65 protein-coding genes and 3 pseudogenes (1 of these 68 running past the window's edge) are annotated in these 54,800 nt (G+C 65.1%); 36 read left to right on the top strand and 32 right to left on the bottom strand.

The genetic code is table 11. The annotated features are described in order from the left end of the window. Positions 1-242 precede the first annotated feature (242 nt). A complete protein-coding gene (locus JZ792_RS00005) occupies positions 243-680 on the bottom strand; it encodes a hypothetical protein (protein WP_216905393.1) in 438 nt (145 codons plus the stop codon). A 641-nt stretch (positions 681-1,321) separates the two neighbouring features. Between JZ792_RS00005 and JZ792_RS00010 the strand changes: the two genes are divergently transcribed. After that, entirely contained in the window at positions 1,322-1,537 is a 216-nt protein-coding gene (locus JZ792_RS00010) for a hypothetical protein (protein ID WP_216905395.1), read from the top strand. Between the two features lie 150 nt (positions 1,538-1,687). On the opposite strand, the gene JZ792_RS43160 is transcribed toward JZ792_RS00010, so the two are convergent. Beyond that, positions 1,688-2,143 carry a 3'-5' exonuclease gene (locus JZ792_RS43160; protein WP_216906062.1) on the bottom strand — a complete coding sequence of 152 codons (456 nt, stop codon included), beginning with the start codon at positions 2,141-2,143 and terminating at the stop codon, positions 1,688-1,690. A 9-nt stretch (positions 2,144-2,152) separates the two neighbouring features. Further along, positions 2,153-2,500 (bottom strand): winged helix-turn-helix transcriptional regulator, encoded by a 348-nt coding sequence (locus tag JZ792_RS00020; protein ID WP_308165107.1) that lies wholly within the window; start codon positions 2,498-2,500, stop codon positions 2,153-2,155. 202 nt (positions 2,501-2,702) lie between these two features. On the opposite strand from JZ792_RS00020, the gene JZ792_RS00025 reads away from it, so the two are divergent. Continuing rightward, complete coding sequence (locus tag JZ792_RS00025) at positions 2,703-3,431, top strand: SDR family NAD(P)-dependent oxidoreductase (protein WP_256461317.1); 729 nt, start codon at positions 2,703-2,705, stop codon at positions 3,429-3,431. A gap of 270 nt (positions 3,432-3,701) precedes the next feature. Continuing rightward, a pseudogene (locus JZ792_RS41650) lies at positions 3,702-3,899 on the top strand (hypothetical protein); the annotation flags it as partial. A 304-nt stretch (positions 3,900-4,203) separates the two neighbouring features. Here JZ792_RS41650 and JZ792_RS00030 read toward each other — a convergent pair. Then, the gene (locus JZ792_RS00030; protein WP_216905401.1) at positions 4,204-4,473 is read right to left on the bottom strand and encodes a hypothetical protein; all 270 of its coding nucleotides are present in this window, start codon (positions 4,471-4,473) and stop codon (positions 4,204-4,206) included. Between JZ792_RS00030 and JZ792_RS00035 the strand changes: the two genes are divergently transcribed. Further along, positions 4,474-4,653, top strand: coding sequence for a hypothetical protein (locus tag JZ792_RS00035; RefSeq protein WP_216905403.1), 180 nt, complete (start codon positions 4,474-4,476; stop codon positions 4,651-4,653). Positions 4,654-4,965: 312 nt separating this feature from the next. Then, on the top strand, positions 4,966-6,060 hold the full coding sequence (locus JZ792_RS00040) for an asparaginase (protein WP_216905405.1): 1,095 nt from the start codon (positions 4,966-4,968) through the stop codon (positions 6,058-6,060). Here JZ792_RS00040 and JZ792_RS43165 read toward each other — a convergent pair. Beyond that, a complete protein-coding gene (locus tag JZ792_RS43165; protein WP_216905406.1) occupies positions 6,002-6,295 on the bottom strand; it encodes a CinA family protein in 294 nt (97 codons plus the stop codon). The two genes, JZ792_RS00040 and JZ792_RS43165, sit on opposite strands and share 59 nt — an antisense overlap. Positions 6,296-6,661: 366 nt before the next feature. Between JZ792_RS43165 and JZ792_RS00050 the strand changes: the two genes are divergently transcribed. After that, positions 6,662-7,498 carry a thioesterase family protein gene (locus tag JZ792_RS00050; RefSeq protein ID WP_216905407.1) on the top strand — a complete coding sequence of 279 codons (837 nt, stop codon included), beginning with the start codon at positions 6,662-6,664 and terminating at the stop codon, positions 7,496-7,498. A gap of 289 nt (positions 7,499-7,787) precedes the next feature. On the opposite strand, the gene JZ792_RS00055 is transcribed toward JZ792_RS00050, so the two are convergent. After that, complete coding sequence (locus JZ792_RS00055) at positions 7,788-7,991, bottom strand: cold-shock protein (protein ID WP_216905408.1); 204 nt, start codon at positions 7,989-7,991, stop codon at positions 7,788-7,790. Positions 7,992-8,797: 806 nt separating this feature from the next. Here JZ792_RS00055 and JZ792_RS00060 point away from each other — a divergent pair. Further along, positions 8,798-9,205 (top strand): roadblock/LC7 domain-containing protein, encoded by a 408-nt coding sequence (locus JZ792_RS00060; RefSeq protein ID WP_216905409.1) that lies wholly within the window; start codon positions 8,798-8,800, stop codon positions 9,203-9,205. Here the strand turns inward: JZ792_RS00060 and JZ792_RS42840 are convergent. Beyond that, a complete protein-coding gene (locus JZ792_RS42840) occupies positions 9,101-9,508 on the bottom strand; it encodes a DapH/DapD/GlmU-related protein (RefSeq protein ID WP_216906065.1) in 408 nt (135 codons plus the stop codon). The two genes, JZ792_RS00060 and JZ792_RS42840, sit on opposite strands and share 105 nt — an antisense overlap. A 557-nt stretch (positions 9,509-10,065) precedes the next feature. Here JZ792_RS42840 and JZ792_RS43475 point away from each other — a divergent pair. Then, positions 10,066-10,344, top strand: a pseudogene (locus tag JZ792_RS43475) (TOTE conflict system archaeo-eukaryotic primase domain-containing protein); the annotation flags it as partial. 9 nt (positions 10,345-10,353) lie between these two features. Here the strand turns inward: JZ792_RS43475 and JZ792_RS00070 are convergent. After that, positions 10,354-11,268 (bottom strand): alpha/beta fold hydrolase, encoded by a 915-nt coding sequence (locus tag JZ792_RS00070; protein WP_216905410.1) that lies wholly within the window; start codon positions 11,266-11,268, stop codon positions 10,354-10,356. A 64-nt stretch (positions 11,269-11,332) separates the two neighbouring features. Here JZ792_RS00070 and JZ792_RS00075 point away from each other — a divergent pair, with 64 nt between their 5' ends. After that, a complete protein-coding gene (locus JZ792_RS00075) occupies positions 11,333-11,935 on the top strand; it encodes a TetR/AcrR family transcriptional regulator (protein WP_216905411.1) in 603 nt (200 codons plus the stop codon). A gap of 114 nt (positions 11,936-12,049) precedes the next feature. Continuing rightward, entirely contained in the window at positions 12,050-12,412 is a 363-nt protein-coding gene (locus JZ792_RS00080; RefSeq protein ID WP_216905412.1) for an enoyl-CoA hydratase/isomerase family protein, read from the top strand. Positions 12,413-12,555: 143 nt separating this feature from the next. On the opposite strand, the gene JZ792_RS00085 is transcribed toward JZ792_RS00080, so the two are convergent. Together JZ792_RS00085 and JZ792_RS00090 are read right to left on the bottom strand one after the other, a co-directional pair. Beyond that, positions 12,556-13,212 carry a TetR/AcrR family transcriptional regulator gene (locus JZ792_RS00085; protein WP_216905413.1) on the bottom strand — a complete coding sequence of 219 codons (657 nt, stop codon included), beginning with the start codon at positions 13,210-13,212 and terminating at the stop codon, positions 12,556-12,558. After that, positions 13,209-14,135 carry an oxygenase MpaB family protein gene (locus tag JZ792_RS00090; protein WP_216905415.1) on the bottom strand — a complete coding sequence of 309 codons (927 nt, stop codon included), beginning with the start codon at positions 14,133-14,135 and terminating at the stop codon, positions 13,209-13,211. Before JZ792_RS00090 ends, JZ792_RS00085 begins: the two co-directional genes overlap by 4 nt. A gap of 99 nt (positions 14,136-14,234) precedes the next feature. Between JZ792_RS00090 and JZ792_RS00095 the strand changes: the two genes are divergently transcribed. From JZ792_RS00095 to JZ792_RS42845, 3 genes are all read left to right on the top strand, one after another. Continuing rightward, positions 14,235-14,579 (top strand): NAD(P)-binding protein, encoded by a 345-nt coding sequence (locus tag JZ792_RS00095; protein ID WP_216906067.1) that lies wholly within the window; start codon positions 14,235-14,237, stop codon positions 14,577-14,579. A gap of 79 nt (positions 14,580-14,658) precedes the next feature. Beyond that, entirely contained in the window at positions 14,659-15,891 is a 1,233-nt protein-coding gene (locus JZ792_RS00100) for a hypothetical protein (RefSeq protein ID WP_216905417.1), read from the top strand. A 393-nt stretch (positions 15,892-16,284) separates the two neighbouring features. Continuing rightward, positions 16,285-17,100, top strand: coding sequence for an AfsR/SARP family transcriptional regulator (locus JZ792_RS42845; protein WP_216905419.1), 816 nt, complete (start codon positions 16,285-16,287; stop codon positions 17,098-17,100). Here JZ792_RS42845 and JZ792_RS00110 read toward each other — a convergent pair. Continuing rightward, positions 17,097-18,065 (bottom strand): GlxA family transcriptional regulator, encoded by a 969-nt coding sequence (locus JZ792_RS00110; protein WP_216905421.1) that lies wholly within the window; start codon positions 18,063-18,065, stop codon positions 17,097-17,099. The two genes, JZ792_RS42845 and JZ792_RS00110, sit on opposite strands and share 4 nt — an antisense overlap. Before the next feature lie 101 nt (positions 18,066-18,166). Here JZ792_RS00110 and JZ792_RS00115 point away from each other — a divergent pair, with 101 nt between their 5' ends. The 4 genes from JZ792_RS00115 (at position 18,167) to JZ792_RS00130 (ending at position 21,828) form a co-directional block, all read left to right on the top strand. Continuing rightward, a complete protein-coding gene (locus JZ792_RS00115) occupies positions 18,167-18,616 on the top strand; it encodes a tautomerase family protein (RefSeq protein ID WP_216905423.1) in 450 nt (149 codons plus the stop codon). Then, positions 18,613-19,755: an alanine racemase gene (locus JZ792_RS00120; protein WP_216905425.1), complete on the top strand. Its 1,143-nt coding sequence runs from the start codon at positions 18,613-18,615 to the stop codon at positions 19,753-19,755. Before JZ792_RS00115 ends, JZ792_RS00120 begins: the two co-directional genes overlap by 4 nt. Positions 19,756-20,697: 942 nt before the next feature. Then, positions 20,698-21,042 (top strand): hypothetical protein, encoded by a 345-nt coding sequence (locus tag JZ792_RS00125; protein WP_216905427.1) that lies wholly within the window; start codon positions 20,698-20,700, stop codon positions 21,040-21,042. Positions 21,043-21,549: 507 nt separating this feature from the next. Beyond that, positions 21,550-21,828 carry a hypothetical protein gene (locus tag JZ792_RS00130; protein ID WP_216905429.1) on the top strand — a complete coding sequence of 93 codons (279 nt, stop codon included), beginning with the start codon at positions 21,550-21,552 and terminating at the stop codon, positions 21,826-21,828. Between the two features lie 330 nt (positions 21,829-22,158). Here JZ792_RS00130 and JZ792_RS00135 read toward each other — a convergent pair whose 3' ends face one another. Both JZ792_RS00135 and JZ792_RS00140 read right to left on the bottom strand, forming a co-directional pair. Continuing rightward, the gene (locus JZ792_RS00135) at positions 22,159-22,701 is read right to left on the bottom strand and encodes a hypothetical protein (RefSeq protein WP_216905431.1); all 543 of its coding nucleotides are present in this window, start codon (positions 22,699-22,701) and stop codon (positions 22,159-22,161) included. An 839-nt stretch (positions 22,702-23,540) separates the two neighbouring features. Continuing rightward, positions 23,541-24,500: a hypothetical protein gene (locus JZ792_RS00140; protein ID WP_216905432.1), complete on the bottom strand. Its 960-nt coding sequence runs from the start codon at positions 24,498-24,500 to the stop codon at positions 23,541-23,543. Positions 24,501-24,738: 238 nt separating this feature from the next. On the opposite strand from JZ792_RS00140, the gene JZ792_RS00145 reads away from it, so the two are divergent. Together JZ792_RS00145 and JZ792_RS00150 are read left to right on the top strand one after the other, a co-directional pair. Beyond that, positions 24,739-25,137, top strand: coding sequence for a hypothetical protein (locus tag JZ792_RS00145; RefSeq protein ID WP_216905434.1), 399 nt, complete (start codon positions 24,739-24,741; stop codon positions 25,135-25,137). Beyond that, positions 25,134-25,583, top strand: a complete 450-nt coding sequence (locus JZ792_RS00150; protein ID WP_216905436.1) for a hypothetical protein — start codon at positions 25,134-25,136, stop codon at positions 25,581-25,583. The genes JZ792_RS00145 and JZ792_RS00150 overlap by 4 nt, the downstream gene beginning before the upstream one ends. On the opposite strand, the gene JZ792_RS00155 is transcribed toward JZ792_RS00150, so the two are convergent. Together JZ792_RS00155 and JZ792_RS00160 are read right to left on the bottom strand one after the other, a co-directional pair. Next, a complete protein-coding gene (locus tag JZ792_RS00155; protein WP_216905438.1) occupies positions 25,564-26,121 on the bottom strand; it encodes a TetR/AcrR family transcriptional regulator in 558 nt (185 codons plus the stop codon). The two genes, JZ792_RS00150 and JZ792_RS00155, sit on opposite strands and share 20 nt — an antisense overlap. A 171-nt stretch (positions 26,122-26,292) precedes the next feature. After that, a complete protein-coding gene (locus JZ792_RS00160; RefSeq protein WP_216905439.1) occupies positions 26,293-27,624 on the bottom strand; it encodes a lipase family protein in 1,332 nt (443 codons plus the stop codon). A gap of 425 nt (positions 27,625-28,049) precedes the next feature. On the opposite strand from JZ792_RS00160, the gene JZ792_RS42850 reads away from it, so the two are divergent. Then, positions 28,050-29,423 (top strand): PucR family transcriptional regulator, encoded by a 1,374-nt coding sequence (locus tag JZ792_RS42850; RefSeq protein ID WP_498044233.1) that lies wholly within the window; start codon positions 28,050-28,052, stop codon positions 29,421-29,423. Between the two features lie 123 nt (positions 29,424-29,546). After that, complete coding sequence (locus JZ792_RS00170; protein WP_216905441.1) at positions 29,547-30,047, top strand: SRPBCC family protein; 501 nt, start codon at positions 29,547-29,549, stop codon at positions 30,045-30,047. Positions 30,048-30,209: 162 nt separating this feature from the next. Here JZ792_RS00170 and JZ792_RS00175 read toward each other — a convergent pair whose 3' ends face one another. The 5 genes from JZ792_RS00175 to JZ792_RS42550 form a co-directional block, all read right to left on the bottom strand. Then, positions 30,210-30,380 (bottom strand): hypothetical protein, encoded by a 171-nt coding sequence (locus JZ792_RS00175; RefSeq protein WP_216905442.1) that lies wholly within the window; start codon positions 30,378-30,380, stop codon positions 30,210-30,212. A 248-nt stretch (positions 30,381-30,628) separates the two neighbouring features. Beyond that, entirely contained in the window at positions 30,629-31,888 is a 1,260-nt protein-coding gene (locus JZ792_RS00180) for a sensor domain-containing diguanylate cyclase (RefSeq protein WP_254189062.1), read from the bottom strand. A gap of 98 nt (positions 31,889-31,986) precedes the next feature. Continuing rightward, the gene (locus tag JZ792_RS00185) at positions 31,987-32,475 is read right to left on the bottom strand and encodes a hypothetical protein (RefSeq protein WP_216905444.1); all 489 of its coding nucleotides are present in this window, start codon (positions 32,473-32,475) and stop codon (positions 31,987-31,989) included. Positions 32,476-32,673: 198 nt separating this feature from the next. Next, a complete protein-coding gene (locus JZ792_RS00190) occupies positions 32,674-33,939 on the bottom strand; it encodes a PucR family transcriptional regulator (RefSeq protein WP_216905446.1) in 1,266 nt (421 codons plus the stop codon). 454 nt (positions 33,940-34,393) lie between these two features. Next, a complete protein-coding gene (locus JZ792_RS42550; protein WP_256461318.1) occupies positions 34,394-34,528 on the bottom strand; it encodes a hypothetical protein in 135 nt (44 codons plus the stop codon). Between the two features lie 282 nt (positions 34,529-34,810). Here JZ792_RS42550 and JZ792_RS00195 point away from each other — a divergent pair, with 282 nt between their 5' ends. Then, positions 34,811-35,371: a TetR family transcriptional regulator gene (locus JZ792_RS00195; RefSeq protein WP_216905448.1), complete on the top strand. Its 561-nt coding sequence runs from the start codon at positions 34,811-34,813 to the stop codon at positions 35,369-35,371. Between the two features lie 63 nt (positions 35,372-35,434). Here JZ792_RS00195 and JZ792_RS00200 read toward each other — a convergent pair whose 3' ends face one another. Beyond that, on the bottom strand, positions 35,435-35,899 hold the full coding sequence (locus JZ792_RS00200; RefSeq protein WP_216906069.1) for a winged helix-turn-helix transcriptional regulator: 465 nt from the start codon (positions 35,897-35,899) through the stop codon (positions 35,435-35,437). A gap of 434 nt (positions 35,900-36,333) precedes the next feature. Between JZ792_RS00200 and JZ792_RS00205 the strand changes: the two genes are divergently transcribed. Then, complete coding sequence (locus JZ792_RS00205) at positions 36,334-36,588, top strand: IPT/TIG domain-containing protein (protein WP_216905450.1); 255 nt, start codon at positions 36,334-36,336, stop codon at positions 36,586-36,588. 406 nt (positions 36,589-36,994) lie between these two features. On the opposite strand, the gene JZ792_RS00210 is transcribed toward JZ792_RS00205, so the two are convergent. Further along, the gene (locus JZ792_RS00210) at positions 36,995-38,029 is read right to left on the bottom strand and encodes an alpha/beta hydrolase (protein WP_254189064.1); all 1,035 of its coding nucleotides are present in this window, start codon (positions 38,027-38,029) and stop codon (positions 36,995-36,997) included. 443 nt (positions 38,030-38,472) lie between these two features. After that, positions 38,473-39,120, bottom strand: coding sequence for a TetR/AcrR family transcriptional regulator (locus tag JZ792_RS00215; RefSeq protein ID WP_308165077.1), 648 nt, complete (start codon positions 39,118-39,120; stop codon positions 38,473-38,475). A 98-nt stretch (positions 39,121-39,218) separates the two neighbouring features. Here JZ792_RS00215 and JZ792_RS00220 point away from each other — a divergent pair, with 98 nt between their 5' ends. The 8 genes from JZ792_RS00220 (at position 39,219) to JZ792_RS00255 (ending at position 46,179) form a co-directional block, all read left to right on the top strand. Continuing rightward, on the top strand, positions 39,219-40,070 hold the full coding sequence (locus JZ792_RS00220; RefSeq protein ID WP_216905452.1) for an alpha/beta fold hydrolase: 852 nt from the start codon (positions 39,219-39,221) through the stop codon (positions 40,068-40,070). Further along, positions 40,067-41,020: a quinone oxidoreductase family protein gene (locus JZ792_RS00225; protein ID WP_216905454.1), complete on the top strand. Its 954-nt coding sequence runs from the start codon at positions 40,067-40,069 to the stop codon at positions 41,018-41,020. Before JZ792_RS00220 ends, JZ792_RS00225 begins: the two co-directional genes overlap by 4 nt. A 14-nt stretch (positions 41,021-41,034) precedes the next feature. Further along, the gene (locus tag JZ792_RS00230; RefSeq protein WP_216905456.1) at positions 41,035-41,871 is read left to right on the top strand and encodes a fumarylacetoacetate hydrolase family protein; all 837 of its coding nucleotides are present in this window, start codon (positions 41,035-41,037) and stop codon (positions 41,869-41,871) included. Then, positions 41,858-42,502, top strand: a complete 645-nt coding sequence (locus JZ792_RS00235) for a TIM barrel protein (protein ID WP_216905458.1) — start codon at positions 41,858-41,860, stop codon at positions 42,500-42,502. Before JZ792_RS00230 ends, JZ792_RS00235 begins: the two co-directional genes overlap by 14 nt. Next, entirely contained in the window at positions 42,499-43,419 is a 921-nt protein-coding gene (locus tag JZ792_RS00240; protein ID WP_216905460.1) for an NAD(P)-dependent oxidoreductase, read from the top strand. The genes JZ792_RS00235 and JZ792_RS00240 overlap by 4 nt, the downstream gene beginning before the upstream one ends. A gap of 15 nt (positions 43,420-43,434) precedes the next feature. Then, the gene (locus JZ792_RS00245; protein WP_216905461.1) at positions 43,435-44,211 is read left to right on the top strand and encodes an aldolase; all 777 of its coding nucleotides are present in this window, start codon (positions 43,435-43,437) and stop codon (positions 44,209-44,211) included. A gap of 411 nt (positions 44,212-44,622) precedes the next feature. Beyond that, positions 44,623-45,273 (top strand): alpha/beta hydrolase family protein, encoded by a 651-nt coding sequence (locus JZ792_RS00250; RefSeq protein WP_216905462.1) that lies wholly within the window; start codon positions 44,623-44,625, stop codon positions 45,271-45,273. A gap of 276 nt (positions 45,274-45,549) precedes the next feature. Further along, complete coding sequence (locus tag JZ792_RS00255; RefSeq protein ID WP_216905463.1) at positions 45,550-46,179, top strand: LysE family translocator; 630 nt, start codon at positions 45,550-45,552, stop codon at positions 46,177-46,179. Between the two features lie 158 nt (positions 46,180-46,337). On the opposite strand, the gene JZ792_RS00260 is transcribed toward JZ792_RS00255, so the two are convergent. Further along, the gene (locus tag JZ792_RS00260) at positions 46,338-47,060 is read right to left on the bottom strand and encodes a GNAT family N-acetyltransferase (protein WP_216905464.1); all 723 of its coding nucleotides are present in this window, start codon (positions 47,058-47,060) and stop codon (positions 46,338-46,340) included. Between the two features lie 304 nt (positions 47,061-47,364). Between JZ792_RS00260 and JZ792_RS00265 the strand changes: the two genes are divergently transcribed. Beyond that, the gene (locus JZ792_RS00265; RefSeq protein WP_254189065.1) at positions 47,365-48,084 is read left to right on the top strand and encodes a bleomycin resistance protein; all 720 of its coding nucleotides are present in this window, start codon (positions 47,365-47,367) and stop codon (positions 48,082-48,084) included. A gap of 477 nt (positions 48,085-48,561) precedes the next feature. On the opposite strand, the gene JZ792_RS41670 is transcribed toward JZ792_RS00265, so the two are convergent. Together JZ792_RS41670 and JZ792_RS41675 are read right to left on the bottom strand one after the other, a co-directional pair. Further along, positions 48,562-49,059 carry a PadR family transcriptional regulator gene (locus JZ792_RS41670; RefSeq protein WP_256461325.1) on the bottom strand — a complete coding sequence of 166 codons (498 nt, stop codon included), beginning with the start codon at positions 49,057-49,059 and terminating at the stop codon, positions 48,562-48,564. 20 nt (positions 49,060-49,079) lie between these two features. Continuing rightward, positions 49,080-49,232 (bottom strand): hypothetical protein, encoded by a 153-nt coding sequence (locus JZ792_RS41675; RefSeq protein ID WP_254189067.1) that lies wholly within the window; start codon positions 49,230-49,232, stop codon positions 49,080-49,082. 674 nt (positions 49,233-49,906) lie between these two features. Here JZ792_RS41675 and JZ792_RS00275 point away from each other — a divergent pair. Beyond that, positions 49,907-50,620, top strand: a complete 714-nt coding sequence (locus JZ792_RS00275; protein WP_216905466.1) for a sensor domain-containing protein — start codon at positions 49,907-49,909, stop codon at positions 50,618-50,620. Between the two features lie 122 nt (positions 50,621-50,742). Further along, complete coding sequence (locus JZ792_RS00280) at positions 50,743-51,105, top strand: VOC family protein (protein ID WP_216905467.1); 363 nt, start codon at positions 50,743-50,745, stop codon at positions 51,103-51,105. A 55-nt stretch (positions 51,106-51,160) separates the two neighbouring features. On the opposite strand, the gene JZ792_RS00285 is transcribed toward JZ792_RS00280, so the two are convergent. Further along, positions 51,161-51,565, bottom strand: coding sequence for a helix-turn-helix domain-containing protein (locus tag JZ792_RS00285; protein WP_216905469.1), 405 nt, complete (start codon positions 51,563-51,565; stop codon positions 51,161-51,163). A gap of 117 nt (positions 51,566-51,682) precedes the next feature. On the opposite strand from JZ792_RS00285, the gene JZ792_RS00290 reads away from it, so the two are divergent. Further along, positions 51,683-52,447 (top strand): alpha/beta hydrolase family protein, encoded by a 765-nt coding sequence (locus tag JZ792_RS00290; RefSeq protein WP_308165078.1) that lies wholly within the window; start codon positions 51,683-51,685, stop codon positions 52,445-52,447. A gap of 44 nt (positions 52,448-52,491) precedes the next feature. Here JZ792_RS00290 and JZ792_RS41680 read toward each other — a convergent pair whose 3' ends face one another. The 4 genes and pseudogenes from JZ792_RS41680 to JZ792_RS00300 form a co-directional block, all read right to left on the bottom strand. Next, positions 52,492-52,812, bottom strand: a complete 321-nt coding sequence (locus tag JZ792_RS41680; protein ID WP_254189169.1) for an MFS transporter — start codon at positions 52,810-52,812, stop codon at positions 52,492-52,494. Next, positions 52,809-53,036, bottom strand: coding sequence for a hypothetical protein (locus tag JZ792_RS41685; protein ID WP_254189170.1), 228 nt, complete (start codon positions 53,034-53,036; stop codon positions 52,809-52,811). Before JZ792_RS41685 ends, JZ792_RS41680 begins: the two co-directional genes overlap by 4 nt. Before the next feature lie 148 nt (positions 53,037-53,184). Continuing rightward, a pseudogene (locus JZ792_RS41690) lies at positions 53,185-53,733 on the bottom strand (class I SAM-dependent methyltransferase); the annotation flags it as partial. Further along, positions 53,676-53,825 carry a hypothetical protein gene (locus tag JZ792_RS00300; protein ID WP_216906209.1) on the bottom strand — a complete coding sequence of 50 codons (150 nt, stop codon included), beginning with the start codon at positions 53,823-53,825 and terminating at the stop codon, positions 53,676-53,678. The pseudogene JZ792_RS41690 and the gene JZ792_RS00300, both read right to left, overlap by 58 nt. Positions 53,826-53,875: 50 nt before the next feature. Here JZ792_RS00300 and JZ792_RS00305 point away from each other — a divergent pair, with 50 nt between their 5' ends. Further along, entirely contained in the window at positions 53,876-54,307 is a 432-nt protein-coding gene (locus tag JZ792_RS00305; RefSeq protein ID WP_216905476.1) for a hypothetical protein, read from the top strand. Positions 54,308-54,458: 151 nt separating this feature from the next. Here JZ792_RS00305 and JZ792_RS00310 read toward each other — a convergent pair whose 3' ends face one another. Further along, positions 54,459-54,800 carry the 3' portion of a hypothetical protein gene (locus tag JZ792_RS00310; protein WP_216905478.1) on the bottom strand. The gene runs 156 nt beyond the window's last position, so only the last 342 of its 498 coding nucleotides appear in the window; its start codon lies off the right edge, out of view — the gene reads right to left on this strand; the stop codon is at positions 54,459-54,461.

Here is a 54,800-nt window from a genome sequence, read left to right on the forward strand (position 1 = left end):
GGAATCAACGGCTCCAACCGCTCCCACAACGCATCGGTCACCACCTCATCAACCACCCCAGAAGTGTCGAATATGGTGCACCACAGATCAAACCGACACACCGACTCATTCTGAACTGATCTGTAAAGGGGCTAGCGCACACCCGGCTTCCGCACGGGAACCGACTGATTCGCAAGGACCCGGCCAGACCCTTCGCTGGTGAGGCCGGGAACCTGCCGTCTTGCCGCCCCGGACAGCGACGCTCAGCGCAAGGCAGGGTCGGTTGCCATCGAACTGCTACCCGTACCCACCAAGAGTCCGTCGAGTCCGTCCAGGACCACGTTGGCCAGTTCGACCTGGACCGGGCGGGTCGAGTCCAGCACCAGGATTTGCGGGTTCGGGACCGGGGGCTGGGTATAGCAGATCGTGCGGACCATGCGAGTTCCCGGCGCGACCTGCGAGAGCAGCACGCTCTGCTTGCCTCCGACCGGGACATCGATCTTTCGGGTATCGCCACCATCCACCGATACCCAGCACCCCAGTGGTTCGACCTCGGTGGAGGTGACGGTGACCTTCACCCGCTCACGGCCACCGACAGGCTCCGGATCCAACGCCGTCGCCGAGGCCGAGCCCGGCCACACCGCGACCGCCGTCGCTGCTGCCAGCGCGAGCACTGTAGCCCCAATAGTGTTGTGTCGCATCACATACCTCCGTTCACAACAGCACAGGATCGGAGCCCTGCTACTGCGGACTATGTGGACCGAAACCGGCCCTGCAACCAGTCTTGGCCCGGCCGCTGTAACCGGCTGAAGTAGCGGCCTACCCCAATCGCGTCGGAGATCGCATCGCGAGATGACCGACCGCGAGCACGGTCAAGACCGGTCGTCCGCTTCTCGGATACTGCGGCATGCCGTGGCCCGCTCGTGCACCGGGCATTCACGCACATCAACAGCCGTCGACGTACTCGGGCTTGCCGATCACCGTGTGCTCCTCGACCCGGGCACCGTCGGCGAGCGTCACGCCGCCGTGCACGACCGCGAGCGCCCCGGCCCACCACGATCGGGCGAAGCGTGCCGAGGTGGTCGGCGGGCACGAGCACCGCGAACCTGCTGATCCGCGTATCGGGTTCGGCGTGCAGCAGACCGGCACGGTCGAGTTCGGTCACGGTCATCTCCGAGCCGGCCATCAGGGTGTGTGGCGTCGGTGATCCCGTAGTGGTGTGGATGGTCATGGCGTCGCTCCTGCGCCGCGGCGGGGACGGAGGCGACGAACCGGTTCTCATCGACCACAGGCTTTGCGGCACAGGAGAATCTGTTGCAGGATCTGCAAATCCGCTGACGCAGTGCGTGTTCTGCTCGATATCGTCGAAGTCCGGTCCGAGCAAGGAAACGCGACGATGGACGACCGCGCGATCGGGGACACCCACACGGTGCGTGATGCCCTGGACCGCGGAGACCACGGCGCGGTCGTGCGCGCGGTACGCCGCGCCCACAACCTCACCCCCGCCGAGATGGCCGCCCGCAGCAACTACCTCTCGTTCACGGTTCTCGTAGGCTAAATCGGTGCGGGCGGTGACCATGTTGCGGGTGCTGCAGACGCTGGGTGATCTGGCGCGCCTGTATCTAGGACGCTGACCGCAGTGGACCGTGTCCTGTCCCTGAGTGGGCAGGACATGTCCGGCGGTGTGGTGGCCAGACTTGCGCCCGGTTCAGGGTGCGGTCATCCGTTGCAGGTGACGCGGGGTTTCTTGGGCGTCACCGAGCGAGCGATGTCCGCCGCCGTTGGGTAGCCACCGCGGTGAGCGGGCGTGGTTGGCTCTGGGGATCATGACGTCGGCCCAGTGGTTGGCGTCGGCGCAGTCGCCGACGATGACCGTCTGGTCGTAGTCGGCCTTGTAAGCCAATACGATTCGATCTTTGGTCACCCGAAACACTTTCGGATAAATGGTCTTCCAGTCCGGCACGCCCTCGGCGGCGACGTCGTCATCGCTGATGCCGTGTACCGCCTGCGCGTCGGGGGTGATCGGGATGCCGGGGTTGACCGGGGTGTCGAGCAGGGTCGTCCCGGTGCAGGCGTCGATGACCGCGATCTCGCAGACCGCGCCGTAACGGTAGGTGGTCTCGGTGTCAGCGCAGACAATAGCCGCACCAAAGTCCTTGGACAGGTGTCGGTTTCAGTTGCGTGGCGGTTTAGCCGCGTCGTAGCTACGCCGGTTGTCGATGATGTGTTCTCGGTGCGTGTCCGCCCATTCGGCCAATGCTGTCGTGGCGTCGAGCAGCGTGGTGCCCAGCGGGGTGAGGGCGTAGTCCACCCGTGGTGGGACGGTCGGGTGAACGGTGCGGGTGAGCAGGCCGTCGCGTTCGAGTTGGCGCAGGGTCAGGGTGAGCATGCGTTGGGAAATGCCGGTGACCGCACGATGCAGCTCACCGAAGCGCAGGGTCTGATCACGCAAGCAGCCGATGACCAGGATGCTCCACTTGTCACCGATCAACGACAGGATCTGCAATACCTCTCGGCATATCGTCTCCTGTGACTGGCCACCACCCGCTTCGGAGGTCGAAGGGGTGGACGGCGCCGCGTTCGGGCTGGTCAACGGTTACCTCCGTGTGCGTCACCGACACGAATGTGCCGTCTTGCGCCGCCCCGCCTCGGTCACAAATCATGTTGTCACCAACAGAGAGTAACCATCCAGGCCGGGCGATTCCGGCGGAGAAGGACGTGCGTTGACAAAGACTCTCGCCATTGTCGGAGCCGGCCCAGGACTGGGGATGGGCGTAGCTCGCGCGTTCGGCCGCAACGGCTTCCGGGTAGGGCTGATCGCTAGAAACCGCGACACACTCGACCGCATGGTCGGTCAGTTGGTCGATCAAGGCATCACCGCCGCCGCGTTCCCCGCCGATATCCGCGACCCGGACACGTTGACCGCCGCGCTCACCACGGTCGAGGACCAGCTGGGGCCGGTCGAGGTACTCGAGTACAGCCCCAGCCCGACCGGACCGATCACCGGCGCCACCGGCACCACCACCGAGTCCGCAGCAGCCCAGTTCGAACTCCACGTCCTGGGCGCGATCACCGCAGTACACACCGTGCTACCGGGCATGCTGACCCGAGGGCAGGGGACGCTGCTGCTGACAACAGGAGTGTCCTCCACGGTCCCGGCACCGTTCTTGGCCAACGTGGGCCTGGCCATGGCAGGTCTGCGTAACTGGGCACACACCCTGCATGCCGAACTACGCTCCCGCGGAATACATGTGGCCACCGTGACCATCGCCTCCGGCGTCATCCCCGGTGATCCCATAGCCGACCCCGACCACATCGGCGCCCGCTACTACCAATCACACCACCGACGCGACCAGGCCGAAGAAGTCATCGGCGACCTCGACACCTTCCGCCGACTCGTCACCGAATGGACCAGTAACCACAGACGATCGACATCGTCTGTAGTGAAATGACCATCCAACCGGCCGGTCCCGCCGTTCGACACGCACACCGCCAATCGAATCTATTCCGGCAGTCCAAGGAACAATTTCGTACGTGTCGGCCTGGGCGCAGTCATCGCGATACCGGTCGCGGTGACCGTGGCCATGATCTTCTGGCTGTCGAGCTACGACAACCGGCCGACGACGACGGCCTGCGGACCCGGCGGCCACGTCGATACGAGGAACCGCACGCCGAACCACCCAACATGCCTGCTCGCCAGACCAGGGGGCCAGCGATAGCTGGACCTCGGCGCCAAGTACCGCAAGCTGATGCGTGAACGCCACCCGCTCTACCGCGAGGTGGCGACCGTCCGCGTGCGCACCGACGGACGCAGTCCGGGTCGGGTCGTCCGCATGATCCTGGACAAACTCGGCATGGACTCCATGTTGAGGTGGCCGGTGTCGAGTCGGTGCCGGTTTTTTTGGGTGAGACGAAGGTGACGGACGGTGTTCCACGACAGCGAACAGTGCCTGGTCGTCGCCTTCGGCCAGGACCGCGGGCGATATCGGCAGGCAGGCAGGGTGGTCCAGGTCAGTGAGTTCGTCGTGCCGTTACCGCATGAGACGGAAATGCCGCTGGTCGACTGGTGGGGCTGCCGCCGAACACGAGGGCTTCCTGATCCGGCCTTTCGACTGCCCGACTTCCTCCAACAAGGAGTCCCGGGCTGGCCAATGCTCGTCGCCGGCTCACCACAGTGTTGTCCGGCATAGACAGGCCACCGATTGATCGCAAGGCGGTCCGCAGTCAGGCTCGATCGAGTGGGTTGGCGGTGATGAGGGCGGCGACTCCGTTGCGTAGGGCCTCGGCAGGGCCGCCGTGGGGTTTACGACCAGCCTGGGCCTGGAAGCAGGTGAGGAATTCGTCGGCTATGCCGATGCGGGGGTGGCGTTCCAGGACGCCGAGACGGAATTCGGTGGGGAACGTTTCGTAGGCTTGGCCCGCGATGTCCACCGCGGTGCCGTATCCCAGGAGATGGCCTTCGGGGTCGACGGTTGCCTCGACCCCGTCCGCCATATGACGGACGACCACCTCGGATACTCGTACTCGTCGTTGGACGGGCCAGCCGACAGCGGCGCCGAAGACCCACGCCAGGTGGCCCCCGGCAACCTCGAACGAGAGGCTGTGGTTGTCGAACTCCTCGACAAGGCCGAGGTCGTGGAGAAGGGCAGCGATATAGAGAAGTTCGGCGTCTAAGTCGATGCCGCTGAGCTCTGTCTTGGAGCTTCACCTCGCCATTGTGCCTTGGACTCAACGCCACCACCGCACTCGAACTGCGATGTGTCGGTGATGAACTCAGCTTCTACGGCCGGTTCGAAGACACAGCTACCGCGTAGGTCGGAAGCTTCGTTGGAAACCGATGGTCGATCGTTGCAATGCAACAAGGACGCCCCGCGACGGCGGCATCATCGAGACGATCTGTGTCGCGCAAGGGGTACCTCGGTATCGGATCGAGGTACCGCTGGGGAGTGATGTGCTCGTGGATGGACCGTTCCTAGCCTGAGTCGCATGCCTACAGTCCTGAGAATCGTCGCGACGATCGCTCTCGCCGGAACAGTCACCGGTGCCGGAATCGTGGTCGGTTCAGCGGGTTCCGCACCGGTGGAGACCATGCGGCGGGTGGCGGTGATCGGTCTCGGTGGCACCATCGCCGGTACCTCCGACCGGCGCACCGATCTGGAAACCTATCGGCCTGGTACTCGCCCGATCGTTGAGCTCGTCGACTCCTTGCGTCCTGAAGTCGGTGAACTCGCGGCGTTGTCGACCGAGGACTTCGGGCAGAAGGGGTCCGGCGACTACACCGTCGCCGACATCTACGATCTGGCGCGGCTGGTCGAACGCCGCCTCGAAGACCATGACTCCGTCGTGGTCAGCACAGGTTCGGCCACTATGGAAGAGCTGAGCTATTTCCTCGACCTCACCGTGCGCAGCACGAAACCGGTCGTGGTGACCGGTGCGATGCGACCATGGACCGCGATCGGAAGCGACGGACCGGTCAACTTGTACAACGCGATTCGCCTGGCAGCGAGCAACCGGACCACCTGTTTCGGCACTGTCATCACCCTCAACGACCAGATCCTGCCCGCCCGCGACGCCACGAAAACCGACTCGACCCGCGTGAACACGTTCACCACCCGCGAATACGGCGATCTCGGCACCATCGACCAGGCCGGTATCCGCCTGCAACGCGCGCCCGCTCGCGTCCGATACTGTGACGATCCCGCCCGGTGGACAACGCCGTTCGACCTGACCACGATCAACAACGGCACCCTCCCGCGCGTCGACATCGTCCACAGCTACCTCGGCGCCCCGGCCGAGCCCATCACCGCCGCCGTCGCCGCGGGCGCCAAGGGCATGGTCTTCGCGGGCACGCCCTCGCCGGACCAGGCGACCGCCGCGATGGCGGCCAAGGGTGTCGCCTTGGTCGCCACCAACGCCTACGGCTCCGGCGCGATCACCGTCGACCCGAAGATGGGCGTGGTCAGCGGCGGCGACCTCGCTCCCAAGAAAGCGCGCCTGCTACTCCTGCTGGCACTGGCCAGGACTACCGACCACGATCAGATCGTGGCCTGGTTCGGTGAATACGGCAACCAACAGTTCTGAGGCGGCCCGCGGGTGAGGCGCCGAGCAAATGCCGCAGGGCGTATTCGGCGGTGCGGTCGATTACCTCTTCGGGTGGGCCGTCGAATCGGCAGTGAGTGGCCGATCGCGTTGTCTCGGCGGTAACGCAGAACCACACAGATCCGGGCGCGTGATCCATCTGCGGATCGGGTCCGACCGCACCGGTGACGGCCACCGCGAGGTCGGCGTCCAGCAGTGACCGCACGCCGACGGCCATCGCGTCGGCGGCGCTCTAGCAGACGGCGGAACCGTCCGGCACGTCGAGCGCCTTGTGTTTGACATGGCGTATGTAGGCCACCACGCCACCGCTGAACCGGTCCACGGCCTCCGGCACGGCTCCTGGCGAGCATCGAGGGCAGATGGCGGGTCATCGGTTCTGCTGTGTGGCTGGTCGTGGCCTGCTTGAGCACCGACCGTGATCGGACCATGCGGCGGGGGATCCTGGATCGGTCCGCCGCGCTGCGGCCAGGCGTGAGGGGTTGGGCTGGAACGTGTTTCGGCTCGCAGGCGGTAGGCTCTGCTGTGGCCGCGGGGTCGAGGCCCGGTGGTGTGGTCACCCCGCAGAGGGATTCGGAGCGCAGCGATGTCGTCCTCGTTCGGTCATGAGACCGCTGTTCTGGCCGATCCGGTCGTACCAGGTCGGTTCACGGCGACGCTGAGCGAGGACTGGAGGGCGCCGGTGTACCCGAACGGCGGCATCACCGCCGCGCTCGCCGCGCGAGCGATGCAGCAACTGTTCGATCAGCCGCTGCGGTCGGTCCACACCTTGTTCGTCAGTCCGGTGCCGCCGGGATCGGTCACCGTGGACGTGACCGTACTGCGCCGGGGGCGCACGGTGAGCCAGGCCAGCGCCACGCTCACCACCGCGACCGGCGTGGGGCTGGTCGCGACCGCCGCCTTCGGTGCGGACCGGCCCGGATTCGACTTCGCCGATGTCGAGATTCCCCGTCGTGCGCCTGTCGAGCACTGCCGGTCGGTCGATGAGATGGCCCTCGCCGAAGGAATCGAATTACCACCTATGTGGCGACAGTTGGACGCGCGGCTGGCTCACGGGCACTCTCCTCGGGATCCCGAGCCGCGATGGTCGTCCGAACAGACCTACTGGTACCGGTTCCGGCAACCGCCACGCGACGAGCACGGCGTCCTCGATCCCGTAGCGCTGCTCGTCCTCGCCGATACGATGGCCGGTGCCATCGGCGAACGCCTGGGCAGCGAGGCCGGGCGATGGCTTGCCCCCACCGCGGAAATGACGGTACGGCTGCTGGAACCCGCTCGCGGCGAATGGATTCTGTCTCGCGCCCGCGCCCATCGATCCCGTGACGGCTACATCAGCCTCGAGAACGAACTCTGGGATCCCGCGACCGGCACCCTCGCGGCCCACGCCACCCAACTTGCGTTCTTCTCCTTCCCGACACCATGACCAGGCCGACGGCGACGTCTCCGGGGTGGGCACCGTCGATACCGGGACACCGAGGTCGCGCGGCTGATCGAGACCGAGCTGCGTCGGCCGAACACCGTCTCATCGGCGGCCACGTGGAACTGGACGCGGCCGACGGCATCCCGAGAGGAGTACCTGCGCAACATCTGCAATCGACGTCGTGTCGACAACATCGGCGAAGTTTGGGCCGACGTGCTGGGTTTTCTCGGTGGTGGCGCAACGGCGACGGCCCCGCACCGGTGAGGGGCGGGGCCGTCGAAGCCTGTGACGATCAGAGAACGCGTACGTCCTGGGCCTGCGGACCCTTCTGGCCCTGGCCGATCTCGAACTCCACGCGCTGTCCCTCGTCGAGGGACTTGAATCCGGAGCCGCTGACGGACGAGTAGTGCACGAAGACGTCGGGACCTCCGCCGTCTTGGGCGATGAAGCCGAAGCCCTTCTCGCTGTTGAACCATTTCACGCTGCCTTGAGCCATCTCATACTTTCTGTTCCAGCCAGAGCCCTGATACGGAGAATGCCCTGGTCTTCAAGGTCAACGCCGCCGATCACGAATAGGTTCCACGCTTCCGATCGTGGAGCGGCTCGCGTTCGGCGGAATTGTGGTTCAGATAGAGCACCGTCCCGTTCGCGAACCGGTGCCAGCGGGCACCAGCGATGTCTCGCGGGCTGCGACGACAGCCACGACGAGATCGAAGCCGCGCGACACGAATTCGACGCCACAATACCGGCGCGCCGATGACTGCCAGCATCCGAACACGCCTGCGCAACCGAGCCCAGAACACGTTTCCGGCCCTTTGGCGGTGCTGGCTGCGGAGCGCATGTCATTGCAACCGCCTTACCGGAGGACGAGGACTACGTGCGCAAGCTGGGAGCTGCTGAAGTCATCGGCTACTGTGCCGTCGACCATTTATGACCACTCGGCCATCTGCTGCGATCAACTCACCATCTTGACGGCGACCGGCGAACATTGCTGACATCCGAGCCCGCTACCGAAGAATCCGTCGTCGTCAGCCCTGTCGCCAGTTTCCGATCGATTACTGGGATGAGGGAAATAGTGGTGCGGATGGGTGCGTCACAAGGAATTGCGTCGGACCCGGGAACTTCTCCAGAAGTTTAGTGAACTGTGGAATTTGCGGCCACAACCCGTTGATCATGGACCAAGCCTCCATCCAGCTCGTGGATGGCCTGGTGGTCTACCTATGTAGACCGCGAGTCCATGGGCCCGTCAACTACCACGCGGGGTTGTGCCGCCCGACACCGATTATGGGACGGTCTTGAACCATGCTCAGCGAATCCACAGTCCAGGACGTAAACACGCTGGACTGGATACTCGACGGCATGCTCCGAAGGGTTCCGCACGGTGAACACGCTGTAGTCTTTTCTGCTGACGGCATGCCATTGGCCTGTTCTCGAAATCTCGACAACGTGAACACTGAATTCTTTGCCGCTGCCGGCTCGGCGATACAAAGCCTGGCTCTAGCGGTCGGCGTCATGCTTGACAAAGGCGGGCCACGGCACACTCTCGTCGAGTTGGTCGAGGGCTACCTTGTCATTGCAGCGGTTGAGGAGAACGCCCACTTGGGATTATTGGCAACCGATGACGCCGAACTCGGCTTGGTCGCCAGGGAAATGGTCGCTACAGTTCCGCTGATTCGTCACCAACTCCGCGCTATGCGACAGTTCTGTTGATACGGCAGTAGAGGTCCGCGACGACGGTCCCAGCGACTCGTCCGCGGCGAAGACCCCGGCCGGGAGATCACTGGTGAGTACGCTACCGGCGCCTACGACAATATTCGCGCCGATCATGACGTCGGGACAGACGATGACACTCCCGCCCAGCCACACGTTGTCGCCTATGGTGACCGGGGCTGCGGCCTCCCAGTGCTGTCGTCGCAGCTCGTGATCGTCCAGCGGGTGCGGTGCCGTCAGCAGCTGAGCCCGGGGGCCGATGAACACATCGTTGCCGATGACCACCGGGACGCGGTCCATCATGATCGCATCCGAGTTCAGGGAACAATCCGAAAAATACTGAGCAGCAGCGGAACTCACACGGCTATCGACCCGATGGCCTCGAGGAGAAATTATACGGCGTCGTCTCCGTGGGGTGCTGATTCGCAGCGTGGAGCCTGCACCAGATCTCCCAGATCGTTCGCGACCAGATCCGCGCCGACGACATTGTTGTGACCGGTTGCTTCCGCGAGTTGACGCACGAGTTCAGGTCGGGCGAGTCTCTGTCATCTGGTTGCCGAAATCGCCCAGCTTGCACAGGCGTGGACTGGAACCGTGTGACGCTGGGCCGATATGGTACGTGCTCGTACAGCGTTCTGCGGGTGGTGGTTCGGCTCGCCACGCTTCTGTTTCGCAGTGCAGCTCGATTCGGTGTTGGTGGTCCGGCGGGTGCACACTGGTTGCCTGTGGACGGCTTCGCTGGTGAGCTCGAGTTGTTGCGGGCGGAGAATGCCCGGTTGCGGAACCTGTTGCGGCTCACCGAGGAACAGTCATGTGCGCCGGCCGGTGATCAGACCGCTGCCGCGGTGGCACCGGTGGACATGGGATCGAGTCCTCAGGACAAGGTCCGGTTCTATCTCGATTTGTTCGCGTGCCGTTCGGATACGTATGCGCTGCGCTGGGAGGATAGTCGTGATGGACGGTCTGGGTGGTCTCCGGCGATTCGAGGTCGATGGCGTAAGGGAATGGCGACGTCGGAGGCGTCGTATCTCCCGTTGACCGGCGACGTCGTGGACCGGCATCTACGTGGTGCGCACCATATCGGTTTGTACCCGCTCTCGGATGAGGATACGTGCTGGTGGATTGCAGCCGATTTCGACGCGAGGCAGCTATGTTGGTCGATCGGTCGCGTTCAGGAATTTCTCGACCGACTTGTTGAATATCTCGGGTTGTTCGAGCATCGGCAGGTGGCCGGTTTCGGCGATGATTTCCACATTTTGCACGCTGGTCGTGGCGGCGGCGAACGCTCGTAGGTCGGCTTCGGGAGCTATCTTGTCCTGCTGGCCGCCGATGAGCAGGATCGGACACTTCACGCCCGCCAGGGCGGGGGTGAAGTCGTAGCCCAATCCTTGCCGAAGGGTGGAGAAGGTCCCGGGACCACCTGCGCCGGAAAGGAAGTGGCGCACGGTCGAGTCCGGTAGGTGGTCGGGGTGGGGGACGTAGGGCGACATCGCCAATCGTCGCACCCACGCCACGTCGACGATCGCGTCTTGTAGTCGCCGGGGCAGGGGGATGCCCGCGGTGGCGGCTTCGACGAGGAAGTTCGCCAGCGCCGGGTCTCGTCGCAACGTCGCGATCGGCGAATGGAACAATGACACGACCGAGGTGATCGGCCCACTCGCGAGGACCATCCGCCGCACGATCTCGGGCCGTCGGGCCGCGACCTCGCAGGCGAGCAGGGTCCCCATCGAGTGTCCGATCAGGTCGAGTCGGTCCACGCCGGTCATGGCCCGGATCGCTTCCACTATCCGTACCACGGGTTCGACGCCGGGTTCGGTGGGCATCTCCGAGTCGCCGAAACCTGGCAGATCGAGCGCGAACACGCGGCGATTCGGCGCGAGCGCGGGAACGGTCAGGGCCCAGTGCGCGGCACACCCACCCATACCGTGGATCAGGACGCACACCCTCTCACCGGCACCGGTGTGGGTGTACGCGACACGGCGATTGTCGACGACGATGTCGTGGCGGCGGGCGAGCAGCGTCTCTTCGATATTCGGGGGAGGGGATTCGTGCGATGTGACCATCCACCAACTCTACATAGTGAGTGTTCATTATGTTGATCGTTGGTGGGGTGTACTGTTCGTTGTCGTGGAACGGCGACGAACGCAGGCCGAGCGCCGCAGCGACACCAGGAAGCAGTTGCTCGACGCGGCGGCGGAAGTGTTCGCTCGCCGTGGTTATCGTGAGGCTTCGGTTGCCGAGATCGCCCGATCGGCCGGTTATTCGACCGGAGCGCTGTATGTCCATTTCTCCGGGAAACACGATCTGTTTCTGGCGTTGTTCGACACGGCGTTGACCGAGTGGGGGATGGGTTATCTGGACGCGACGTCGCAGGCTGGCACGGTTGCGGAGATGATCGAGGCGGCGGGGCGTCGATGGGGGCAGTTGCAGGACGAAAACCCCGCTCAGACAATGCTGTTCATGGAGTTCTGGTCGGTCGCGGTACGTGACAGCGACCTTCGGGGCGAGTTCGCGCAGCGGCACGCGGCAATGCGGGCGACCATCGGATCGCTGGTCGCCGGTCTGAGAAGTGCGACCGGTGTCGAACTCGGTGTGTCCGAGGAGAAGGTCGGACCGATCCTGACCGCACTCGCCGACGGATTTGCTCTGCAACGGCTCATCGACCCCGAGGCTGTCCCTGATTCGCTGTTCATCGAGGCGGTACAGGCCGTGCTGGGAATCCGGGAGTAGTAGTGCGGACGGCGGGTTTGGCCAGGTTGCTGGCCGACTGGCGGCGAAGGTAGCAAGGAACCGGCGCGCACCGGGCAGTTTCCTCTACAGCGTGGTGGTCGTGCTCACCGAGGTGTGCCCGCAACGGCCGGGCGGTCTCGGCGGCATCGACTGTCAGCCGAACCAGTCCAGCAGAACGTCTCGGACCCATCCCAGTGGGCCGCCGAGCTGATCCCGACCGCCCGCACCCTCGACGCCGACCGAGCCTGCGCGCTGGGCTTGCTCGCGGAGGTGTTGCCCGTCAACGGTTTCCGCGAGGCCGCGCTGGCCTGGTCGCGGCGCTTCACCCGGGTCGAATCGCCCGCGCTGTTCGCCGCCGTGCGCACGCTCCGGCGGGGACGGCGCACCGACCCGGAGGCGCTGCGATTCGAACGTGAGCAATTCACCGAACTCGTGGCCACCAGCGGCGCATTGCGCGCCTGGACACCGCCCGGCTGATCAGCTGCCCGACGCACCGCGCAGGAGCCGATGTCGATGTGCGCTGGCAGGATCGGCTGGCAGGCATCGACGCCGTCGGTGATTTGCCAGCTGGGCTCGTCTTCTGGTGGGAACGTCTCGGTGCGGGTGGGAGTGCGAGGCGGTCAGGTGCTGGGGGGTTTGATCGGTGCGACACGTTCGGCCATAGGGATCAGTACGGCTCGGGCGAAGGTGCGTAGTTCGGTCTCGTTGCGGACGTCGGGGTCGCTCGGGGGCAGGGCGAGATAGGTGAGGAACAGGCGTGCGAAGACGTCGGCGACCCAGCGTGCTTCCCGGGAGGGTCTTCCCGGTCGCTCGCCGTGCAGGTGCCGGGCGATGAATGCTGTTCCGGTGCCGAGGAATTCGCTGTCAGGGTTGTTCGCCAGTTCGAGGACGCTGCCGGGTGAGGTCTCGGCGATGCGCCGCAGCATCGGGTGGCTGCGGGCGAACGCGACCGCGGCGAGGAACGCCTCGACGACGCGGTCGCTGGGGCGTTCGACGCCGTGCATGCCTGCGGCGACGGCGTCGAGGAAGCGCTGGGTCTCGCGGGCGACCAGCGCCCGCACCAGGTCGTCGCGACTGGGAAAGCGGCGGTAGACGGTGGTGCGTCCGAGGTTGCTGCGACGCACGACGTCTTCCATCCGTACCCGGTCCAGGCCGACGGCGGCGGCTTCGGCGACTGCCGCGTCGAGAATGCGTTCGACGGTTGTTTCCGATGCCGTCGAGGTGTTCGTGGCACCGCGATTGAGCAAGTTCGACAGCGCGGTCGGCTCGGAGGTCATCGGCCGATTATCGCCGACGCGCCGGCGGCCGGTGACGCGCTGGTGCCGACACGGGCTCGGGCTTGGCGAGAGAAGGGCGGTTCGCCCACCACCCAGCGGGTCAGGGGTGGATTGGCTCGTAGGTAGGGGTCGAAGGCCAGCGTGTGTACCGCCCGCGGATGGTGGAAGCCGCTCATACGTCGGGCCCAGGAGGGTGCCAGGCTCATTCCGGCGTGCACGAAGTAGGCGTGCAGAGCGCGATCGAGCGGGGCCGGTGCGCGCACCGGCAGCAGCGGTGAGGTCATCAGGAATTCGAAGAACTCCAGGGTCTGTTCGGTGACGGCGAGGTGAGGGCGCATGGAGTCGACGAATTCGCGTAGTTCGGTCATCGACTCGGGCACGTCGCTGCCGCCTGCCAGACGTCCGATGACGGCTTGTTCCTTGAGGTATCGGTCTTTCTCCGCGGGGGTAAGCGGTGCGCAATAACGCTCGTAGCTGCGCAGGATCATCCAGGGGATGGCGGTGTGGACCCAGGTGAGCAATCGTGGGTCCAGGGCCTCGAAGGGGGTGCCGTCGGGGCGTACGCCGTTGATGTGGCCGTGGATGCGCTTGACCTGCTCGATGAGTCCGGTGGCGGCGTCGGTGTTGCCGAAGGTGGTGGTCAGTACATAGCCCAGGGTCGTGCGGGCACGTCGGTAGGGGTCCTGGCGGTAGGTGGACAGCTGCTGGACACCGGCCATGACCGAGGGGTGCAGCAGTTCCAAGACGATCGCGCTCGTTCCTGCGTGCACGATCGAGGCCAGGTCACTGTTGATCTTCCACGACACGCTGTCGGGACCGCAGAGCCCTGGATCGCCGGCGGGTCCGCCGTAGATCGCCGGGTCGTCGTGACGGCCGCCGATGGTCTCCATGGTGGTGAGGATGCTGCGTTTGAGAATGTTCACGACGGCTCCGTGTGAGATTGATGGTACTGATCGTGTACTAAAAGTACCACGCGAAGAGTGAACGCTTCGAATGCTCGGTGACCTTTTCACGAGGCCGCGATTATCGGTGGTGGATTCTCCGGGATCGGCGCCGCGATCGAACTCGCCAGGATCGGGATCGAGGACTACGTGATCCTGGAGGCCGGAGATGGAATCGGCGGTGCGTGGCATTGGAACACCTATCCCGTTGTGGGTGTGGATATCCCGTCGTTCAGCTACCAGTTCTCTTTCGATCAGCGCGCGGACTGGTCGCGTGTCAGCTGCCCCCACGCCAACAGCTACTACTTCGACCGCCACGGCGACGTGCCCTTGCGGCCCTCGACGTCGGTGAGCGCGGCCATCCGCAGTGCCCGTTTCGATCTCGACGACTATCGCTTCCTGGTGAATACCGGACATCTGCGATGAGCCGCCCGGCGAGGCCGACGGCTATTGGGATGGTTGGTACTATTGGTACTTCATCAGTACCTGAGATATCGTGGTGGCTATGTGGAAGAAGGTCGTGACGGCGGCGATGGTGCTGCTGTTTTCCAATACTGCTCCGATAGCGACCGCCGATCCGGTTATCGCTCAACCGCATTCGCGGCTGGTCTTCGCTGCGGCAGAGGAGGTTTCGACCCTGCACGGATTCACCACCGGTCGAGCACCTGATCCGGACACGTACTGGACTGTGCCACGTGATCTGAGTGCCTACACCCCCGAGCTATGGCGACTGCTCGGACAACAGGGTGCATGGATCTCGGTCAATATGCGATGGCAACGCGATTTCGGGCCTGTCCCGGAAGGTAAGCCACGGTTCGACGAACTGCCCGCCTTCCTGGAGACCGCCGCGCGCAATCACGTCGGCGTCGTCGCGTGGCTGACCGTCCCCTACGCCGACGGCTATTGGGCGACCGAGGACAACCTCGCCCTACATGAACAGATGGTCCGCGATTTCGACGTGTGGGCGCGGAACATCGAATTCCGGCCCGAGCGGGTACTGCTCGACCTGGAAGCACCCTTGGTCGACACCGCCGTCTCCGGTAATATTCTCCGACAACCTATTACGGCCGCGCGAATGCTCGCCGCCAATATCGACCCGGCCCGCCAATGCGAAGCGATGCACGGCTACGAACGGGTGGTCGCGTGGTTGGAAGACCACGGATACCCGACCATCGCGGCTGCCTACTCGTTCCTGCTCGACGACCTCGCCGACGGCGACACCGCGCTGTCGGACGGATTGGATATGCCCTTGCCGCGACCCGGCACATTTCGCGAGGTGGCTTTCATGGCAATGCGTTCGGTCTACGCCACACTCATCGGCAGCGACCCGGGACCCTCGATCCACTCCGCCTACATAGGCGATATGCGTCGCTGGTACGGCAATACCGCGACGTTCAGCCTGGGGGAAGCTGGAGAAGGCCCCTACAAGGACAGCCTGGAGGAACTGATCACCGACACTCGACTGGCCGCGGCACTCACCACCGGCGACGTCGGCATCTACTCACTCGACAAAGCCCTCGCCGCCTACGGACTCGATGGGATCTCGAAACTTTTCGACTCCGTCGAAAACCCTTTGACCGGCGCCGAACTCGACAGCGCCACCGCCCCCTCGGCGGGAGCGGCCGCGGCCAGAGCACTGATCGGGCTGGAGAACACAGTGACCGGCGCGGCCGTGCCTCTGGTGACGGCCGGTCGCGGCGCTGCCCAGCAAGCCAACACATGGCCGACGACATGCTGACGCCGCTGCTGGACCTGCGCTGTATCGCTGTCCCGCCCGACATCGACCGCCTCTTCTCCGTTCTCTCGTTACAGCAGCGTGGTTCGTTATGCCGTTGCTGCGGTCTGTGTTTCGCGGGTGCGGATCGAAACCGAGAGGGCGGCAGGAACCGGTTGCACTCGGCGTGCGTGCGATCCGCGTCCGGAAGCCGAGGAGTGCTGGCTGCGCCATCCGGGGACAGCACGCGTGGAACGGGTCGCGCGTGCCCGCGGCGACCGGAGGCGCATCCCCGACATGCCATCCCGGCCTCCAGCGAAGAACTCGCACGAAGTGTGAAGACCCGGATCGGGCCGCGACTCGACCGCCGCTGTCGCAGCGCAACATCACCGATCTCGCGACAGGGGAGTTGACCGGGTGGATTCGCCGATCCTGTTCTGCCGCGTCCTCGGTCCCATCGATGTCGCCATCGAGGGGGTTTCGGCTGATCTGGGCGGACTTCGATCACGCAGGGCATTAGCCGCTCTCTCCGCCGCCGACGGCGCGGCAGTCACCGACGAGGACCTGATCGAGCAGATATGGGAGGACCGCAGACCAGGCAACGTGGTTCAAGGACTCCGCGCGATCATCTGGCGACTGCGAGCCGCCCTGGGCTCCGAAGCCGGATCACGCTACCTGCACCGTGGTCGCGGTGGTTACGCGCTGGCCATCCCGGAGGCCTCGACCGATCGCCACCAGTTGCCCACATTGGTCACCGGCGCCCTTCATCACCTCGCGCGCGGTCGTCCCGTGGAAGCGGTCACCGACCTCGAGGCGGCGGTCGCTCTGTGGCGCGGCGAACCATGGGAAGACCTCGGCCCGATGCCGGAACTGACCGGCATACGATCCGGTCTCACCGAACTCCACGATGTGGCCATCGAAGAACTGCAGGCTGCGCGCTTGGCCGTCACCGACCCCGCGCGCACAGCACCCGACACCGTCCGTGCCATCGCCGCACTGACCGAAGCCGTCGTCCACACGCCCTATCGGGAACGTCGATGGGAGCTACTGGCTTTGGCGCTGTACCGAAGTGGTCGACAAGCCGAAGCGCTGTCCTCGCTGCGCCGCATACGAACAACTCTTCGCGAGCACGTCGGTATCGAGCCCGGCCCCTCACTGCGCAACCTCGAACAACGCATTCTGCGACAGGACCCCGACCTGTTGCTTCCCGCCGCCGCACGGTGTCGCTGTTAGCGCGCGGCGGTCGAAACTCCCGGGCGTAGCGCTCCGGGCGGTCGGCCGGTGTGTCGTTTGACGAGTCGGTGTAGTGTCGCGGGATCGCTCAATCCGACAGCGGTGGTGATCTCCCCGAGCGCCAACTGGGTGGTGCGCAGCAGGTGAAGCGCCTGATTGAGGCGAATTCTCTGCACGAACTGCATCGGACTGAGGCCGACCGCGTTGGCCGTGCGCCGCGCCAATGTCCGAGTGCTGGTGTTGCACCAACGGGCCAGCGAATCCAGGGTATGGGGCTGATCCAGTCGGGACCGTACGAAGGATTCGAGCGCCGCGACGGACTCGTCGCTCGCCGCAATGTGTGACGGAATGAGAAATCCCGCCTGCGAAGTGCGTTGGTCGACGACGAGTCGGTTGGCCAGTTCGTCGGTCAGTGCCACGCCTGCGAGGTGGCGCATCAGCGCCAGCATGAGGTCGATGTGAGCGAACGCGCTGCCCGCGGTCCATATCGGTCCGTCGCGCACCACCATCTCCTCGATGACGACGTGGGCATCGGGCGCCATTTTCGCCAGTTCTGCCCCCAGCCACCACGTCGTGACGCAGCGACGTCGGTCGAGCAAGCCCGTAGCCGCGAGCACGAACACGGCAGTGCAGGAGGCGGCGATATCGGCGCCGCGAGTGTGGGCGTGTTCGAGCCAGTGACCGGCGAGAGCTGTGTCGGTGGCGGCGAGGCGCTCGGAGATCTCCGCGGCGTCGGCAGCCCCGAGGCCGGGCACGATGACGATCTCGCGGGGCTCGGCGCGCTCGAACGGGTGCGTCGTCGCGGACAGACCACCCCGCAGCGTCACGCGAGACTCCGGAGAGACGAAACGCAGGTCGAAGGTTTGGGTGCCGATGATCCGGTTCGCGGCCGACACGACATCCACCGTCGTGCCCACCGCGCTCGCGCTGGCGCCTTCCAGGACGAGTACATCGATCCCGATCATATGGCGAATTCTGCAATAAAAGTGTCATTCCCGCCACTGGCTATCCGTGTGGCGTGAGGGGAGGGTTGGTGACAACGATTCAGATCCATGAAAGGCACGACATGCCCCTGATGCGAGTGGTGTTGACCTCCGGCGCATTCGACGACACACAGAAGGCGCGCTTGGCCGCGGCGCTGACCGAGGCGGCGTGCCGTGCCGAATCGGTGCCCGACGAGCCCTCCCGCCGTATGCGTGCCCTGGTGCTGTTCGAGGAACTCTCCCCGAACAGCTTCTTCTCCGCGGGACAGCCGGCCGACGCCGCCGTCGCCGGTGTGTTCATCGACTGGCAGGTCAGCACCGGTGTTCTCGACGGTGCGCGCAAGGCACGGTTCGCCCAAGACCTACAGGACGCGGCGGTCGCGGCCAGAGCCGGCGACGACACTCGGCTGGTGGTCACCTCCTGTGTCATCCACGAGATCCCCGAAGGCCAGTGGGCGCAGAACGGCGCGATCCGCCGCCTGCCGGAGGTCGCTTCGCTGGCCGGATTCGAACACCTGGTTTCGATCCGATGACCACGCGCCCTGCGGCGGCCCTGGCCCGGGCCATGGTCGGTGAGCCCGGATCGCGCTACCGGTTGCCGACCCCGGCACTGATCGTGGACGAGGCGAAACTGGACGCCAACATCGCCGCGATGGCCGCACGCGCCCGTGGACGTGTCGCACTGCGACCCCACGCCAAGACCCACAAGAGCGCCTGGATCGCAGGCAAGCAGATCGCCCGGGGAGCCGTGGGGGTGTGTTGTGCGAAACTCGGTGAAGTGGAGGCACTTTCAGCGGCTGGAGTACGGGGGATACTGCTCACCTCTCCGCTGGCCGATGTCACCGCACCGACTCGGTTGTGCGAAATCGCGCGCGTGGATCCGGACTTTCGCTGTGTCGTCGACCATCCAGAACCCGTCACCGCACTCGCTCTGGAAGCCGCCCGCCGCGATATGCGAATGGCGGTGGTGATCGATGTCGATGTCGGGCTCATGCGTACCGGTGTCGCGAGCTCGTCCGAGGCGCTCGCATTGGCCGCTCATATCGCGCGGTTTCCGTCGCTCACGCTGGCCGGAGTGCAGGGCTACGGTGGTCACTGGCAGCACATCGTCGGCTACGCTGCCCGTCGCGACGCGGTGCGCGCGGGCATGACTCGACTGGCCTCGGTGGTCGATGGGATGCGGGACAACGGCCACCGTGTCGAACTGGTCACCGGCGGCGGAACAGGCACCGTGCAAGCCGACCTCGAACTCGGTGTGCTCAACGAATTGCAGCCCGGGTCCTACGTATTCATGGATGCCCAGTACATCGACGCGTTGGGCGAGGACGCCGACGGCGCGTTCGCCACCGGTCTGTGGGTGTCGAGCCAAGTGGTGAGCGCGAACGCCGAACCGATCCTCACCATCGACGCCGGACTGAAGGCATTCGCCACCGACGGCCCCGCCCCACGACCGGTCACAGCCCCCTTCACCGATTCGACCTACGCCTTCTTCGGCGACGAGCACGGCGCGATCACTCGGCCACTCGGCACCGAGGTGCGCTTGGGCGATCGGATCGAACTCCTGACACCGCACTGCGACCCCACCGTCGACCGATACGACCACTACCACGTCGTCCACGGCGACACGGTCGTGGCGATCATCCCGATCGACGCCGCACGAGCAAGCCGGTAGCAGAGGCTGCGAATGGCGCTGCGTCGGTTCCGGTTCAGCGACAATGGCGGAGTCGCCACGGGCACGACACCAGCGGCGGTGAACCCGAAGGCTACCCCGCATCCATTGCGACGCTCCAGAGCTCTCGGACGCCGTGAAAGGCTAAAGTTCCGGACTCGAGCGTTTCCAGGCCGGGAGGGTGTCGGAGCAGGTGATGATCGCGGCGAAAGGGGCGGCGCAACGTTGTGCGCGGGCCAGGGTTCGGCCGCTTCCAGGGCTGCGATCACGGCGAGGGCAGGGCTGGTTCCAGGACCGGGGCGATAGGAGACCAGTCGGGTCCCTGACCCGGGCGTCACCTCGGACTTGCATCGATGTGGAATCAACACCTGGACATTTCGATAAGTGTTCGCGCCATACCTCGCAGACACCCCGCGTGCATCTCTGGATCCGGCGTTGCTGGGATCGCGTTTGCCCGCGGTCGGTCGCCGAGTACAGCAGTAATGCGGTGTGAGCACGGTCGGCGTGCGTCCAGCCAGGCAAGGTGGCTTTCACCCTCTCGGGCAGTAGATTTCGGCATTGAATCCGGGGCTGTGTCGTGCCGGCCGACATCGCTATGTCAACTCCTCGCGAATTCGACTTGTTCGGTTTGCGGAGGTCAGCAGTTGCGGGATACGATCCCTGAACCGGAGAAAAACCTCCGGATGTGGTGATGGGGGTGGTGCCCGATCGCGATCTGGACTCGGCTGCCGAAAAGGAAAACTCCTCGTGACCACGGCAGAGGTCGCAATTCCTACATGTCGAGGCTGATGCCGCTATCACCTACTCGATGCAGACCCATCGATGCCACGGCTCCGCGTTCGACCCCTGTGGACGGCCCGGATCGTCCCCGCGGAGAACCGGCTGGACATCGTCGCGGTTGCTGTCGGGCCTCGTTGTCGGGGAGAAAGGATTGAGAGGTGAACGATGGTGTGGTGGCTGTCGTGGTTGATCATCGGTGGAGCCGGCGCGGTTGCCGTGGTGGTTCTCGTGGGCGTCATGTACCTCGCGGTGGGAAACCCGGACAATCCCGATCGGCACCGTGTTGCCGACCCGGACGAGGAAAACGATTCTGTATCAACGTCATTCCTCCCGATTGAGATCTCGCAGGCAAATGTCGGTCACGAGGCGCCTGAGTCCGCGTTCACGGTTGCCGAGGCTCATCATGAGATGGAGATTCATCAGTTCTGCCGCCTTGAACACTGTCCTCGGAAGTCCTCGGCGTTACGAACGCTCGTGCACACAGGCCGCGCCCCGGACAGCAGAAAATAGGTCCAGCCGTGATCGCAAGTGGCCTACGCCGCTACTGTCGTGCGCATCCGCGAGACTCGCCGACGCCTACCCTCGTTCGAGCCCGCCGTACTCGCTACAAGATCCCGCCGCTGAAACCGATGTCACATATCAGTATCGGGCGCAATGACGTACTGTTCACCCCGCCTACACCGACGAGGCGGCAGATGGGGCGGATACGGCGGGCTCCTGGTCGGGGCAGCAGTGCCGCAAAGCCCACTCCAGGGGTTGTGCACTTCGGTCCATCGCCCACCGCCCCGGCACGCGGGTCTGTAGTGCAACCGTCACAGCGTCGACACTGCCGCTTTTCGAGTGGGACTGTCGAAGAATTGTGTCGGTCGCCTCGTCGTCGGACATGAGAGCAACTCGCCCAGCAGTAGCGGCGAAATCTGTTGCTGGTGGCGGCCCCGGTTTCGAAAACGAGTATCAGCCCATGCGACGAGTCACGGTGCGCGATATCTGTCGGCGGATTTCTGGGGAGTTGTCGTGGTGAGTGTTGACCGCACGATCGTGCAGTCGTGGCTGGCTGATTTCGCCGAGCGGATGCGTGGGCAGGAGGAGACCGAGCGGGTGCTGCTCTCGGTCGACCGGGCGATGGTGGAGGAGTTTCCGCAGTTCTTCGGCGATGCCGAGTTGCACGGTGAGGTCCGCACCAGTGCCCGCGCGCACTGGCTCGGACTGATGTCGACCATCGGACGCACGACGTTGGATATCCGGCCACCGCTCGAGGCCGTCGACGGGGCAAGGACGGTCGCCGAGCGCGGGTAGGAACTGAACGTGCTGCTCGAGACCTACCGGGTAGGTCAGCGCGTACTGTGGCGACATGTCAATGTGCTGTTGGCCGAACAGATCCGCGACCCAGTGGTCGGGTCCACCAAAGTAGCGGGATCGATTGTGACCGCGTCCGATGTGGTGGCCGAACGATTGTGTACGGCTCGGGGTGTGGTCACCACGTGCATGCTCGCACTGACGGCGCCATGATCTGGACCGATATGTCCAATGAGCACATACGACGGCTCCGGAATACCCGCGACTATCATCGGCGATCGCCCGCGCTGTCGCGGCGGAATCACCGATAGCTGGCCACCGCAGTAGCAGTCAGTCGTGGCAGCGCCAGATCGCGCCGATCGGGGGCGCCTGGATAACCGCGAATTGTCCGCACAGCAACATGGACACATCAGCGGCCAGCGTTCGATCGACATCGCCGTCCGCCACCACAGCCACGACCTCGATCAGCCACGTCTCGCCGATCCGGGAAGGCGCCAGATTGACCGCGATCGAAGGCCGATGGCCGTTGTCGCGCAACAGATCCCACACCGCGGCCAGGTTCTCGAGGGTCATGCGGGTGTTGGTGAGCTCGATCGAGTCGAGGTCAGGAATGATTCGATGCCACGGAACCGGCGCATGAACCTCACACACCCACGGCCCGGAGGTCGTTTCCGACTCCATCGGCTCCGCCACGCCATAAGACGAAGGGTCGTATGCACGAGGAACCGCCGTGTAGGGGGCAATGAGCTTCCACAGCTGCTGCGGCATTCCCGCGCGGATTCGCTCCAGGAAGATGTTCAGATCCTCGGGCCGCAGGTCCGGACAGAACTCCAGCCGAGCGATATTGGGGCTGCTCGTCCGATCGAGATTCATCGTTCCCCCTGCCACTGCGGATCATTGTCACTGCGAACTATCTCCTCATGTTGGCACAATCGCGAGCCCGCGCCGAGGGGTGCCCGCCGAGATCACACTGTCGATTTCCGGACCCGTCGGATGCTGATCAGTTGCCTACCGACAGCTCGGACGTTCGAGCGGGGTGATCTTGCATATGATCGGGGCGTGCCGGTCGGTGAGCGAGTCCTGAGCTGGAAGCAGACAGCCCGTTGGGATAGTTTTGCGCGCGCATGGCGTAGCCGAATGGACGAGCGGATCACAAGTGCCGAGTTGGACGGGTCACGACCGTATTCGCCTGCTCTGCTCCGCATCTACGACCGGTGGGTGCTGGGTTTCAACACAATTTCGTATGGTGTTGTCCCACAACGCATGTACTTGCCCAGTGCAACCGTCGCATCACCGCAGAGCATCTGGACATCGGGGCCGTGCACGGGCTACTTCGTACAGCGGGCGACCTACCCTGTCACCAGTCCATCAGTGACACTGATGGACCCTTGCGAGCACCCACTGGCGATGGCGACCTCTCGTCTGGGAAGATGCGGAATCACACCGGAGGTTGTGCAGGGATCGGTACTGCGTCCGTTTCCGCACCCGGCCACGCGCCTGAGCCGCACTGCGGCTGAAGTTTCAACAGCCGCAGTGCCTTCCGCAACGACAAGGACGATCTGAAGGGTCTACGGCGGGCGCTCGGGGCGGCATGGTCTCACGTCGCGGTGGAGGTCGTCGGCCAAGTGGCGCTGTGGTGCGCACAGGGTCCGCAGGACTCGTCCTGATGTGCGAGCTTCATCGACCTGGCCGAGATCGTTTCCCGCCGCGGTTCATCGGGTTGATTGTTCCGGCTTGAGCAGAATCGCGACTGGTTTGACTGTGAGGCGTTGCTGCACAGTCGGCAAAGCGAATGCGGTGCAGCGGAATACGCTGCCCTCGATAGTGATCGGCTGTTCGACAGGAGCGTGTGCGAGGGCCGCGGTGTCCGGGAGGTCGAGTTGGTCCAGGATATCCTTGATGTGGCGCTCCTCGAGCGGTGCGAGCTTGCCGGTTGTGGTCACCGGGAAGAGAGCATCGGCGTCGACGATCAACAGCGTCGACTCCGTGAAAGCGACCATCGTCGACATCGTGGATACGACATCGCGGTGTGCGATCTCGACACTGATGCCGTGCACTATCTGTCGTTCTGCCACCGAAGTCGGGTATGTAGGTACGCGCGCGGCGCTCCAGAAGTGCACCCAGCGCTCAGGAGAACGGATCGTCCAGTACGCCTCGGCGAGCAGTCCGGGGTCGCCTCGCAGCGCATCCCAGTACAGCGCGAGAAAGTTCGGGGTGTCGTCGACATTTGCGTTTGTCAACAGGTCGCGGATGGGTCGCTCCTCGCCTTCTATGCGACCGTCGCCGATGATGGCGAGGTTGTCACCGGCGGAGCGAGTCGTGATCCGTTGCAGATCCAGGATCCAGGCGTTGTAGATAGGTCGCGGTGCCACGGGGGCAGGGGCAAGCCACACCACCAGGGCGACCGCCACTTGATCCGGGGCGATGACCCATTTGGTGTGGAATTCGAGGTCGCCTTCACTCTTGGCGCGATCGACCCGAGAGGTGGCCTCGAGGGCCTCGCTGACGAGTGAGGTGAACAGGGCTTGACCGCCGTGATCGAAACCCAGCTTGGCGCCGACGCGCCGAAGTGACCGCGACACCCGCTTCTCGCCGACGGTATGCACCATGATCTCGCCGTGCTGCGCCGTGCCGATGACGTCGATACAGATCCAGGCGCTCGGCAATCTCATGGAAGTGAGAGTAGCCACCACCGCGACGAAGTGCCGGTCTCGGATACGACACCGCTATGCGCGCCTTCGCTTTTGAGCGCCGGGGGGTTGCCGCACAGCTCCTCAGAGCTAGATGATTGCCGACCCACATAACTCGTTGTTAGACTCCGATGCGCGTCAGTCGGTGAGTGATTCCCGCGCTGAAAGCAGACGTCTATCAGTGCTGCTTTCGGTCGTTCGGATATGGGAGTCTCCCGGCATGACTGATCCCTTCCTGGTCAGGAGCGCGTTGCCGCGAGCAAGAACGCGCGACGACGGAGTTCGAGGAGCGGCAACGGGACGGATGTCATTGGGATGGAAACCTCGTCGCGACGAGTGGAATGCGATCCGGTTGGTTCAGCTCGAGGACGAAGGCTCGTCACCGCCCGAACCTGCCGATGGTGCGCGCGGCTGGCTCCGATGGCATGGCCGCCACGTGCCCAGCATCGAAGAGTTCGCCCAGCTCTTGACCAAGCTGGAAGCCGACGAACTGTTGACCAGCGATGACGTCGCCGCCTACAGAGGTCGGGCCCCTGCGGATTCGGTTGCCGAACTCACCGCGCGCATCAACGCCATCGACGACATCGCCCACGCCCGACAACAGTCAGAGCCGTCATGACCGCTGACACCCCACGGTCCCGCTGTGAGTACTACCGCCAGATGTGCCACCTCCCCGCGACCGTGGACCCGAACACCGGACGGATCAGTGTGCGTGCTGGTTTGCTGTGGGCGATCCAGCTACCGGCCGAGTTGGCGCAGATGGTGAAAATGGATCTGGACCGCCGCCAGCACGGAGGCGGGCCGGTCATTTCCCACCCGCGCGAGGCGCAGTGGACGTTTCTCATCCGTTCCGACATCCCCGCCCAGGTTGCCGCGCGAGACACCGTGTTGTGGCGCAGCAGGGTCAAGATCCTGCGGGGGCTCGAAGCCCTTGTCTCCACGGGAACCGTGGAACGTGACCGATCGACGGTACCGGCGCAATGCCTTCGTGCCGGTGTACAGGCGACTCACCCTCCGGATGGCGGCGAGGATATCCGGGGCAGCGCTAGCGGTACAGGGCATTGAGCAGCAGACCCCACGCGTGTTCAGCAGTTCCGCGACGCTGGTGTGGTAGTACCTGGTGCAGTAGTGCGGCCAGCATGCCGAGCGTTATGTAGACGTCGTCGGTGGTGATCTCCTCGCGTAGTCGTCCACGCTGTCGGCGATCAGAGAGCTTGTCCGACAGAAGATTCCGCAGTCTTCCCCTGATCGATGCCAGGTGCCTGTCGGAGGTGTCGGCAGAGTCGAGTACAGCGATGAATGCGGCGGAGAGGGTGAGTTGGTGGTAGAGGGCTTCGAGGATGTCGTCGACGGTGGAAACGTCTTGCTGGGCCAAAGCCTCGAGTTCTGCGATGTTGCCTTCATAGACCGCGTGGATCAACTGGCTGCGGGTAGGGAAGTGCCGATACAGACTGCCCTGTCCGACGCCTGCGGTTTGTGCGATCAAGGTCATGGATGCGGTCCGACCGTGTTCGGCGAAGACGGCACGCGCTGCGGCGAGGATCGCGGTGCGGTTCTGGGCTGCGGCGGCGCGTCCCCGATTGACGCGACTCGCAGTACTCACGGTACCGACTCTACCCGGTGAGTCGGTGGCGATTCACCGGGTAGCTCCGCAAGAGAAGGTAGAGCCATGGCGTACCTGGGCCGTGGAAATACGACCATTTGTCGGCCGTGGTCGGACGGGGTGGTCGACTGCGCGAACTCCTCAGCGCTTCAGGGTTGGTGCGGCAAGAGGTCAGTTGAAGGTGCAGCCGGTGACCGGTTCGTCGGCGAGGCGTTCGAGGAGGTAGACGATGGCGTTGTTCGGTCCGAATCCGTCGATGAGTTCGGGTCCGAAGTGGCCGGGGATGGTGGTGCTGGGCAGGATCGGGGGCAGGTCGTTGGTGCGGAAGGTGATCGTGGCGCCTCGAGCGCACCAGTCGTCTGCCAATTGGCGCGCCTGGTTGTAGGGAACGGTGTCGTCGTTGAAGCCGCTGGTGACGAATACCGGGGATCTCGGTGCGGATTGCCCCATCTTCATTTCCGCTAGTACCGGTGCCGCTTCGGGCAGTTCGTGCAGGTGGGTGGTCAGTGGCCGCCCGTCGTAGGTCAGTGAGCTGGTCCTGAGGAACGGTTGACGGAAGATGATGTCGCCGACGCATTCCTCGCTCAGGGTGTTCAGCATCGCGCGTCCGGCCGGGGTGATGACTCGGTTCAGTGCGGTGTCGAGTGCGGGGTAGCGGGCCAGCAGTCCGTTGATCGCGAATCCGATGGCGCCGCCGATCAGTGCACCGTCGATACGTTCGAGGATCGCGGCCAGGTCCGCCGTCGGGCCGCCGGCCCAGGTGCCCTTGAGGTTGAGTTCGGGTGCGTAGTCCGCTGCCATCTCCGCGGCGGCGCCGACCGCGCCACCGCCTTGGGAGTATCCCCACAGCACGAGTGGGGTTTCCGGGCCGACACCGGCGAGGTTGTTGGCCGCGCGGGCACCGTCGAGGACCGCGTGCGCGCCTTCTATGCGATTGGCGAAGGTATGGATTCCCGGGGTGCCCAAACCGATGTAGTCGGTGACGAGCACCCGTGCGCCCAACGCGCTCCACACCGCCGAGGACGGCAACTCCTGATTGGCGGACGTGGAGAAGGCCGGTGCGAAATTGAACGTCAACCCGGTAGCAAAGGCCACCGACATCGCGCACTGATCACCCTGGCCGGCGGTTCCCGGTCCGATGACCACCGTCGGGCGCGGGCCTGCCCCCTGCCACGGGCCCGTCGCGTCGATGAATGTGCCCGACACCGCGACCGGTGAGCCGTCCTGTAGGCGGGAGGTATACATGACCTGCTGGGCCTTGCCGGGCCAACCCTCGACGCCCGGCACCGTCGCGAAAATACTCATCGGCTGGGTCTTGATGACGGCACCCGGTGTGTCGGGGATCTGGACGGGTGGGGTGTAGAACGCGCTCACAGGCACCGGCGCCGCCGCTGCCTCGGGAATCCGACCACTCGCCCCGGACAGTATCGCCACGGCAGCGAACGAAACCGCCACCGCCACGCGCCCGGTCAGGGACCACCGTCCATAATCGAACGCTGGCATGATCTTTCGTTCCATTGACAACTCCCCGATGAGTTCGTGACCAGAGTTGCTCGATGCCGAGATGATTTCGACCGAAGAGCGCACCCGTACCGGACTGAATCGTCCGGTTGTCAGCCAGCAGTGTTGCGCACGGCATCGGCGCCGTCAAGGCATGTGCTGATCTCGGTCGCGAAATACTCGACGCCACCAGCATTTTCGAGCCGCGCTCCCGATGGGCGCCGCCACCGCCACCGCGGTAGGTATTTGCGGGGGTCGCGTACGTCGGCGACTGGATGGCGTCGATGTATTCGACCGGCGCGGGGGAAATCTCATCTTGACCGTTCGGGCGATGTGGTGAACACTACTGACCAGTAACCGGACTCTATCGTCCGGTTGCAGTGTGGTCCCATGGAGCCACACGACTCGAAGAGGAGTTGTCGATGGATATGCGCGACCGCACTGGTACGCACGGGCCGGTGCGCGGACGGGGTCCACTCGTCGCGGTGTCGGCTGCGGGGGCGGCGAAGCCGGCCGAGAAATCCTATTTCTCCAGTACCGCAAGCCCATTCGGGCCCGCGGCAACGTCTCTGCGCGACACCGAGTCTCTCGCCGAGGAGATGGTGAGACACTTCAAACAAACCATCGCGAAATGCCTGACACTGCCCGGCGACGCGCTATGCGGCGACATCACCGCAGTGACCGTCAACTGCCTGCGCATCGCCACCACGATTCTCGACGGCCGTGGCACACCAACCGAGCACGAAGTAGCGCAATTGGAATCCACTGCCACGCAGTGGGCCCGCGACGGCGTGCCCGTCGATGTCATCCTGCATGCTCTGCACGAGGGTTCCAAGATGGCTCACGAACTCGTGGCGAACCAATCCGGACTCGCCGCGGTCGCCGAATGTGTGGACATCGGGGCGCGCACCGTGGATCTGCTCGACCTGATGACCACCACGGTGACGATGGCATACCTTCGTGAATACCGTGTGGTGGCGGGTGAACGCCCCAACGCGGTGCACGCACTCACCACGGCATTGATGAACGGTCGGGCGACCGCGGCGATGGCACGCGAGTACGGCTTGTCGATCGCCGATCGCTATCACCTGCTGGCGGTGTCCATGGCGCCTGTTTCCGCAACAACCGACGACAGCGTCGGTGACCGCGCCGTATCGCGGCAGGCGATTCGGCGAATCCGCTCCGAACTCGCTGTCAGGTGTGGCAACGACGTCATGTCCGTGCTGAGTGTCAGCGGCGGGACGATCCTTGTTCCGAGCAGCGCGCTGTCCTCGGATCGGTTGACATCGCTCATCGAAGCTGTCGCCGAAGCGGCGGGTGCGGTGATCACCTCGGTACACCTCGAAGTAGCGGTCGACGAGATTCCGGAGATGTCGCAAATACTGCACCACATGGTCGACGTCGCGAATCGACTGCAACGCGCCCTGTTCGCGGAGGCCGAAACCAGGCTGTACCGATTCGACGAACTGGCCGCCGAGTACCAGCTCACCCGGCCGGGGGTGGTCAGGGACTCCCTCGCGAGCCGAATCGAGCCCCTGATGGCCCACCCGCTGCTGCTCGAGACGCTCACCGCTTACCTGCTCAACGATCAGAACCGCCAGAGCACTGCGCGCCGACTCTATATACACCCCAACACCATCGACCACCGCCTCAAGCGCATCGCGGTGATCACCGGACTCGATCCCGCTCGCGCCGATGGTCAATGGACGCTACGGTCCGCGCTGATCGCGCGGACATACCCGCCACGCCCCGTGAGTTCGACGTGCGAATTCGGAGCCGACGCGACGGTGCGCACCGGATAGCCGCGCACTATGTGCGCTGACCCGGCTGTCGATCCGGCGCTACCGACTCCCGGGCGTCGACGTCCTCCGCGCCTTGATCTAGAGTGATCAATCTAGAAGGATTGCTCTAGATTGGAGTGGGAAATGGCTGTGATCAATGTGCATGAGCGGCGTCTGCCGGCGTCGGCAGCCGAGGCCGGGGTGTTGCTCGACGGCTTGGCTGGCAGTGGAGATCGGTTGTGGCCCAAGGAGAAATGGCCCGCCATGCGATTCGATCGGCCTCTGTCCGTTGGCGCGATCGGTGGTCACGGTCCGATTCGGTACACCGTCGAGGAGTATCAGCCGGGACAGCGGATCCGGTTCCGATTCACCGGCCCGCGCGGTCTCGACGGTTTCCACGAGTTCACGGTGACCGAGGCGGACGACGGTTCACTGGTCCGCCACCTGCTGGCCGCGCGACCGCGAGGGCCGATGCGGCTGAGCTGGCCCCTCGTGTTCCGCGGGCTGCACGACGCCTGCGTGGAGGACTGCCTCGACAACGCCGAGCGCGCACTCACCGGCACCGTGCGCGCACCCACGCGTTGGAGCGGTCGTGTTCGACTGTTGCGAGCTGTCACCGGCCGCACCGTCGCTCGGCGGCGATAGGTGACTGCACGCATCGAGGCGAAATTCAGTGGCCGGCTGCTTCTGTGGTGCTGCGTTTGTCGGCCATGAGGCGGAACGGCGCGGCCAGGTCGCCGCGGCGCGCAATGCGTTCGAACAGGCGCGGATGACCAGCAGATCGATCGGCCCCGCGGTGGCTTCTGCTCATGTGATCTGACCGCGGGTCTGCTCACGGTCGTTGAGATCCACCGGCAACGTGATCACCTGGACCCGTGCCCGGGACCGGATCTCGGCGGCCACCTCGTTCAACCGGTCGGTGGTCCGGGCTGGCACCGACGTGCGGCGGATCGTGGCGCCGCACGTCGGTGCTGCCACAGGCACGGGCTGCGCGAGGCGGTGGCGAAATTCCGGTTGGGGGCATGGCCGTCGGCGAACTCGCCGCACTCGGCTCGAGCTGGAACACCATGCGCGCGCTACTCGTCGAAGCTGTCGCCGACGCACTGAGCGACCCATGATCATCAAGCCGCTGTGCGCCGGACTGATATGGGCCAGAACTTCGTCACCAGGGCGTTGGTTTCAGCGGAGATTGTCGGCCGATGATGGCTCAGGTTCGCCCGAACAGATCAGGAACCAACCGCGTGACTGTGAAGGACCCAACGCCCTCTTCCGTGCGTCTTGGCCTCGTGGAGACTGGAATCCGCTGTGCGGAGCAAAAATTCGGCCGGGGTGTCCGCGAATCGTGTCACGACCGCGCCGACGCTGACCGAGACCGTCAACCGGTGACCGTTGATGGTGATCGCGGTCGAGAACGCCGTCGACAGACGGTGTGCGATGAGGCTGACCTGGTCCGTGTCAGCGGGAGGCCCGATCAATGCGACGAATTCGTCGCCACCCAGGCGAGAGACGAAGCAGCCGTATTCCCTACCGAGGTCACGCAGCCCGGCTGCGACGGCGACGAGGACTTTGTCGCCGGTATCGTGACCGTAGCGATCGTTGATTTCCTTGAAGTGGTCGATATCGGCGAAACATATTCCGAGCAAGTCATTTTCGAATGTATGAGCGGCGGTCAGAGAGCTGATCTGCTCGATGAGGTAGCGACGGTTGGGCAGACCGGTCAGTGGATCGTGTCGTGCCTGTCGATGTAGGTCGTCCTCGAGGTCGTACCACTCGCTGACGTCCGCGCCGACAGCCCCCAAGTAGTCCGGTTGCGGACCGGTGCCTCGGATGTAGGTGACCACGAACGCCACCCGTCCGATGGTGCCGTCGGTACGCAGCAGGCGATGACGCAGGGTGACCGAGCCTTGTCGCGCTGGAACGAGTTGCTCGTAGACCAGGGCGCTGATCTCGTCGCGGTCGTCGGGGTGAGCGAAGTCGAAGACCGATATCCCGCGCAGGTGTTCGACCGAGGTGCCGATCATGTCGGCCAAGGCGCGATTGGCATCGAGGATGTTTCCTTCGATATCGCCGAAGGCGACTGCGACAATCGCGCTGTCGAACAACACCCGAAATCGCGCGTCCCGGCCCATGCCGAGATCGTGTCCGGTCGGATCCGTGCGCCCGGTGCGCATCATGTCCTCGCGATGCTGAAAGCCCTGACCGAGCGCGCAGACGAGGGTGGCGAAGCGGACCGACGCATCGGGTCGGATGCTGTAGCCGATGAGGCCGGCCAGTACACGCGCGGAGATAGCCGGTACCCGGTGATCGGATAGCCGCGCCTCCGACAGGGTCGCTCCGACACGGTAGCCGACGGTCGCGTCGAACTCCTCGGCGTCCAACGCGACGAGTAGATCGATTACCAGGCCATGTACCAGGACATGTCCCGATTCGTTGGGGATCGGCAACGCCATCGCGTCGGACAAGGCCTGCCACCAGGACTGTGCCAAGGGCGCAGTCGTACTGCGATCACCGGTGTTCGTTGTCGAGATGCCACGCGATCGCGCGCGGAAATGGGAGGGCATTGCGGTCCTGGTCGATGAAACGGTCAGATGTCAGGAGCCAGGCCGACTCCATTTTTCAGCCTTGTCGCGGCGGTGCCTGTCCGGAATTCCTCGACGTGGCCGATCGCTGGAACGGGGTATCCGGATCTGGTCAGTGCGTGCGCTTTGAATGCCCGCGCGGCCACACTGACCCGGTGGCGAGCCGAATGCATCCTGTCTTCGAGTTCGGGCGGCAGGTCCTTGCCCCACAGGGACACTTCGGTGCCGAGTTCTAGGCATTGCAGGATTCGCGCGCGAACACGGTCGTTGCCGCGATAGATCTCGGCGGAAACCACAACTGCCGCGGGCTCGGCGTGGTGAGGGGGCCGGGCGAGGGTTTGTTCGAGATCGAGCACTTTCGCCCCGACAACCTGCAATGGACGGATATCGGTGTAGTCCGCGACCAGTGCGACGACCTCCCACCCCGCGGCCGTGCGATCGAACACCCATCCGCCCGCGCAACGCGCCGCGTCGGCGGCATCGGCGGCGATCACGACGAATCGATACCGGAGACCGGATCGATCGTTCTCGGATAGTTGCCACTGTGCGGAGAGGCGTGGAGGTTGCGAGTAGTCGACGGATTCAACGGACGGCGTCGCCATGGCTTTCCCATCGTTGCGGAGAAGGATTTCGTCGGGCAGTCGAATCATGAAACGCGTCAACTGTGGTGGGACAGTGGAATTCGGGAAGTTTCACGTCGAGGACCGATCGGTGACGGGCATCGCTGTTCGGTAGCTGCGGGCTACCAGGGCCGCGCGGATGCGCCATTGCCCGTCCGGTTCACTTGGATCCCGCCCGATCAGTTGTCCGATGCGTTTGAGTCGGTGATCGACGGTGTTGGCATGAACGCGCAGGTCGCCGGCGGTGCGTTTGCGTTGCAGCTTGTTGCCGATGTGAACACACAGGGTGTGCAGGAGATCGGGGTGATCATCGAGGGCGTCCAGTGCCGTTTCGAGGTGATCCCGAGCGGGACCGGGACGGGTGAGTTGGTATTCGACCGCGAGGTCTTCGAAGCGGTGCACCCCACCGAACCCCAAACGGCGCACGACGTCGAGTAGTTCGTGCGCGCGGTGAGCCGCCTCCGGAATCGTGTCTGCCTGCGAGCGAACGATCGTGGCACGGATATTGATCTGCCCGGCCCGTGAGAGCCTGGTGACCAGGCCATTCAGATCCGCTGCCCATCGGTGGGCAGCCGGGACCAGCACCGTTCCCCCGCCTGTGTCGAGCGAGCTGAGGACTTGTTCACCGCATTGGTGAGCGAGTTCGCTCTCGACTCGACGTAATACCTGCTGGGCGGTGACCGCGCTATCGGGACGGGCGGGCAGTCGACCAGGATACTCGGGCAGGTCCAGCGCCATCACCGAGTATGTTTCGGCCACGGGAATTTCACAGTGACCTGCCAATGCGGAGGTGTTGTGTCCGGCCAGCAGTGCAGAGGTCAGCGCATGCCGTGACGTGTGATGCGCGCCGAAGTCGACCTGAAGTTCACTGACGTAGGCTCGCGCGATAGTGGAAGTGATCTGCTCGGTGATGGCCAGGAACCGGCGCCCCAACGCGAGCAGTCCGGCGTTGTCCTCCGCATTCGCGCACGCCGCGATGAGGTCGAACACCATTGCCATGCCCTTGCTCACCGCGTTGTTGATGGTGGCGATCGGGATGCCACGCCGTGCCCACGCCGCGGCCGTGCTGTGCAGTCGTTCCCGATCCTGCGGCAGGTCCGCACCGTCGAGCATGGTCGCGACCAACTCGAAGCACACCCTGGTGCCGGTGCCGACATCGCGAGCGAAAGTATCGCTGTCGACCGGCGCGAACGGCGCGAGGTCTTCGACGACGGATTCGACCATGTGCCGTGTGAGGTCCCGGACTTCGCGCAGCGGTGCCGAGGCAGGCCTCCCGGCGATGACGACGCAGTTCCGCGAGACGCCCTCAATGGTGTTCATCGATGTCGAGGTCGCCATGATCAGGTCTTCCTCGGCCCCCCGACAGCGACGAATAAGGCCTTCCTGCTGCCGCCCCGAGAGGTCGATACAGGCCGCGATCGGCCTGTTCCGGAAATCGTCTCGGCGGAGGTCCGCGGCGCACGATTCGAAGACGTCGATGTCATGAGTTGTTGCCCTCGCCGACGAGGGCCACCTTCCTATGGAGATTGCCAAAATCTTGTGACCAGGATCTATACGCGTCCTGAGCGCTATGTCGAATCTGAGAACAGACGGGCGCGTGTAGGTCTCTCCGGTCACTTACCGGAGAAATTGCTCCGGTGTCACCGTAGTGTGCTTGACGTCACCCCGGCGAGTCAATAGAGACCCGTGGCCGCCGCTGTCATGACCTGTCACCCGTCGGCGCGCAGCGAGAACCGATTGTCCCCACGGTCCCCGCATGGGAAGGATGGAAAGTGCAGAAGGACAGCGTATTTCAGGGCGGTGAGCTTTGTCGGCCTTCGAGTAGCGGGGACATCGCGGCTGCTTCGCGAGTGTGGTCGGTGAACATCGCACGCGCGAATCGGGTGACCGGGTTGTCGGGTAGTTGCTCGACGGCGCCCTTGGCCATCGTGGCTCCGCCGTGAGGACCATGATCACGGCCTGCTGATCGGTGGTCATCGCGGGGCCGATGGCATGGGTGCGTAGCGAGCAGCAACAGCCGTGTGTTGCAGGACGTGGACATATTGCATCGTCCGGCGCGAGGTTCGTCAGTGCGGGCGTGGGCGCGATATCGGTGACCAGCCGAGCATTTCGATCCCGCGTAGTAAACGGAGGGAAGAGTAGTTGGACATGCGCGTCTCAGGGTCGGATCATCGACCGAGGTGATCCGCCGGTTGGTAGCGTGATAAGTGTGAAAGTGAGTCGCGTCAACAGGGGTCCCGCCGCCGCCGCGGAGAACCGCGCCGCCATCCTGATTTCGGCGCGCACGGCTTTCAGCCAGCACGGCGCCTCGGTTGCTCTGTCGTTGATCTATGAAACCGCAGGTGTGAGTCCCGGGGTCTTCTACCGACACTTCCCGGACCGAGAAAGTCTGACCCAAGCGGTATTCGACGAAGACATCCGAAACCTGGAGAAGATCGCCTCACGACCCGACTGCACCCTCGATGAACTTCTGACCGCTTACCTCGACCAACTCGTCGAGTGCACCGCCTTCGTCTCCACGCTCCGTCCGGACCACCGCACCCCCGCCCATGCGGCAGCCGAGCTACGCGCACACACATTGCTCGCCGACAAACTCGCCACCGACACCAGCCACACATTTCGGCCTGGCACCGCCGCCCGTGACCTCCTGCTGGCGATCGGGCTCATCGCCGCACTTCTCACCAAGACTGCCGAACCCATGCGCCGCGCGGCTGCCGACGAAGCCTGGCAGCTACTCCTACATGGACTACGCGATACGGGTAACGCATAGACCCGCGAAGTCCGATATCACGCAGCGAAGTTCGTCGGCCTCGGCGTCGTTTTCCGCTTCTGGCTACGACGAGGTAACCGGCGGCGGCACGCTCGCGCGAACCACACCCGAGGGAGATACCACCACGGTCCTGATGACGTCACGGTCAGCAACGGAATCGGGTGGAGTGCGGTGCCACACCGGAGTTTCGTCGGGTACTCGACTCCGAAGAATTGCCGCGCGACAGCGCCTTTGCTGATTGTCGGCCGCCATGCAACGAACAACTCTCAGGAGTGTGTGGTCCGGTCGATAGCGGTCGTGGTCGTATCGGGTGATGAGCAGTTGCCCGCGATGGTGAATTCGATTCCGTCGATAGGGGCTTCTGTCCATTGCCGGAGCGCGGATATGGGCTCCCGGGCTCCGGCCCAGGTCTGTGAGGTCGTACTCGGCTCGGGGCGGGATGGTCGGATGCGTTGTGCGGGTGAGGAAACTGTCGGATTCGAGGCTGCGCAGTGTCTGGGTGAGCATTTTCTGCGAAACACCCTCGATACGTCGGCTCGAATCGGTGTAGCGCCTCGTGCCGAGGAGGAGAGCGTACTCACCGGATCAGTCGGTCGACCTTGTCGCGATTGGGGCGGGCTGAGATCAGTGCGAGCACGGCATGGTTGAGCCGACTGTGTCTCGCCGACCGGACGACGATGTCGCAACTGCTGGTCGAGATCGAACAGGAGCCGCCGCATTTGATACCCGCTGAGAGACAGCTGGTTCGGCGCGGCGAGGCGTCGGGCTTCACCCGGCGGTCGGTGTATGCGCCACACCCCGGGGTGCAGGGTCGAAACCGGATAAGCCGCATGCAAACAGACTGCGGATTCTTGACGAAACGCTGTCGCCGGAGGTCTACTGAATATGTGACATCTGTCACAATAAGATCGACATCTGTTGCAAGGCAAACTCTTTCATTCTCTCCGACTTGGAGTCGAACCATGGCAGCCGTTCTCACCACCCTCACACCCTCTTCCGGCCCTGCGACGGTTTTCACCTCTGTGGTGATCACCGGATCCGGGTTCGACAATGTCGGTCCTTTGACCGTGCGGTTCGGCACCGCGGCGACCACATTCACCATCGACTCCGACACCCAGATCACGGCTATCTCCCCGACAGGGACAGGCACGGTGGACGTCACCGTCACTGTAGAGCTGGACGGCACCAGCAACGCACTGCCCTTTACCTACGTCTGACCGCGCGGGTGCGGCTCGGGCCGTCGGTGTGTACTTGCCCGCCGACGGCCCCCGTGTTGCGGTCGCAGGCATGGGTGTGACTCGCAGCGGTCAGCGGCGGACCGACCTGCGGCTATGCCGCGATGTCGAACAAGGTCAACACCGGTGCCGCCGCAGCGCGCAGTTCGGCGCGCTCGTGGATCGCGCAGGTCGGCCCGGCCCCTTCGGCGACCGACCTCGGTGGGACAGTCAGTCGTGGCAGCGGCGGCAGTTGCGGACTCGTGAAACCAACGAAGACGTGATTCTGAGGCTGCGATTACACCACGAACTCCAAATCAGGACAGCGTGCTGGTGGCGTTGCGCGCGGCGGTGATGCGCCGCGACTCCCATAGGCCCGCCGGTTGCGCGGCAGGATGGGCACGTGGGTTCACTCGGTGTTCAGTGCATGGAGGATCTGGGGCCGAGCGTTCGCGAGTTGGGCCTCCCAGTATTTCCAGCCGTGTGTCCCGGTGCCGGGAAAATCGTAGTGTGCGGGAATGCCGAGTGTGTTCAGTCGCATCTGGAAGGCGCGGGTCGTCACCAGGCACAGTGCTTCCAACCCCATGGCGGTCGTTGTGTTGAATGCGCCGATCGCGGAGCTGGGGTGGTCGAACCGGCCCGGTAGGCCGCTGGCCGCCGAGATATACATGGACAGGCCACGTAGCTGTGGTGCGAAAACATAGGGATCCATCCGCAGCCACTGCGGGCTCCAGGGCAGTGCCATCGCGTCGACGTTGTAACCTCCGGCGTCGAGCATCGCGATTCGGATGGCTTCCCGCATGCCCGGTGCGGTCAGATCGAGTGCGCCGGAGAACGATCCGGCGAAGACGAACTGATCGCGGTGGTAGGCGGCCAGAGTGAGTGCGGCGCTCCCGCCCATGGACAAGCCGACGATTGCGTTGTTGCGCGGGGACACGCCGTGGGCGGAGAGAAAGGTGGGAAGTTCTCTGGTGAGAAAGGTGTCCCATTTGTAGGTGGTCTTCTGACCGTTGGTATTACTCGGCGCACGCCAATCGGTGTAGAAACTGGATTGGCCACCGACCGGCATGACGAGTGTGACGTCGTCGTTCTCGAACAGCTGCACGGCGTTCGTCTCGAACGACCACGCGTTGCGATCGTCGCGGGCACGCATCCCGTCCAACAGGTACAGGGCCGCGCTGCCACCGCGCGTGGCCCAACGGACCTGGACCTTGATGGGTCCCATCGCGGAGGGAACCATCAACTCGGAGTAGGAGCCCGGAGCGTAGGTGGCGATGTCGCCGGTTGGTGTGGCCCCGGTCTGCGCCGCGCTCGTCGCCGTGATCACGATCGCCAGTACGGCGATGGCGCAGTTCCATCGACGCCGTCGCCACCGGACGGTTCCGGGGGCGCGGTCGGCTTGCTGCGCGGGATCTTTCCTGAAACGCATATGTGTGTAAGCCATTTCGAATAGTCGGACCTCGGATGTGCTGCCGCCGGGGAGGGTTCATGATGGTCTCGGCGGTGCGCCGCGGTGAGAGACGAACAGATTGGCCGAGGGCGCTCGATCGGTTGGCGGGGTCACGCCCCGAACTGACGCCTCGCCACGAACGTGGACGGTCCCGTGGCCTTTTCCGGCCCGCCTATCCGGTGGGTGGCACGCGAACCGAGTCGGTGTCGATGGGGATCGGGAGTGCCGCCGAGGGATGATGCTGTCGGGGGAGGTGGAAGCACGTCCTGAGAATAGGTGTGACCGACCGGTCGGTCAAGGCGCGAGTCGGAAGGATTTCCGCCCCTTCGCCGTCGGCTCGGTGTCGGGACCGGCGTGATGCGATTCGCCGAGACCATCAAATATTTTTCACTGCAATAGGTTTCGGCTATCCCGTGCGTTTCATGGGCTGCCGGGGGTTAGTCGGTGTGGCTGCCGGTGTCGCCGAGGAGGTCGAGAACTGCGGCTCGAGTATCGGGATCGGCCTGCCTGTCTTCGAGTTCTACCAATGCGCACTCGGCGTTTGCGGCAATCCACAGCCGGGCGGCGGCACGGGGTCGCGTCCATCCCATCGCGACGAAGTCGGGCGTGAGGAACTCGACGTTGCTCTGGTTGCGTCGGATGATCTCCTCCTGAATCGGTAGCAGGGCGCGCGCCTCGAGAATGAGCGCTCGCACGCCGCGGTGGCGTAGGCATCCGTCCAAATAGGTTCGTGACACCTCGGCCAGGCGATCGCGTCCGGGTGGGACTGCGGTGACGGCGCGCTGAACTCTGTCGAAGAGTTCGTCGTGGAAGTTGCGGTGCAGCGCTACCAAATAGCTGGTGCGATCGCCGAAGTGGTGGAAGAAAGTCCCCTTCGAGACGCCCGCGGCGTCGACCAGCACGTTGATGCTCAGGCCGTCCAAGCCGGTCGTCTCGGCCAGCGTATAGCCGGCATCGAGCAGCGAGGCTCGCGTGCGGGCCTTGGCGGCCTGGCGTGTATTGCCGACCGGCGATGGCGAGACGGACACGTCGCCCCTTTCTGATCTGGATTGATCGACCCGATGGCCGAGCGGCGGCGTAGTCACCGGCGACCTCCATCCTCTCTCGTAAGACGGCCTTGCGGAAAACCGAACGACCTCCTATCTTCAGCATGACCGACCGGTCGGTCAGTGAAAGGAATGATATGCCAACAATCAGCCTCTCCAGGGGACCGGTGTCCTACAGCGACGACGGCACCGGGCCGGTCGTCGTGCTGCTACACGCCACGTTGCACGACCGCACCGACTACGACGCCGTCGTCGCCGCGCTGACCCCGACCAACCGGGTGATCGCGCTGGACTGGCCGGGTCACGGCGAGTCCCCGTCACCGATCGCGCCCTTGCGTGAAGGGGCGGTGCTCTACGGCGAAGTCCTGGCCGAGTTCGTTCTAGCCCTCGGACTGCATCACGTGGTGGTCGTCGGTAACTCCGTCGGTGGTTACGCCGCCTGCAATCTGGCCCTGACGCACCCCGAACTCGTCGCCGGTCTGGTCATCGCGCAGGGCTCGGGATTCGTACCCACCACGCCATTCGTCAAGGCTTTCTGTAGTCTGCAGGGCCGACCCTGGGCGGTGCGAACAGCTTTCCGGCACAGCGTTCCTCGCTACATGCAGCCGCGCAGCGCGCACGACGAACTGATCGTCGAGCAGGTGATCGCCCGCTCGCAGACCCGCGAGGGCGCGCGCACCGCCGCGAATCTGTGGGCCAGCTTCAACGACCCCCGCCAGGATCTCCGCCGACGAGGCGCCGCCATCACCGCCCCCACCCTGATCACCTGGGGCATGCTCGACAAGAGCCTCAAAGTCGAGTGGGGCAAGGCCATTCACTCCGCGATACCGCATTCGGCCTGGGTCGAGATGGACACCGGCCACGTCCCCTTCACCTCCGATCCATCGACCTGGCTCTCGATCGTGGGCCCTTTCATCGCCGAGGCCCACGCCTCACCGACCGGACATCGCCACGCACGGCTCGACCTCGGCGACGGTGGCGAGCAATGAGAAGCGCGGTCATCACCGAGATCGGCCGGTCACCGGTACCCGCCGACAGCCCACATCCCGGTACACCCGGACCCGGCGAAGTCCTCGTCCGACTCGGTGCCGCCGCCCTCAACCCGTTCGACATCGACGTCGCCTCCGGCGCACACCCACACGGAACACCGCTCACTCCCTACATCCCAGGCGTCGAGGGCGTCGGCGTCGTCGTGGACGGCCCCGCCGACCTGCTCGGCAGTCGCGTCCGTGTACACGGTGCGGGAGGGTTCGGTCCGGGCACTCTCGCGGAGTTCATTCGGGTGCCGTGGCAAGCCTGCGCCCCGGTGTCCGAGGGCCTCGACGACATCACCGCCGCCGCCCTGGGAATGGTCTCCATCACCGCGCTGGAGGTCTTGCGGCGGACAGACCTGCGAGCGGGCGACACCGTCCTGGTGCTCGGCGCGACAGGAGCCGTCGGGCGCGCCACGATCCAGATCGCGCGCGCGTTCGACGCGGGAAGGATCATCGCCGCGGGCCGTGACTCGGCCGCATTGAGCACGGTCGGCGCCGACGCCACCGTCGATCTCGGTCGCGACGGCTGGCACACCACCGTCGGAGGACCGGTCGACGTGGTCATCGATTCGCTGTGGGGAGCCTACGCGGCGCCGGCCATGGCCCATCTCGCCACCGGCGGCCGCTACATGAGCGTCGGGTCCGCCGCGGGCGCCACCACGCCCATCGACGCAGGTGTCCTGCGGCGGCGCCGAGGATCGTTGCTCGGCTTCAGCATGACCCAACTCGGACTCGACGACGTACGCGACAGCTACCGAGAGGCCACCGCACTGGCGGTCACCGGCCGACTCCGACTGCCTGTCGAGGTCCACACCCTCGCCTCGGTCGAGCATGCCTGGCAAGCCCAACGCAACCCCCGAGGCAGCAAAACGGTCCTGACGCTGACGCAGTCGGACCAATACTGAAGGGACAACTCGCCATGCGCATCCTCCGCTACAGCGACTCCAGCGGACACATCGCACTCGGACGACTCACCGACGACCGAACCATCCAGCCCCTCGATATCGGCGACAGTCCTATCGGCGCCGCCGCCGCCCTCCACGCGGTGCCGGCAACCGGCTCGACTCCGATCCCGCTCGGTGAGGTCTGGCTCTTGGCGCCGATCCCGCGACCGGGAAAGTTCCTGGCGCTGGCCTTGAACTTTCGAGGTCACAACAAGGAGGTCGGCGCAGCCGACCCAGAGCATCCGATCTTCTTCAACAAGCAGACCACCTGCGTCTGCGGCCCCGGCGACGACGTGGTCGTCCCGGCCGTATCCCAGATGGTCGACTACGAAGGCGAACTCGGGGTCGTGATAGGGCGGGTCGCCCGACACGTGACTGCCCGGGAAGCCATGGCCTGCGTCGCCGGCTACCTCATCGTCAACGACGTCTCGGTGCGGGACTGGCAGATGCCCTCACCAACCACGACGTTCGGAAAATCGTTCGACACCCACGGCCCGCTGGGACCGTGGCTGAGCACCGCCGACGAGGTCGACGACCCGATGGCGCTGACTATCAAGACCTGGGTCAACGACGAACTGCGACAGAACGGCACGACCAGCGACATGCTGTTCTCGATCGCGGAGCAGATCGCCTACGCATCGGTAGCCTGCACACTCGAGCCCGGTGACGTGATCGCCACCGGCACTCCCGAAGGCGTGGGCCTGTCCCTCACACCTCCACGCTGGCTCCGACCCGGTGACCGCGTCCGTATCGCGATCGAGGGCCTGGGCGAGCTCGAGAATCCGGTGGTCGGGTCCGATGCCGCGCATTGACGCCTCACTCACGCTGCTCTATCCGGACCGCGCGACCGACGACGCGATGCGTGCCGCCGCCGCGGACGGCTTCACCGCCTACGAAACGTGGTGGCCACATCCCAGGCCCGACCCCACCGACCGACGACTGCAAGACTTCATCGATCACTCGCGCCGGAACGGACTCCACCTGGTCTGCCTCACCGGGTACAGTGGCGCCGCCGACGAACGTGGCCTCGGAACCAGCGTGCTGCCCGAGTCGGTGATCGAACGACACTTCGAAGCACTCGCCGCCACGGTCACCGCGCTGCGAAGCCCGGTCGTCACCATGCTCTACGGCAACCTCCGCCACAGTGATCGTGCCGGACGAGTCGCGGCGGAGAACCGCTTCGCCCACCTGGCTCGCTCCGGCCACGACCCCGCCAGCGCAGTGCGCGCCGCAGGAGGGCGCCTCGCCCATCTTCAAATCGCCGACCACCCCGGCCGTCACGAACCGGGCACGGGCGCACTGGACTTCGGCGCGCTCGGTCTCGCCCTGCGCGCCACCGACTATCGCGGCTACATCGGCCTCGAATACCATCCGACCGGACTGGCACGCGGACCCCACCTCCCCTCCGCGCTGACCCGGGCATGGGACGGTGCGCGCCGATGAGGGTCGCATTGCTCGGACTGGGCGCAATGGGCAGTGCCATCGCGCCTCACATTCATCACGCGGGACTGTTGGCGGCGGCGTGGAATCGCTCACCCGGTCCCGCAGAGGCGTTGTGGCGCAGAGGCATTCCCATTGTGGGCACCATCGAAGCCGCTGTCGAAGGCGCCGACGTCGTCCTCACCTCGCTGGCCGACGACACCGCCGTATGCCAGGTCACCGACCAGATTCTCGCCGCCGCCCGCCCTGGCGCCATCTGGCTCGACACCAGCACCATCAGCGCCGAACTGGCGATTCGGCTGGCCGCGACCGTACGCACGCACGCGGTGGAGTACCTCGACACCCCGGTCAGCGGTGGCGTCGCCGGCGCCGAAGCGGGACGGCTGACAACGATGGTCGGCGGATCCCGCGACGCGCTGGCAAAGGCTCTGCCAGTCCTACAGACATTCAGCGCGACCATCACCCACGTTGGCCCGTCCGGAGCAGGCCAAACCGTCAAGGCCGCCAATCAAATCGTCGTCGCGGCAACACTGGCAGGCCTCGCGGACGCGGTCGCCCTCGTACAGGCCGGCGGTATCGACCCCTCGGTAACTCTCGAAGTGCTCAGCACCGGCTTGGCCGGCAGCCGACTGCTCGACGCCAAGACGGCCAACCTTCTCGAACGCGACTTCCCGCCGACCTTTCGGCTCGACCTGCACGCCAAGGACCTCGCGCTCGCCTCCCGACGAGCCGGTGAAGTCGGCAGCTGGTCACCCACCACCGACCATCTCCTCAATCTCTTCCGTGCCGCTCAACGAGACGGCCTCGGCGAACTCGACCACTCCGCGATTGCCGCGCTGATCGCAGCCGGGCCCACACCGACCACCTGCGATCGACCCGACGACAGCACCCGCAACCCGAAATTCCCCGCCAGACAGTAGAGCAGAGAGGCCGTCATGGACACCCCCGCCCTCATCGCAGGCAAGCAGAAGCACTACACCGACCTCGCGGCGACTGTCGACGCCGTGCCCAAACCGACGGGATCACCGGCCGAACGTGTCGCCCGCGCATGCCGCGTACTCGCACGCCACGGTCACGGCGCCGGGTTGGCCGGGCAGATCACCGCGCGCCACGACAGCGCACCCGACACGTTCTGGACGCAGTCGCTGGGTCTGACCCTCGACGAGGCCGCCGCCGACGATCAGAACCGCGTTACCTTCCAACTCGAGCTCATCGAAGGCCGCGGACCGGTCAATCTCGCCAACCGCTTCCATGGCTGGATCTATGCCCACCGCCCCGACGTCGCCGCCATCGTGCACACCCATGCCAAGCACTCCGCCGCCCTGTCCATGCTGGGAAAGCCGCTCACCATCCAGCAGATGGACGTGATGCCCCTCTACGACGATGTCGGTTGGCTGCCATCCTGGCCCGGCGTGCCCTACGGCGACGAAGAAGGCCGCATCATCCTCGAAGCGCTCGGTGACAAGCGAGCGATCCTGCTGGCCCATCACGGGCTGTTGACGACCGGGCGGAGCGTGGAGGAAGCCGCCTACCTGGCGACCGTGTTCGAGCATGCCGCGCGGCTTCAACTGCTGGCGATGTCTGCCGGAACCGTATGTGAAGTGCCCGCAGATCTCGGACAGGACGCCCGCGCGCACGCAGCTTCGGAACACTACGCCCTGGCGCACTACGACGCCCTGGCGCGCGCACTCGCCCGGGATATCTTGCGATAGGCACATGAGTGGACGCGAGATGTCGTGGGCACTGGCGGAACACGTATCGGGTTCATCCACGCCATCGGCATCGACGGCTACCGCAGCTGCCCGACCCCGGTGGCATACCTGGCCGCTGCGGGATCCCGACAGCCGGCAGCGCTGGAGCGCGATGGTTTGGGCGCAGTCGTACAAGCGGTCTTGTCGGCCGTGGATTGCCCGGACTGGAATGTCGATGCTGGAGCTGAACTGGGCACGCGCGATAGGTTCACCGATGTGACCGAGCTGCACGGAATGCCGCACCGAGTCGGCCGCAGAACACTGGGCTCGCACCCACCCGAACGACCCCGGAGAACATTTCCCGAGAATCCCCTCACCGGGACCGGTCGAAACGGAATCCGCTTCGACCCAAGTTTTGGAACGGAATGACAGATGGACGTACTGACCCTCGGTCCGGCGCTGTCCACACGCGTCGTTGTGTTCGTCGCTGGAGCCGGTGGCGATCCGCGCCGCCACCTGCCGCTACTGGAGGCGCTGGCGGACAACGGATGTCGCGTCATCGCGCCATGTTTCCGACGGTTCGACACCCCACAACCGTCCACCGTCGAGCTGGTCTCGCGCCTGCGTGATCTCATCGATGCCCTCGAGCGTGAAGCGTCCCCCGAGGCCGAGGTCACGGCGATCGGTCACTCGATCGGAGGATGGGCCGCGTTGTGTCTGGCAGGGGCGACACCCTACGGGCGAGACGGTGAGCCCATGAAGGTGCCACGCGAACCCCGCGTCGGCCGTCTGGTGCTCTATGCCCCCGCGGCCGGGTGGTTCGCCGTGCCCGGCGCCCTGGACGCGGTGACCGCTCCGATGCTCGTCTACGCCGGGGCACTCGACACCGTCACGCCGGTCGCGCAGGCCACCCACCTGAAGACCGCACCGGCCCCGGTCGATCTGCGCGTGGTACCCGACGCTGGGCATTTCAGTTTCATGCATACACCCCCTCCGGGCACTCACGAGGACCCCGCCTTCGACCACCACGGATTTCTCACCGAACTGACCGAAGCGACCATCACCTTTGCGACAGCACCCTGATAGTCGGACGCGGTCCCGTCACAGCGGGAGGTATGGGTGCAGAAACCCGTTGCCGAGGACGATCGCCCTCTATCCGAATACCCGCTGCAGGAACAACCTCCGGAAGTCTCGACCATCCCTACCGAGCCCGACACAGGCACCAGCAGGTGCCTACCACGCGGCGGGACGGCCGGCCGAGAGACCTAGCGACTGTGTGACTCGCAGCCGTAGATGGCGCTGTTCTTGCAGCGCTTAAGTGGCACGGGCACCGGCCGGTAGCGCGTATACGCTGCGCGCATGTTGCACGCTTTGCTGTCCTTCGCCGTCGTAGCCGGTTTGCTTACCCTCGTTCCCGGCTTGGACACTGCGCTCGTGCTGCGGGCTGCGGTGAGTAATAGCCGCCGTTACGCATTCGCCACCGCTGTCGGGATCGGAAGCGGCACCCTGATCTGGGGCGTGGCCGCTGCGGCGGGTGTCTCAGTGCTGTTGACCGCGTCGGAACTCGCCTACGCGGTATTGCGGATCGCGGGCGCGATCTATCTGGTGTGGATGGGTATCGGGATGGTCCGTGACGGACTCCGGCGTCGGGGGGTGATTCCCGGAGGCGTGGTAGACAATTCATCGCGAGGCTTGTTCGGGGCCTGGGCGCGTGGGCTGGGCACCAACCTACTCAATCCAAAAGTCGGTGTGTTCTATGTGGCTATGCTGCCGCAGTTCCTACCCGATGGTGTGCCGCCCCTGCTGATGGGTTGCGCGCTGGCGGTCGTGCACAACGTCGAGGGCATGGTGTGGTTCACCGCGATCATCACCGCCGCGGGTCTGGCGCGGACGTGGTTGAGCCGCGATACCGTGCGGCGCGCGATGGACACCGTGACAGGAACGGTTCTGGTCGGGTTCGGCCTGAAACTGGCCACCAGTCACCGATAACGCCTTGCACCCGAACACTGGCATATAGGGATAGACGGCCGCCGGACCCGGTCCAGCGTCTGTGCTCGCATCAGATCGCCCGTTGTCCGCTAACGATTTCTCGACGCAGCGCGAGCAGTCACCCGCTGGACCGATCTTCCATATGGTCGGCGGAGTGCTCAACTCGGTCTGACGCTGAGTTGAGAACCGAGTTCCTGGAAGCCCAGGGCGATCGCGACTCGTCTGGATTGGGGAGCGCGGGCCCGCCACTGCGGAAGCAGTCCTGCCTCCAGGGCATGTGCCACCGCCGCGGAACCGGTCAGTCGCGCTAATCCCTGACCACGGTTCTCGGGTGCTGTCAGCACACTCATGTGCGCGGTCCGGCTCGGCCAGGTGCGGTATCCGGCGGCAGCGACCACACCGTCACGGCCCTGGACGGTGAAGGCAGGAGACGTGAGCTCGCCGAGCCCGCTTTCCGTCGATTCCTGCTCGCCCGCAACATTTTCGAGCCGACGTAGATCGGGATGGTCAGCGGGTAGTCGATCGACTGACACCGAACCCGACACGGCCGCCCGGAAATCGAACTCGTCGACGTAGGCCAGTGTTGCCGGACCCAGCACTCCCGCCAGGGGCAGCACTGTGCCGAGCACCTCGGGGTCGACGAGATCCTCGACCGACAACTCTGTGACCGCACCGCGGAGCGCCGCTGCCGTCTCCGAGTCGGGCGCGGTCATGATCGCCCGCCCCTGCAACACGACGATGCCGACCCAACCTTGCGGACAGATCATCGCTGCGGGCGAGATCGCCACATCCACGGGTTCGGGCGAGGAGAACGAAACCGGCACTGCGGCCAGCCCTTCCCACAGAGCGTGGACTCTTGCCAGCACCGGATTCGTTCCCATGGCCGCATTCTGCTCATCCGGGCCTCTCCTTGCCACCACACCCCAGCAAGGAAAGGCGTATAGGTGATGATCTCGCTGCAGTTGCGAGTTCTGGCCTCCGATAAGGGCAGGAAATCGGCGGCCAGGTCTGTGGTCCGTGTGGGTGTTCGAGCGTGGGCGTGCCGGTGGCTGTTCGGGTGATCGATCGCGCTGAACAGGCGTGTCGGCCGCACCTCAGATAGATTTTCCCGGCTGGTGACCAGGGAAAGTCGGGCATCTCACCTTCATATGCGTGGAGGGGGGCTGCTCTCTACCGTCGGATGCCATGACTGAGACGACGATTCCCGGGCTGATGGCCCGCTCGATCGAGCCGGTGGCCGACTTCTACACCGCGTTGGGTTTCGAGATCACGTTCCGCCAGACCTCGCCGTACCAGTTCTTGACCGTGAAGCGTGGGGGTATCGAGCTGAATTTTTACGGCGACAGGGAGTTCGATCCGATGTCTTCTGCGCATGGTTGTGTGGTGAACACCGATGACGTGGACTACCTGTACGCGGTCTTCACCGCCGGGCTGCGGGAGTCCTTCGGGTCGGTGCCCACCCAGGGGATTCCGCGGGTGGGTGCGTTGAAGGACATGAGTTACGGGGTCCGACAGTTCCTGGTCACCGATCCGGGGGGCAACACGCTCCAGATCGCCCAGCCGATCAGCGAGGATCAGCGACACCGGCCGTTGCCGCGGGGGATATTCGACCGGGCGATCCACATGGGGTCGCTGTTCGCCGATTCCAAGCAGGACCTGGAACTGGCGGTGAAGGTCCTGGACCGGGCACTGCACCGGACCGATGAGCAACCGACCCCGGTCCAACTCGTGAAGCTGCTGGTGCTGCGGGCCGATGTGGCGGTCCGTCGAGGTGAGTCCGACCTGGCCCGGGAACTACTCGACCGCGCCGAGGCAGTGCGGGTCAGCGGGCCGGATCTGGCAGATGACCTGCGGCGGGCCGCGGAACTCAAAGCAGGGCTGGGACTTCGTTCGCAGGCGAATTGAGCTCAGTGAAGCCGGTACGGCTGCTGGTCTTGGGCGCACTGCGCAGGCGTGGACGCGCGCATGGCTATCAGATCCGATGTAGTTGCGTCGTCGGTTCGGGGCTGGAGCAGTACGGCCCCGGCCCCAGTTCCGATGGCGAGCACGGCGACTGCGATGGCTGCACTGATCAGCCGTCGATGCCGATTCGGCTGTCGCGTAGCCGGAGGCGTTTGGTGATTGCACCGGTTCGTACGCCTGATCCGTAGGGGCAGCCGGTGCTAGGACTTCGGCAGGTTTTGTGCGAGGTGACGGATTGAAGTGTGCCGCTACTGGTGTCGTGGCCGCAGGATAGAGAGTGTGGAGGGCAGCATCGGCGAGGGCAACGCAGGTGGGGTAACGGTCGTTGGGGTCTTTGGCCAGGCTGTGACGATGACGGTGTCGATCCCGGCGGGCAGTTCCGGCCGGATACCGCGGAGGGTGGGGGCGGCGACTCATTGGTCAGTCTGGGAGGGGGATTTCGTCGGCCATGGTGAAGTCACCGTTTTCCAGTCGGCGGATCAGTCGCTGAGTCCATTGGGCTCCGGTGTCGGCGGTGGACAACCACAGTGAGATGAGCTCGCCGATTGGTCCCCAGCTGTCCAGGTCGGTGTCGGGGGGTAGGTGTTCGGTGATGCCGGCGTGCCATCGGCGCATAGCGCGGGCACGCACATGCAGCATCTGCAGAGCGTCCTGGCGGGACAGATCCTCGATCAGGCCGAGGGCGGCACCCAACACCTCGAGGCTCGGGTCACGGTCGCTCAGTGCCCGGCGCAGCAGGGCGGTGTATTCCTGCTCGCCATTGTCTGTCAGCTCGTACTCGATCCGGGGCGGCCGCGCGGGCTCGGCGGGGTTGGTTTCGTAGGCTGTCAGCATTTCCTGGTCGGCCATGCTCTTGAGCGCGTGATAGATCGAACCCGATGTGGCGGTGGACCATTCATGTGCACCCCAGGACTCCAGATCCGCACCCCGAGTAACGTTTACGGAACGCTTTCGGCCACCGACCGGTCCAGGATGGCCGTGAAGTCCGGCGCGAGCGTGGGTTGGTCGATGTAGTGCGCGCGGGTCACCGCGTTGCCGGCGTGACCGAGCTGGGCCGCGGCCAGGTCGGGTCCGTGCTCGTGCGCGATCATGGTTGCCACCGTTTTGCGGTCGACCGGAGTCAGGGTGGGCCCTAATGCCGTCTTGACAGGGTTTCGAAATGGACATCGACCCACGGCGCGAAAAGCGTGGGCGGAAGCGTGCGGAGTTCCGTACTCATCAAGACGCTCGAGAGCCAGGCGCACAGCCTTCTCACGAAACTCGGCCAGCTTCGGCAGGGCCGTTACCTAGGGCTTTTGGTGCGGAGCGGTTTTCGAAACCCCTCACAGCACCGTGACGTCGCTCCGCTGTCGAGTCAGACCGCGAGCGGTGACCAGATGGCGGACACAGCACGAGCAAGTCAACCATTGAGGGCGACAGGCGGTCACGAGTCAGTTTCGCCCGGTCTCCTGCGGCACGATACGGGGCCAGCTGACCGATGATGAACCGCTACCGCCGGATAAGTCGACGGTTCAAGGTCGCGGATCGGCCGACAGCGCGCACCATTGACGCCGGACTCGGACTTGGTGGTGGGCATGTCGTTCGGCAATGTCGATGGTGTTCAAGGGAACTCGGCTCGTGAGGGATGGCCATGGCAGGTGGTGCGCATGCATGCACTCCATGCGCTATTCGAGGCCGACACTGTTGTCATCCCTCCTCGGGGGCATCCCGATCCCCTACCGAGGCTGGATGCTCTCCGGCTGTGCGCGGTCCTAGCGTCGTGTGCATGATTCTGCGGCGCTTGGGCCTCGATTTCGCATACACGTTCTTGGGCCTGCCCCTCGCAGTGGTCGGTTTCAGCTTTGTCGTGCATCTCGTCGCGGTGAGCATCGGCACGGCGATGATCTTCATCGGGATTCCGCTGCTCACACTGACGTTGCTGCTCGCTCGCGGCTTTGCCGATATCGAGCGCGTACGCCTTCAGCAGTTGACGGGCAAGGCGACACCACGACCTCGGTACGCCCAGGCATCCGAGGGGATGGGAGGGTGGCGGCGGGTCACCGCACCGATCCGGCAGGGGCAGAGCTGGCTGGATCTGCTGTACGTCATTGTCAACCTGCCGATTGCGATCATCACGTTCGTGCTGCCGATCGTCTGGTGGGCAATGACGTTGGGTGGCTTGACGTACTGGTTCTGGGGCGGGTTCCTTCCCCAAGGCGAGAACCGCGACCTCTTCATCGAGACGATCATGGGCGCGGATACCGCCCACAACCGGACGGTCGTCTACACGATCGTCGGTGTCGTAGCGCTGCTCACGGTGTATATCGTCCAGCGCGGCAGCGCCGCCTTGCAGGCCACCGTCGCGCAGGCCCTGCTCACCCGGCTCGTCGCCACGCAGCAGCACATGCGGGATCTGAGCACCAGCGGGGCGGCGGCCGTCTCGATGGAGGCATCCGCGCTGCGTTCGTGTGGATCGTGCTCAGGCCGCGATATCGAATAGGGTCGGCCCGCGAAGAGAGCAGCCAGCCGTGGCAGCGGCGGCAGTGCGCGACCGTGCGGTTGGATGACTTACCTGCGCGGCCGCCGCGCGGCCCGCGAACATGGATGACTGAGGAGTGGTCGATGCCGATCGCCACGTTGCGAGGCGTGACTCTGGACTGTGCCGATCCCCGGGCTCTGGCTCGGTTCTATCAAGAGCTGACAGGCTTGCGGCTCGGCTATGAGGCTGATGAGTTCGTTGCCCTGACCGATGGTTCGGGTTGTGACCTGGGCTTCCAACAGGTCGACCGATACCGGGCGCCGCGGTGGCCCGGTCAGGACGTGCCGCAGCAGTTGCACCTGGACCTCAGGGTCGAGGACCTCGACGCGGCGGAGAAGTTGGCGTTGGGGTTCGGCGCGGTCAGGCCGGACCACCAGCCGGGCGGCGACCGGTGGCGGGTGCTGCTGGATCCGGCCGGTCATCCGTTCTGCCTGGTCGTCGACTGATAGCGGGAGGATCTTGCCACCGCAACCAGTTCGGTGGTGTCGAAATTCGCGGATATCAACACCTTCCGCACTGGGAGCGGTGACGAGATTCACCGATCAACCGGATCGTGATACGCGGATAGAGCCATAGCGGGCAACACCCCGCGGCCCTCCCGTTCCGCCGCCGACCGGTACAGCAGGCCCGCGGTGCACGCTGAGCGGTCGAGGTGACGGCAGATAGTTTGCGTGACACACCGAAGGCCTCGGCGATCTGGACGACGGTGTAGCGGCGTTTGCCGTGTTCGTCTGTCTCGTCGTACATCTGACGCGCCTCGAGCGCCTGCAATGTGGACAAGGCCGCTGGCTGCCCGCCGACCCGGCCACGGGCGGATTCGAGCCCTTCCAGGGTGCCGTCACTGATCAGGTCGGTGGTCATCTCGTCCATCGCGGCGATCACATGGAACAGGAACCGCCCCGCCACGCGAGTAAGCCGTCGCCTACCGAATAGGTTTCGCTTGTGGCGTAACCGATCCCAGTGTCGGGCCGCAGCTCTTACCGTGGCCGCATGCACTCACCGATCACCGGCACGGCCGCTGGTGTGCCGTTCACCGCGCTACCGCCGTCGGGCGGCGGCGCCGCTCCGCTGATTGTCACCTGGCACATGCTGGATGCGCCGAGGTCGGATGCCGCGTTCGCCGCCGCGTTGCCGATGAACGACCTGCCCGCGTGGCGGGTGCACCTCGGCATGCCGATGTGCGGGGCACGCATGGTCGAGGGCAGGACCGACGCCATCGTGGAGCTGGCCGGCAAGGACCCCCTGATGTTGTATCTGTACCCGTTCGTCCGACAGGCGACCGAGGAGTTCCCCGCCGCGCTGGAATCGATCCGTGCACAGTTGCCGGTCGACGACGGCCCGATCGGCGTGCTCGGCGGCTCACTGGGCGGGGCCGTCGCGCTGCGAGTCCTTACCGATACCCAGATTCCGGTCTTCGCCGGCGCCGTCGTGAACGCCGCCATCCGGATGCGATCCGTCGTCGACCTGTTCCCTGGCGAGTACCCGTATGACGCCGAGACCGAGAAGATCGTCGATAGCCTGGACTGCATACCCAAGGCGGATGTCATCGCCGCGCGTGCGTCGTTACTGGTCGTCAGCGGCGAGCTGGATCATCCGGCGCTGCGTGCCGACGCGTTGCGCCTTGTGGACGCTGTGGGGGAAGGGGCCGAACTACTGTCGATCCCCGGGTTGGCGCACCCGCTCGCCGACGAGCCCGGCATCGAGCCTGCGTCGCAGTTGCCGATGGCTCGCGAGGTGGACGCGGGCCTGACCGTGTGGTTCCGACGCCACCTCGCGGATGCACCCTAGGGGATATCCTCAAAGTGGTTGTGGTTGGTGTGCTTTGATCAGCATTATCGCTGCGACGGCGAGGTGACGACACCCGCGACGCCGCACACGACACGGAATCCGTCGACGAATCCGGTGGCAAAGCCGCTGGCGTCGGGATCGGGGCCCACGTGGTGGGCGATGATGAGGCCGAGCACCGCAATTCCCATGGTGGTGCCGCTCTGGCGCGTGGTGAGAATGCGGCCGGAGGCCAAGCCAGACCGTTTGCGGGGCAGGGACATGATGCCGGCGATCTGGGTGGGCGCGATCGAGCCGCCCATGCCGAGTCCGAGGACGATGGTCGGCGCGATGAAGACGATTGCGGCGGCCAGGGGCAACAGGATCACGCCTGTGGCAAGCGCCGAAATCCTTGTGCGTCCCGGAGGTAGAGCGCGAGCAGGACAAAGACCGCGCTGGTACCGAATCCGAGTGCGAACGAGGCGATGTTGAGCGCATAGGTGAGTCCACCGAGGGGGATCAAGCCCAGCAATTGGCCCGCGTCGTCGAGGGCGGCGTGGTCGGGGCTCTCGGGGACGGTACGGATCACCAGCCACAGTGCGCCGACTCTCACGATAATGTTCGCGTCGGCAGGACGGAACGACGCCGTGCGCGGAGCAGGCCGACCCGGCCGATGAGCCTGTTCGGGAGCGCGGGAACCGGATGACCTCGAATCCCGTCTCTCGCAGCAGCGCGGGGATCTCGTCTGTGGGCTCGGCGTCATGGTGCGGACGAAAACGCATGACCTTACCGATCGCGCCGTGGTCACCTCCCATGATGTCGGCGATGTGGAAGCTGCCCCCGGGTGCGAGTACCCGGTAGACCTCCGCGATGGTCGCGGCTCGATCCTCGGGCTCGAGGTGGTGCAGCATCATGGATGACAGCACGTGGTCGAAGCGACCGTCCGCGTAGGGCAGGTTCTGCGCGTAGGCGAGTTCGAACCTGATGTTGTTCTCACCCCGTATTTTTCGTTCCGCACGGGTCAGTGCGAGAGGATCGGGATCGGATCCGACGAAATCGACGTGCGGATCGGCTCGATGGCCTCGGATCGCGAGGTTGCCGGTGCCGCAGCCGATTTCCAATCGGCCGCTCCTCGAAGGGACACGGTTTCTCCTTCGGCTCCATCGCCGGTTGACGTTGCGCGAGTCCATGATGCCGCCGATGCGGTTGGTGACGATCAAGCGTTCCGGGTCGTCGGACGACACCCTGATCGCTAGGGCATCGAGTTCTGTACGGCCGAGCCGGGGCGGCCGTAGGCCGCGACGCGCCATCCGACCTTGTGGTCTCCGGTGACCGCAACGGTCAGGAATCGAGAAGCGCTGGTCGCCAGGTCGTCACTAGCGTCATCGACACCGAGGCTCATCCGGTGTCCCACCGCGCACGGGCCGCACAAAACACACAGAGGAGATCTCGATGACCTGGAGCAAGCCGACCCGGCAGATCCACCGCTGGATCGCTGTCGTCTTCGTGGCGAGTATCGCCGTCACCGTCGTCGCGTTGGCGGCGGGAGGGCCGGAGTGGTTCTCCTACCTACCGCTGGCCCCGCTGGCCTTGCTTCTGTTCTCCGGGATCGCCCTGCTCGCGATCACCTATTCGACCGTGCGCCGCCGAAAGAGCGAGGGCGCCGAAGACCAACCCGTTTCGCTTCTCGGACAGGTGCACCGCTGGTCGGGGATCGTCTTCGTTCTCACGATCCTGGCCACCTTCATTGCCCTCGCCCCCGCCGACCCCATCGTCTGGGTCTCCTACCTGCCACTGATTCCCCTGGCTGTGCTCCTGATCACCGGCGTGTCCATGTTCGTGCAGCTGTACCGCGCGAGGCGACACGGCCTCGCACCTCGGTAAGACTGATCCAGGCGGAGCACACCAGCCGGACGCGGGGCACGAGCAAATCGGCGCCCGCGATCTCGCGGTCGTGTCCCAACCCTGTCCCGGCGAGCGGCCGTCTACGCGGTCGGCGTGAACGCCTCCACAGTCGGTCCGACCGCGTGCGGCGTCATCGCGCTCTCGGCGATCGGAACGGGCCACCACCCCGGCCGAACTCACACAGCCGAACCGGCGGCGTCGGGCGTGGATCGGCGAAGTGTGTCAGGTAGTGGTGGGCTCGGGGCCATGGGTCGTGGGCGAACTCGGCGCGGGTTCTGTGCCAGTGGCGGGCGCAGAGCTCGTCGAGATCCATGTGCAGCGGCCGCGGCCGATAGTCGGCGTGGGGCTCGGCTGCCCGCGACACCTCGATCAGTTCGGCTTCGAGTGTCCAACCGCAAGAATCGAACGCCCAGGTGCCGTCGGTCACGTACACGTGAGACGGGTCGGGCCGGTCCTCGGGCCACAGACCTAC

This window comes from Nocardia noduli (assembly GCF_019038455.1).
GTDB lineage: Bacteria > Actinomycetota > Actinomycetes > Mycobacteriales > Mycobacteriaceae > Nocardia > Nocardia noduli.

Coding starts and splice junctions, on each gene's coding strand:
- JZ792_RS00005 (WP_216905393.1), bottom strand. CDS start 680: ATGCGACACAACACTATTGGGGCTACAGTGCTCGCGCTGGCAGCAGCG.
- JZ792_RS00030 (WP_216905401.1), bottom strand. CDS start 4,473: ATGGCGGACGGGGTCGAGGCAACCGTCGACCCCGAAGGCCATCTCCTG.
- JZ792_RS00035 (WP_216905403.1), top strand. CDS start 4,474: ATGACGGACGACCACCTCGGATACTCGTACTCGTCGTTGGACGGGCCA.
- JZ792_RS00040 (WP_216905405.1), top strand. CDS start 4,966: ATGCCTACAGTCCTGAGAATCGTCGCGACGATCGCTCTCGCCGGAACA.
- JZ792_RS43165 (WP_216905406.1), bottom strand. CDS start 6,295: ATGGCCGTCGGCGTGCGGTCACTGCTGGACGCCGACCTCGCGGTGGCC.
- JZ792_RS00050 (WP_216905407.1), top strand. CDS start 6,662: ATGTCGTCCTCGTTCGGTCATGAGACCGCTGTTCTGGCCGATCCGGTC.
- JZ792_RS00055 (WP_216905408.1), bottom strand. CDS start 7,991: ATGGCTCAAGGCAGCGTGAAATGGTTCAACAGCGAGAAGGGCTTCGGC.
- JZ792_RS00060 (WP_216905409.1), top strand. CDS start 8,798: ATGCTCAGCGAATCCACAGTCCAGGACGTAAACACGCTGGACTGGATA.
- JZ792_RS42840 (WP_216906065.1), bottom strand. CDS start 9,508: ATGATGGACCGCGTCCCGGTGGTCATCGGCAACGATGTGTTCATCGGC.
- JZ792_RS00070 (WP_216905410.1), bottom strand. CDS start 11,268: ATGGTCACATCGCACGAATCCCCTCCCCCGAATATCGAAGAGACGCTG.
- JZ792_RS00085 (WP_216905413.1), bottom strand. CDS start 13,212: ATGACCTCCGAGCCGACCGCGCTGTCGAACTTGCTCAATCGCGGTGCC.
- JZ792_RS00100 (WP_216905417.1), top strand. CDS start 14,659: ATGTGGAAGAAGGTCGTGACGGCGGCGATGGTGCTGCTGTTTTCCAAT.
- JZ792_RS00110 (WP_216905421.1), bottom strand. CDS start 18,065: ATGATCGGGATCGATGTACTCGTCCTGGAAGGCGCCAGCGCGAGCGCG.
- JZ792_RS00115 (WP_216905423.1), top strand. CDS start 18,167: ATGCCCCTGATGCGAGTGGTGTTGACCTCCGGCGCATTCGACGACACA.
- JZ792_RS00120 (WP_216905425.1), top strand. CDS start 18,613: ATGACCACGCGCCCTGCGGCGGCCCTGGCCCGGGCCATGGTCGGTGAG.
- JZ792_RS00125 (WP_216905427.1), top strand. CDS start 20,698: ATGGTGTGGTGGCTGTCGTGGTTGATCATCGGTGGAGCCGGCGCGGTT.
- JZ792_RS00135 (WP_216905431.1), bottom strand. CDS start 22,701: ATGAATCTCGATCGGACGAGCAGCCCCAATATCGCTCGGCTGGAGTTC.
- JZ792_RS00140 (WP_216905432.1), bottom strand. CDS start 24,500: ATGAGATTGCCGAGCGCCTGGATCTGTATCGACGTCATCGGCACGGCG.
- JZ792_RS00145 (WP_216905434.1), top strand. CDS start 24,739: ATGACTGATCCCTTCCTGGTCAGGAGCGCGTTGCCGCGAGCAAGAACG.
- JZ792_RS00150 (WP_216905436.1), top strand. CDS start 25,134: ATGACCGCTGACACCCCACGGTCCCGCTGTGAGTACTACCGCCAGATG.
- JZ792_RS00160 (WP_216905439.1), bottom strand. CDS start 27,624: ATGCCAGCGTTCGATTATGGACGGTGGTCCCTGACCGGGCGCGTGGCG.
- JZ792_RS42850 (WP_498044233.1), top strand. CDS start 28,050: ATGCGCGACCGCACTGGTACGCACGGGCCGGTGCGCGGACGGGGTCCA.
- JZ792_RS00170 (WP_216905441.1), top strand. CDS start 29,547: ATGGCTGTGATCAATGTGCATGAGCGGCGTCTGCCGGCGTCGGCAGCC.
- JZ792_RS00190 (WP_216905446.1), bottom strand. CDS start 33,939: ATGGCGACCTCGACATCGATGAACACCATTGAGGGCGTCTCGCGGAAC.
- JZ792_RS42550 (WP_256461318.1), bottom strand. CDS start 34,528: ATGGCCAAGGGCGCCGTCGAGCAACTACCCGACAACCCGGTCACCCGA.
- JZ792_RS00205 (WP_216905450.1), top strand. CDS start 36,334: ATGGCAGCCGTTCTCACCACCCTCACACCCTCTTCCGGCCCTGCGACG.
- JZ792_RS00210 (WP_254189064.1), bottom strand. CDS start 38,029: ATGGCTTACACACATATGCGTTTCAGGAAAGATCCCGCGCAGCAAGCC.
- JZ792_RS00220 (WP_216905452.1), top strand. CDS start 39,219: ATGCCAACAATCAGCCTCTCCAGGGGACCGGTGTCCTACAGCGACGAC.
- JZ792_RS00225 (WP_216905454.1), top strand. CDS start 40,067: ATGAGAAGCGCGGTCATCACCGAGATCGGCCGGTCACCGGTACCCGCC.
- JZ792_RS00230 (WP_216905456.1), top strand. CDS start 41,035: ATGCGCATCCTCCGCTACAGCGACTCCAGCGGACACATCGCACTCGGA.
- JZ792_RS00235 (WP_216905458.1), top strand. CDS start 41,858: ATGCCGCGCATTGACGCCTCACTCACGCTGCTCTATCCGGACCGCGCG.
- JZ792_RS00240 (WP_216905460.1), top strand. CDS start 42,499: ATGAGGGTCGCATTGCTCGGACTGGGCGCAATGGGCAGTGCCATCGCG.
- JZ792_RS00245 (WP_216905461.1), top strand. CDS start 43,435: ATGGACACCCCCGCCCTCATCGCAGGCAAGCAGAAGCACTACACCGAC.
- JZ792_RS00250 (WP_216905462.1), top strand. CDS start 44,623: ATGGACGTACTGACCCTCGGTCCGGCGCTGTCCACACGCGTCGTTGTG.
- JZ792_RS00255 (WP_216905463.1), top strand. CDS start 45,550: ATGTTGCACGCTTTGCTGTCCTTCGCCGTCGTAGCCGGTTTGCTTACC.
- JZ792_RS00260 (WP_216905464.1), bottom strand. CDS start 47,060: ATGGGAACGAATCCGGTGCTGGCAAGAGTCCACGCTCTGTGGGAAGGG.
- JZ792_RS00265 (WP_254189065.1), top strand. CDS start 47,365: ATGACTGAGACGACGATTCCCGGGCTGATGGCCCGCTCGATCGAGCCG.
- JZ792_RS41675 (WP_254189067.1), bottom strand. CDS start 49,232: ATGATCGCGCACGAGCACGGACCCGACCTGGCCGCGGCCCAGCTCGGT.
- JZ792_RS00275 (WP_216905466.1), top strand. CDS start 49,907: ATGATTCTGCGGCGCTTGGGCCTCGATTTCGCATACACGTTCTTGGGC.
- JZ792_RS00280 (WP_216905467.1), top strand. CDS start 50,743: ATGCCGATCGCCACGTTGCGAGGCGTGACTCTGGACTGTGCCGATCCC.
- JZ792_RS00300 (WP_216906209.1), bottom strand. CDS start 53,825: ATGAGCCTCGGTGTCGATGACGCTAGTGACGACCTGGCGACCAGCGCT.
- JZ792_RS00305 (WP_216905476.1), top strand. CDS start 53,876: ATGACCTGGAGCAAGCCGACCCGGCAGATCCACCGCTGGATCGCTGTC.